46 protein-coding genes (3 of these 46 cut by a window edge) are annotated in these 57,671 nt (G+C 70.4%); 21 read left to right on the forward strand and 25 right to left on the reverse strand.

Features of this window, described 5'->3' with window-relative positions; genetic code table 11:
- Window positions 1–62 carry the 3' end of a M48 family metalloprotease gene (locus tag AWX74_RS15605; RefSeq protein ID WP_131799472.1) on the forward strand. 1,483 nt of this gene lie to the left of the window's left edge, so the window shows 62 of its 1,545 coding nt (coding positions 1,484–1,545); its start codon lies off the left edge, out of view; the stop codon is at window positions 60–62.
- A protein-coding gene (locus tag AWX74_RS39505; RefSeq protein WP_131799473.1) for a hypothetical protein crosses the window boundary here: on the forward strand, window positions 1–451 show its 3' portion. Its footprint begins 2 nt before the window's first position; the window shows 451 of its 453 coding nt (coding positions 3–453); the start codon is cut by the window's left edge — 1 of its three bases falls inside, at window position 1; it ends in the stop codon at window positions 449–451. The genes AWX74_RS15605 and AWX74_RS39505 overlap by 64 nt, the downstream gene beginning before the upstream one ends.
- Here the strand turns inward: AWX74_RS39505 and fxsT are convergent.
- A complete protein-coding gene (fxsT, locus tag AWX74_RS15610; protein ID WP_242666263.1) occupies window positions 442–2,916 on the reverse strand; it encodes an FxSxx-COOH system tetratricopeptide repeat protein in 2,475 nt (824 codons plus the stop codon). The genes AWX74_RS39505 and fxsT overlap by 10 nt on opposite strands.
- 833 nt (window positions 2,917–3,749) lie before the next feature.
- A complete protein-coding gene (locus AWX74_RS15615) occupies window positions 3,750–4,091 on the reverse strand; it encodes a hypothetical protein (protein WP_193209636.1) in 342 nt (113 codons plus the stop codon).
- A 232-nt stretch (window positions 4,092–4,323) separates the two neighbouring features.
- Between AWX74_RS15615 and AWX74_RS15620 the strand changes: the two genes are divergently transcribed.
- Window positions 4,324–4,896, forward strand: a complete 573-nt coding sequence (locus AWX74_RS15620; protein ID WP_091277256.1) for a YdeI/OmpD-associated family protein — start codon at window positions 4,324–4,326, stop codon at window positions 4,894–4,896.
- A gap of 45 nt (window positions 4,897–4,941) precedes the next feature.
- Here AWX74_RS15620 and AWX74_RS15625 read toward each other — a convergent pair whose 3' ends face one another.
- Window positions 4,942–5,676 (reverse strand): SDR family oxidoreductase, encoded by a 735-nt coding sequence (locus AWX74_RS15625; protein WP_091277258.1) that lies wholly within the window; start codon window positions 5,674–5,676, stop codon window positions 4,942–4,944.
- A gap of 79 nt (window positions 5,677–5,755) precedes the next feature.
- Here AWX74_RS15625 and AWX74_RS15630 point away from each other — a divergent pair, with 79 nt between their 5' ends.
- Together AWX74_RS15630 and yaaA are read left to right on the forward strand one after the other, a co-directional pair.
- Window positions 5,756–6,379: a TetR/AcrR family transcriptional regulator gene (locus tag AWX74_RS15630; RefSeq protein WP_242666256.1), complete on the forward strand. Its 624-nt coding sequence runs from the start codon at window positions 5,756–5,758 to the stop codon at window positions 6,377–6,379.
- A gap of 73 nt (window positions 6,380–6,452) precedes the next feature.
- Window positions 6,453–7,355: a peroxide stress protein YaaA gene (gene yaaA / locus AWX74_RS15635; protein ID WP_091277260.1), complete on the forward strand. Its 903-nt coding sequence runs from the start codon at window positions 6,453–6,455 to the stop codon at window positions 7,353–7,355.
- Window positions 7,356–7,410: 55 nt separating this feature from the next.
- On the opposite strand, the gene AWX74_RS15640 is transcribed toward yaaA, so the two are convergent.
- The 3 genes from AWX74_RS15640 to AWX74_RS15650 form a co-directional block, all read right to left on the reverse strand.
- Window positions 7,411–8,220 carry a spirocyclase AveC family protein gene (locus AWX74_RS15640; protein WP_091277262.1) on the reverse strand — a complete coding sequence of 270 codons (810 nt, stop codon included), beginning with the start codon at window positions 8,218–8,220 and terminating at the stop codon, window positions 7,411–7,413.
- 119 nt (window positions 8,221–8,339) lie between these two features.
- Window positions 8,340–9,632 (reverse strand): amidohydrolase family protein, encoded by a 1,293-nt coding sequence (locus tag AWX74_RS15645; RefSeq protein WP_091277264.1) that lies wholly within the window; start codon window positions 9,630–9,632, stop codon window positions 8,340–8,342.
- Window positions 9,633–9,706: 74 nt separating this feature from the next.
- A complete protein-coding gene (locus AWX74_RS15650; protein ID WP_091277266.1) occupies window positions 9,707–10,900 on the reverse strand; it encodes a cytochrome P450 in 1,194 nt (397 codons plus the stop codon).
- Between the two features lie 390 nt (window positions 10,901–11,290).
- Between AWX74_RS15650 and AWX74_RS15655 the strand changes: the two genes are divergently transcribed.
- On the forward strand, window positions 11,291–12,601 hold the full coding sequence (locus AWX74_RS15655) for a TetR/AcrR family transcriptional regulator (RefSeq protein ID WP_091277537.1): 1,311 nt from the start codon (window positions 11,291–11,293) through the stop codon (window positions 12,599–12,601).
- Here AWX74_RS15655 and AWX74_RS15660 read toward each other — a convergent pair.
- From AWX74_RS15660 to AWX74_RS15695, 8 genes are all read right to left on the reverse strand, one after another.
- Complete coding sequence (locus AWX74_RS15660) at window positions 12,565–13,881, reverse strand: ABC transporter substrate-binding protein (protein WP_091277268.1); 1,317 nt, start codon at window positions 13,879–13,881, stop codon at window positions 12,565–12,567. The two genes, AWX74_RS15655 and AWX74_RS15660, sit on opposite strands and share 37 nt — an antisense overlap.
- A gap of 42 nt (window positions 13,882–13,923) precedes the next feature.
- Entirely contained in the window at window positions 13,924–15,138 is a 1,215-nt protein-coding gene (locus AWX74_RS15665; RefSeq protein ID WP_091277270.1) for a cytochrome P450, read from the reverse strand.
- Window positions 15,139–15,151: 13 nt separating this feature from the next.
- A complete protein-coding gene (locus tag AWX74_RS15670; protein WP_091277272.1) occupies window positions 15,152–16,633 on the reverse strand; it encodes an aldehyde dehydrogenase family protein in 1,482 nt (493 codons plus the stop codon).
- Entirely contained in the window at window positions 16,626–17,594 is a 969-nt protein-coding gene (locus AWX74_RS15675; RefSeq protein ID WP_091277274.1) for an SDR family NAD(P)-dependent oxidoreductase, read from the reverse strand. Before AWX74_RS15675 ends, AWX74_RS15670 begins: the two co-directional genes overlap by 8 nt.
- The gene (locus AWX74_RS15680) at window positions 17,587–18,795 is read right to left on the reverse strand and encodes a spirocyclase AveC family protein (RefSeq protein WP_091277276.1); all 1,209 of its coding nucleotides are present in this window, start codon (window positions 18,793–18,795) and stop codon (window positions 17,587–17,589) included. Before AWX74_RS15680 ends, AWX74_RS15675 begins: the two co-directional genes overlap by 8 nt.
- A gap of 4 nt (window positions 18,796–18,799) precedes the next feature.
- A complete protein-coding gene (locus AWX74_RS15685) occupies window positions 18,800–19,912 on the reverse strand; it encodes an ABC transporter substrate-binding protein (RefSeq protein ID WP_091277278.1) in 1,113 nt (370 codons plus the stop codon).
- Between the two features lie 100 nt (window positions 19,913–20,012).
- Window positions 20,013–20,837: a CbbQ/NirQ/NorQ/GpvN family protein gene (locus AWX74_RS15690; protein ID WP_091277280.1), complete on the reverse strand. Its 825-nt coding sequence runs from the start codon at window positions 20,835–20,837 to the stop codon at window positions 20,013–20,015.
- A gap of 66 nt (window positions 20,838–20,903) precedes the next feature.
- Window positions 20,904–22,628 (reverse strand): nitric oxide reductase activation protein NorD, encoded by a 1,725-nt coding sequence (locus tag AWX74_RS15695; protein WP_242666257.1) that lies wholly within the window; start codon window positions 22,626–22,628, stop codon window positions 20,904–20,906.
- 684 nt (window positions 22,629–23,312) lie between these two features.
- Here AWX74_RS15695 and mdoC point away from each other — a divergent pair.
- Complete coding sequence (mdoC, locus tag AWX74_RS15700; RefSeq protein WP_242666258.1) at window positions 23,313–24,596, forward strand: glucans biosynthesis protein MdoC; 1,284 nt, start codon at window positions 23,313–23,315, stop codon at window positions 24,594–24,596.
- Between the two features lie 838 nt (window positions 24,597–25,434).
- Here the strand turns inward: mdoC and AWX74_RS39510 are convergent.
- Complete coding sequence (locus AWX74_RS39510; RefSeq protein ID WP_131799476.1) at window positions 25,435–26,436, reverse strand: hypothetical protein; 1,002 nt, start codon at window positions 26,434–26,436, stop codon at window positions 25,435–25,437.
- Between the two features lie 1,185 nt (window positions 26,437–27,621).
- On the opposite strand from AWX74_RS39510, the gene AWX74_RS15710 reads away from it, so the two are divergent.
- The 3 genes from AWX74_RS15710 to AWX74_RS15720 all read left to right on the forward strand — a co-directional run bounded on the left by AWX74_RS15710 (window position 27,622) and on the right by AWX74_RS15720 (window position 30,192).
- Window positions 27,622–28,374 (forward strand): hypothetical protein, encoded by a 753-nt coding sequence (locus AWX74_RS15710; RefSeq protein ID WP_091277286.1) that lies wholly within the window; start codon window positions 27,622–27,624, stop codon window positions 28,372–28,374.
- Between the two features lie 403 nt (window positions 28,375–28,777).
- The gene (locus AWX74_RS15715; protein WP_091277288.1) at window positions 28,778–29,233 is read left to right on the forward strand and encodes a hypothetical protein; all 456 of its coding nucleotides are present in this window, start codon (window positions 28,778–28,780) and stop codon (window positions 29,231–29,233) included.
- Window positions 29,230–30,192, forward strand: a complete 963-nt coding sequence (locus AWX74_RS15720) for a tyrosinase family protein (RefSeq protein ID WP_091277290.1) — start codon at window positions 29,230–29,232, stop codon at window positions 30,190–30,192. Before AWX74_RS15715 ends, AWX74_RS15720 begins: the two co-directional genes overlap by 4 nt.
- Before the next feature lie 76 nt (window positions 30,193–30,268).
- Here the strand turns inward: AWX74_RS15720 and AWX74_RS15725 are convergent, their stop codons facing one another.
- Together AWX74_RS15725 and AWX74_RS15730 are read right to left on the reverse strand one after the other, a co-directional pair.
- Window positions 30,269–33,109: a polynucleotide kinase-phosphatase gene (locus AWX74_RS15725; RefSeq protein ID WP_091277291.1), complete on the reverse strand. Its 2,841-nt coding sequence runs from the start codon at window positions 33,107–33,109 to the stop codon at window positions 30,269–30,271.
- Entirely contained in the window at window positions 33,106–34,725 is a 1,620-nt protein-coding gene (locus AWX74_RS15730) for a 3' terminal RNA ribose 2'-O-methyltransferase Hen1 (protein ID WP_091277293.1), read from the reverse strand. The genes AWX74_RS15725 and AWX74_RS15730 overlap by 4 nt, the downstream gene beginning before the upstream one ends.
- A 428-nt stretch (window positions 34,726–35,153) precedes the next feature.
- Here AWX74_RS15730 and AWX74_RS15735 point away from each other — a divergent pair, with 428 nt between their 5' ends.
- A complete protein-coding gene (locus tag AWX74_RS15735; protein ID WP_165615648.1) occupies window positions 35,154–35,825 on the forward strand; it encodes a TetR/AcrR family transcriptional regulator in 672 nt (223 codons plus the stop codon).
- Window positions 35,826–35,966: 141 nt separating this feature from the next.
- Here AWX74_RS15735 and AWX74_RS15740 read toward each other — a convergent pair whose 3' ends face one another.
- The 6 genes from AWX74_RS15740 to AWX74_RS15765 form a co-directional block, all read right to left on the reverse strand.
- On the reverse strand, window positions 35,967–36,743 hold the full coding sequence (locus AWX74_RS15740) for an SDR family NAD(P)-dependent oxidoreductase (protein WP_091277297.1): 777 nt from the start codon (window positions 36,741–36,743) through the stop codon (window positions 35,967–35,969).
- Between the two features lie 52 nt (window positions 36,744–36,795).
- On the reverse strand, window positions 36,796–38,055 hold the full coding sequence (locus tag AWX74_RS15745; RefSeq protein WP_165615649.1) for a cytochrome P450: 1,260 nt from the start codon (window positions 38,053–38,055) through the stop codon (window positions 36,796–36,798).
- A 22-nt stretch (window positions 38,056–38,077) separates the two neighbouring features.
- Window positions 38,078–39,460 (reverse strand): acyl-CoA reductase, encoded by a 1,383-nt coding sequence (locus tag AWX74_RS15750; protein ID WP_091277301.1) that lies wholly within the window; start codon window positions 39,458–39,460, stop codon window positions 38,078–38,080.
- A complete protein-coding gene (locus AWX74_RS15755) occupies window positions 39,457–40,794 on the reverse strand; it encodes a hypothetical protein (RefSeq protein ID WP_091277303.1) in 1,338 nt (445 codons plus the stop codon). The genes AWX74_RS15750 and AWX74_RS15755 overlap by 4 nt, the downstream gene beginning before the upstream one ends.
- A 13-nt stretch (window positions 40,795–40,807) precedes the next feature.
- Window positions 40,808–41,476 carry a hypothetical protein gene (locus tag AWX74_RS15760; RefSeq protein WP_131799478.1) on the reverse strand — a complete coding sequence of 223 codons (669 nt, stop codon included), beginning with the start codon at window positions 41,474–41,476 and terminating at the stop codon, window positions 40,808–40,810.
- A gap of 100 nt (window positions 41,477–41,576) precedes the next feature.
- Complete coding sequence (locus AWX74_RS15765) at window positions 41,577–42,272, reverse strand: hypothetical protein (protein WP_091277307.1); 696 nt, start codon at window positions 42,270–42,272, stop codon at window positions 41,577–41,579.
- Between the two features lie 516 nt (window positions 42,273–42,788).
- Between AWX74_RS15765 and AWX74_RS15770 the strand changes: the two genes are divergently transcribed.
- The 6 genes from AWX74_RS15770 to AWX74_RS40020 all read left to right on the forward strand — a co-directional run bounded on the left by AWX74_RS15770 (window position 42,789) and on the right by AWX74_RS40020 (window position 50,959).
- Window positions 42,789–44,264 carry an aldehyde dehydrogenase family protein gene (locus AWX74_RS15770; protein WP_131799479.1) on the forward strand — a complete coding sequence of 492 codons (1,476 nt, stop codon included), beginning with the start codon at window positions 42,789–42,791 and terminating at the stop codon, window positions 44,262–44,264.
- Window positions 44,265–44,318: 54 nt separating this feature from the next.
- Window positions 44,319–45,431 carry an ABC transporter substrate-binding protein gene (locus tag AWX74_RS15775; protein ID WP_242666259.1) on the forward strand — a complete coding sequence of 371 codons (1,113 nt, stop codon included), beginning with the start codon at window positions 44,319–44,321 and terminating at the stop codon, window positions 45,429–45,431.
- Between the two features lie 554 nt (window positions 45,432–45,985).
- Complete coding sequence (locus AWX74_RS15780; RefSeq protein ID WP_165615650.1) at window positions 45,986–47,221, forward strand: ABC transporter substrate-binding protein; 1,236 nt, start codon at window positions 45,986–45,988, stop codon at window positions 47,219–47,221.
- Between the two features lie 122 nt (window positions 47,222–47,343).
- Window positions 47,344–49,473 (forward strand): ABC transporter permease, encoded by a 2,130-nt coding sequence (locus AWX74_RS15785; RefSeq protein ID WP_165615651.1) that lies wholly within the window; start codon window positions 47,344–47,346, stop codon window positions 49,471–49,473.
- Window positions 49,470–50,267 (forward strand): ABC transporter ATP-binding protein, encoded by a 798-nt coding sequence (locus tag AWX74_RS15790; protein ID WP_091277315.1) that lies wholly within the window; start codon window positions 49,470–49,472, stop codon window positions 50,265–50,267. Before AWX74_RS15785 ends, AWX74_RS15790 begins: the two co-directional genes overlap by 4 nt.
- A 251-nt stretch (window positions 50,268–50,518) precedes the next feature.
- Entirely contained in the window at window positions 50,519–50,959 is a 441-nt protein-coding gene (locus AWX74_RS40020) for a nuclear transport factor 2 family protein (RefSeq protein ID WP_165615652.1), read from the forward strand.
- Between the two features lie 71 nt (window positions 50,960–51,030).
- Here AWX74_RS40020 and AWX74_RS15800 read toward each other — a convergent pair whose 3' ends face one another.
- Window positions 51,031–51,819: an ABC transporter ATP-binding protein gene (locus tag AWX74_RS15800; protein ID WP_226930780.1), complete on the reverse strand. Its 789-nt coding sequence runs from the start codon at window positions 51,817–51,819 to the stop codon at window positions 51,031–51,033.
- Window positions 51,820–52,101: 282 nt separating this feature from the next.
- On the opposite strand from AWX74_RS15800, the gene AWX74_RS15805 reads away from it, so the two are divergent.
- The 4 genes from AWX74_RS15805 to AWX74_RS15820 all read left to right on the forward strand — a co-directional run bounded on the left by AWX74_RS15805 (window position 52,102) and on the right by AWX74_RS15820 (window position 56,192).
- Complete coding sequence (locus AWX74_RS15805; RefSeq protein ID WP_091277319.1) at window positions 52,102–52,323, forward strand: hypothetical protein; 222 nt, start codon at window positions 52,102–52,104, stop codon at window positions 52,321–52,323.
- Window positions 52,324–52,448: 125 nt separating this feature from the next.
- Entirely contained in the window at window positions 52,449–53,633 is a 1,185-nt protein-coding gene (locus AWX74_RS15810) for an acyl-CoA dehydrogenase family protein (protein WP_091277322.1), read from the forward strand.
- Window positions 53,630–54,910, forward strand: a complete 1,281-nt coding sequence (locus AWX74_RS15815; protein WP_091277323.1) for an acyl-CoA dehydrogenase family protein — start codon at window positions 53,630–53,632, stop codon at window positions 54,908–54,910. Before AWX74_RS15810 ends, AWX74_RS15815 begins: the two co-directional genes overlap by 4 nt.
- A 73-nt stretch (window positions 54,911–54,983) precedes the next feature.
- Window positions 54,984–56,192, forward strand: a complete 1,209-nt coding sequence (locus AWX74_RS15820; RefSeq protein WP_091277325.1) for an amidohydrolase family protein — start codon at window positions 54,984–54,986, stop codon at window positions 56,190–56,192.
- Between the two features lie 91 nt (window positions 56,193–56,283).
- Here the strand turns inward: AWX74_RS15820 and AWX74_RS15825 are convergent, their stop codons facing one another.
- Window positions 56,284–57,671, reverse strand: the 3' portion of a protein-coding gene (locus AWX74_RS15825) for an acyl-CoA synthetase (protein WP_091277327.1). It continues 130 nt past the right edge of the window; the window shows 1,388 of its 1,518 coding nt (coding positions 131–1,518); the start codon falls outside the window, past its right edge — the gene reads right to left on this strand; it ends in the stop codon at window positions 56,284–56,286.

Below are 57,671 nucleotides of genomic sequence, written 5' to 3' on the forward strand. Positions count from 1 at the left end.
GTCCCGCAATCGTCTGCGCAAACCTGCTGACCCCTCTTCTACCGACGGAAGGGCTGGTGTAGCGGCTGAACGAACGACGGCCGACAAGCAGGTTTTCGACGAGGAGCACTCCCGCAGCGACAACGATCTGATCGAACAGCTCGGTGAGTGCCGCGATGGTCACGGCCTGGGCTCCGGCCCACTCGATCCGGACGAGCACTACCGCGACGGGCTACGCTGGTACACCCGCCGCCGAGAACAGCTGCTGGCGCTCGTTCGGACGGCTCCCGAGATCAGGGAGTTCACGGGCGACCGCCGCCCTGATTCCTTCGAACTCTGGGCGGCGGTTATCGCCGTGCTGGCCACGCCTCAGGCGTCAGTCCTGCTCAGCCCATCGCGGGATGTGGCCACGATGCGTGCCGTTGTCGCGGTACTGCTGATGCGGGAAGGGGACTGGCAGGCTCAGGTCTGACGTCCAGATTCGGACGGATCAGTGAACTCCTCGTCGACAAGGCGCCGGCGGCGGGCGACGGTGTCCTCCGCCAGTGCCCGCGCCGCGGCTCGTTCGTCGAGGGCCAGCAACCGGTGTGCAAGGTTCGCGGCCGAGGTCAGGGTGTCGGGATGGTCGCTGCCCAGCACCTCCCGCCGCCGTGCCAGCGTGTTCTCGTCCAGGGCGCGGGCGGCTTCGTGCTCACCGAGGGCCGCGAGCCGGTTCGCGAGGTTCGCGGCGGAGGTAAGCGTGTCAGGGTGGTCCTCGCCGAGAAGGTGACGACGGCGGGTAAAGGTGTCCTCGTCCAGGACACGGGCGGCCTCGTGCTCACCGAGGGCCGCGAGACGGACTGCGAGGTTCGCGGCCGAGGTCAGGGTGTCGGGATGGTCGCTGCCCAGCACCTCCCGCCGGCGCGCCAACGTGTTCTCGTCCATTCCTCTGGCCTTCATCCACTCCCCGAGTGTGAACAGCCAGACCGCCAGATTGGACGCGGAGGTCAGCGTGTCGGGATGATCGACGCCCAGCACCCGTCGGCGCCGCTGCAGAGTCTCGACGTCCAACGTGCGCGCCGCCTCCACCTGGCCGTTCCGGTACACGGCGACGGCGCGCCGCGCGGCGGCGGCGAGAGTATCGGGATGATCGGCTCCAAGTACGGCTGTCCAGCGCTGATGGGTACGGGTTGCCAGACGCAGCCCCAGCCGGAACTGGCCGCAGGCCTGCAGATAGTGGCAGGTGGCGAGCAGCAGGCCGCGAAATCTCGCGGGCTCGGGGCACGGCTGGTCGTCGAGGGCATGGATGATCGCGACAACGTGCGGGGTGAGCTCGGCGTATGCCAACCAGTGTGCGGGGGTCCTTGGTTCGCCGGGGTCTGCGGTGGCGAGCAGGCGCATAGCCCGGACCAACACCGTTCGCCGGCTGTCAGCCGGGATGCTTGCGCGGACGAGAGCGCGTACGGGGCGCTGCACCGTCATCCGGACGTCGGAGACCGTGGCCAGGCCGAGGCCGATAATCACGTCGACCAGTTCGCCCGTTGTGGCCGCATCGCCGACCAGCAGGCTGCCGGGACGTCCCAGCACGGCCTTGCCTTCGTCCGGCCCGCTGGTCCGATGGGCAGCCAAGGGAATCGGTTCGGGTGCGAGATAGGCCAGACGCCGGAGCAGGTCAAGTGCCGCGGGATCGCGCCGGGCAAGTTCCTCCAGCGAGGCGACAGTGGTGAGCGACAGGCCGTCGGGCGCGTTGGCCAGTGTTTCGCAGTAGGTTCCAGGATCTGTCCGGGAGCCGGCGAGAAAGGCACCGGCCTGCGCTGCGGCGCTGGGCAGGTCCGCGACGGCGGTCGCGAGCCGGTCAGCCTCCACCTCGGTGATTCGTCCGGCGCGGCGACGCAGCAGCAGGACTGTCTGCGCGCGGGGAAGCGTCCCGACGGGGACCGTCGGGAACCGATCCGACAGTGCAGGATCACGGCTGGTGACAATGACGTGCCCGCCACTGGGCAGCTCGTCCAGAATGGCCTTGTCCACGACGTTGTCGTAGATCAGGAGGAAGTCGCCACTGCGGCTCAGCTCCTGGAACACGCGCCGACGCAGATCCGACGGACCGCCGGACACGGCCAGGCCGAGCGCCTCGGCGAGTCCCGCCATCCCCGTCGCGGCCCCCGTCGACTCCTCGGCGTTGATCCACCACAGTGCCGTCCGATAGGATGTTACGTTCCGCCAGCCATACTCCAGCGCCAGCTGGCTCTTGCCCATACCGGGCTCGCCATGCAGCGCGCAGATCGCGGTGAGACCAGGCCCCGCGTCCCCGTGGAGCAGGTCCGACATGACCTGCAGTTCGTCGCCCCGGCCGGTGAAGAAGTGGTCGCGCGCCGGAAGGTTGTGGACGGCGGACACCCCACCGGGAAACGCCACCCCCCTCGCACCGGCCGCGCCGTCCGGGCCGTGGTCAGGGGGTGAGGCCAGCATCGTCCGACCGGTAAGAGTGGCTGGCGGGTGGCCGGGCCGGCGATCTGCCCGGATGTCCGGTGACGCGGCCGGTGCGAGGGCGCGTAGCAGGCGCCGCCGAGCTTCGGGCTCGTCCTGTCCGACCAGATCGATGTTGCTCAGCGGCCGTAGCAGCCGTGGCACGGCCGCGCACGGCGAGACCACAACCGGCACCAGGAAACCCTCGGACTCCTCTGCGTGCACGGCGAATGCCGCGTACCGCTGAGCGCTGGTCCAGGAGCGTTCAAGGTACATCGGGCTGATCACGGCGATCATCCGATGGGCCCGTTCCAGAGCACGTTCGAGCGCCGCGACCAAATGCGTGCCCGCGGTCCAGTCCCAGACATCCAGCTCTACGGAGTATCCGGCGCGTTCGAGCGTTTCGCCGATCCACTCCGCCCAAGGCGCGTCCTGACCGGCGTGCGAGACGAAGAAGTCGATCTGCCCGCGCGGGCCGAGGGCTCCGACCACGCCGTCCAACACGTTTCCGCGGGTGCCTGGACCCGAATCGCCCGGCCACAGATCCCTTGGCTTCGAATCCCCCGTCCCTGAGTCTCTCGCGCTGCCCACAGCTGTAAGCCTGGCAGACAACGAGCACCGGCCTGCGCGAAACGCCAGGTCTCCGGCGTGCGAGAACCTCCGCGACGGCGAGCGGACACAAGGGCCTTGCAGGAAACAATGCGGGGTGCCCCGTACAGGGCACCCCGCTCCGAACTGGTCAGACCCAGAAGCTTCGACCCGTGGTCAGGACCACAACGATGATCCACACCACGACTCGAACGAGACGCTCCTGTTCTTCGGTCAGGCCGGTTCCGCACCAGACACAGCGGTGAGACTTCACAGTTCCTCCTAGGGTGTTGTCTGCCGAACCACCTGCACGGCAGGTGCCCCCGAACACCGCCCCCGGTTCCGCTCAGGCGATCCGGCTTTTCCCTGGAGGTCGCTCTTCTGATGTACCGGTTCCAACGGACAACGCAGCCCTGATGTTCCTCACTCATCGCGTTTGACTCACGTCAGAAAACCGCGGCGGGCCTGATGTTCCCGCGGTTCCGCGATGTCGGCGCCCAGCTGGTACTCGCGTCCGGCCGCGCTCAGGGCCGATCCCGGAGTCACACCGTCGCGTCACCACCGCCGGGACACCGGCTATCCGGCGGGCCGGGTTTCGTCCGAGGCGGTGCCGCCATCAATCGAGCCGGATCTGGTGCGCAAACGCCCGGTGGCCGTGCCGGCACGGCCACCGGCCACCGCGACATCGGACGGGCTACTCCCAGCGGGGCGGCACCCGACCAGTCACGATCTCTCCATCAGCATGGGCTGGAGGTCAGCCGGATACTCCAGACCGGGTCCCAGTTCGCAGTGGTGGGGGCCGAGTCCGCGGGAATACAGGTGATCTGGGCGCCGGCACTGTTGTAGAGCCTCATCGCCGCCCCCGCGGACTGAAAGTTGACCACCGGCCCCACACCGAACCAGTTACTCAGGTAGTACGTCCGATAGTAGTAGAACTTGAAGACGTACCACCCACCCCCATAGGGAACGTAAGCACATCCATAGTTGTACGGACAGCCAGCGGGAGCGCTGTTCAGGCTGGTCACGAACAGAACCTGGTTCGCGACCGGCGAGGTCGAGGGAGCCGGCGCCGCCTGCACCGGGGCAGGCACCCCGACGACGGCCAGCAATTCTTCCCCCGGTCATCGCGACATCTGCGCTGCAGCCTAGATCAGTGGGAACTCCACGAGAAGGGCGCACCGCGCACAGTTTCGATGCACCAGGAGTTGACCGCGGCCGCCACCACCCGCATCCGCACCGCGGTGGATGGGCTGCTGTTGACGGTGGCGCGGGCACGGACGGCGTCGGGCCAGTGGTCTCCGGAATACGGTGATGGATGTGGAGCTGGAGATGTTGGTCGTGGCCGATGTCCGGGCGTGGCGAGCCTGGCTGGATGTGAACGAGGAGGTCTCCTCCGGGGTTTGGCTGGTGCTGGCGAAGAAGGGCACCACATCTCCGACGTCGTTGGGCTACGACCACGCGCTGCTGGAGGCGCTGTGCAGTGGCTGGATCGACGGGCAGCGCAGAAGCCGGGACGCCACCACCTTCCAGCAGCGGTTCACGCCCCGCCGCCGGGCCTCGCTGTGGTCCGAGCGGAACATCGGCCTCGTCGCCCGCCTGGTCGAGGAGGGTCGGATACGTCCCCGCGGCCAGGCCGAGATCGAGCGCGCCAAGGCCGACGGACGCTGGGAACGGGCCTACGCGGGGCCGGCGAACGCGCAGGTCCCAGACGATCTGGCGACCGCACTGGCCGCCTCGGCGACCGCCTCGACGGCGTTCGCGGGCCTGAACGGCCGCGACCGTTACTCGGTCCTGCATCGTGTACTGACGGCGCCGAGCCCGTCGAGCCGGCAGCAGCGGATCACGAAGCTCGTCGGGATGCTCGAACGCGGCGAGACGCCCTGACCTCGGGCCCCTTGGCCCGTCCGCTCTCCTGAGGAGCTGCCCGGATCAGGTGAGCCGCAGCCCGCCGTCACAGGGCAGGACCACGCCGGTGATGAATTCGTTCTCCAGTACCGCGACGATCGCCGCCGCGACCTCGTCGGGCCGGCCGTTGCGCCGGACCGGCGCCCGACCGGCGAACTCGTCCAGCGCGGCGCGTCGAGCGTCCGCTGGCAGTTCGTCCCACCAGCCGGTCTCGATGACGCCCGGGGACACCGCGTTCACCCGCCGGGGAGCGAGCTCGACGGCGAGTGGCGGCACTGCGGCTTCCAGGGCGCCGTTGACCGCGGCCAGCCCCGCGGTCCCCGGCAGCGCGGCCTGAGCCGACCCCGCGGTCACCAGCGTGATCGAACCGTCCGCGGCAAGGGTCGGCATCGCCAGGGCCACCGCCCGCAGGTGAGCGACGGACTTGCCGAGAAACGCTCCGGCCAGGTCGGTGTCGGCGAGATCGGCCGCGGGTCCGGCCCCGCCTCGCCGGGTGACGGTGACGACCAGATCGTTGATCGGTCCCGCCTCGCTGAAGAAGCGCCGCAGAGCGTCGACATCCTCCGCGTCGACCTCTATTCCCCGGGCCGTTCCGCCCAGCTCCTTGACGGCCGCCTCGAGCCGGCCGAGGTTGCGGCCGCCGATGGTGACGGCCGCGCCCCGGTCGGCCAGGAGCCGGGCCGTGGCGAACCCGATCCCGGCGCTGCCGCCGAGGACGGCGATGTGACGACCCTGCGTCCTGCTGCTGCTCGCGGACATCGCGAACCTCCATTTCCGAACGACCCGTTCGCAAACCCTACTACCAATACCGAACGGGCCGTTCGGTTATGCTGCGGAGGTGAACGAGCAGCCCGCCCGCCGGCCCGGACGACCACGCAGCGAGCGAGCCCGCGCCGCGGTACTCGAAGCGACGCTGGCGCTGGCAGCCGAGGCGGGGCCGGCTGGTCTGTCCATGGAGGCCATCGCGAGGCGGGCCGGCGTCAGCAAGGAGACGCTCTACCGCTGGTGGCCGTCCAAGATCGAGGTGATCCTGGCCGCGATGGTCGAGCACGGGCAGGTGAGCATCCCGCTCCCCGACAGCGGCGACCTGCCGGGCGACCTGCGCGCCTTCCTGAGGTCCACGATCGACGCGCTCGACGGCACCACCGCCCTCCTCCTGCGCGCGGTCGCCGCGGCGGCAGCCACCGACCAGGCGGTCGCCGATGGTGTCCGAGACCGTTTCCTCCACACCAGGCGCGCCGCGCTCGGGACGCTGCTCGACCGGGCCGTCGCCCGCGGCGAGATCCCCGACGAGCACACGACGTCGCTGGTCGACTTCGTCTACGGTTCGCTGTGGTATCGGCTGATCTTCGGCATCGGGCGGCTCGACCACCGGTGGGCCGACGAAACAGCCACCGCGATCACCGCGATCACCGCGATCAGCCGGCAGCCGGCGCCGCTCCCGCCGCTCCCGCCGGGCTGATCGGCCCCACGGTCACCGTAGCCTGGCAGCACAGAACGCCGGGATGTCGAGATGGTGAGATGAGGTCGGACAGGTGCGGATCCTGCTGCCGCCGAGCGAGGCGAAGGCCGAGGGCGGCGACGGGCCGTCGCTACGGGCGGCCGGATTCGGCGACGGCCCGCTCGCGGTGGCCCGCGCCGAGGTAGCGCGGGCGGTCGCCGTGTTCTGCAGGGCCGACCCGAGCGCGGCGATCGCCGCGCTGCGGCTGCCGGCCTCGCGCGCGCAGGCCGACCTGGCCGCCAACATCTCGATGCCGGACGCACCGACGATGCCGGCGCTTGACCGATTCGTGGGCGTTCTCTACGAGGCGCTGGCGCCCGCGACGCTGCCACCCGCTGCACGAGCTGTGGCCAGCCAGGCGCTGTTCGTGTCCAACGGGGCGTTCGGCCTCCTCGGCGCGACCGAGCCGGTACCCGACCACCGGGTCGGCATGGCGGCGGCGATTCCCGGCCTCGATGGACGTGCCGCGCCGACCGTGCTCGCGGCCTTCTGGCGCGCCCGGCTCGCGTCGGCCCTGCCCGACCTGCTCACCTGCGCCCCGGAGCCCGTCGGCGCCGTGGACGCTGTCAGCGCCGTGGACGCTGTCAGCGCGGTTGGCGCGGTTGGCGAGCACCTCGTCGTGGACCTCCGTTCGTCGGACTACGCGACCGTGCCATCCCTTTCCGGGCCGATCCGTGCCAGCGCCCTGCCGGTGCGTGCCCTGACCGAGAAACTCGTCGACGGGCGCTGGGCCCGCCGTCCGCTCAGCTACCAGGCGAAGCAGACCAAGGGCCTGCTGACCCGCGCTCTGCTGCTCGCCGAAGCCGCCGGCCGCGTGGTGAAGACCATCGACGACGTGGCCGAGGTGGCCGAGTCCGCCGGCCTCGTAGCCGAGCCACGCGGCACCGCGACCGCACCCACCCTCGACGTCATCACCCGCTGGAACCCGACCGCCTGACTTGCCGGCTCCTCGGCCCGGCTCGGCGGACCGGACGTCGAGGCGGTGTCCGATGTCATCGCCCGCCGCCCGCTCCGCCGTGCAGGGGTTGATTCGGTACGCCGGGGAACAGTTCGCCTGTCGGCCCCACGGTCACATCGCCGTTCAGCTTGGTGGCGAGATGTGGCGCGAACACGGCGCCGTACAGCAGGTTGCCGAGGACGACCACGGAGACCACGGACAACGCGATCGCGCGGGGATGCGTCTTCGTCCTGCGCTCGGCCCACGTGTCGATGACCGTGCGGCCCTCACTGTCGGTCCGCCCGAGGAGGTAGGTGAAGACCATCATCTGCACGCCCATCGCGAGAGCGTCGTACAGCGGGTACTGGTGCCTGGTGCCCTCGAACATCGCGAGGCCCGGGATGACACGGCCGTAGTAGAACACTCCCGCGCGGACGCCGAACACACCGTTGAAGGCAAGCGCCCAGACGTAGCCGACGACGAGCCCGACGGTCAGCAGACCGATCGGCCGTCGCCACCCGAACCTCGCGCGGAGCCGCCGCTCGAGCACGACACCCATGAGCGCCGGCAGCACGAAGTATTCGATATACCCCAGGGGCACCGACACCGGCAGCCCGCCCCACGTCAGGTTCAGCGGCCACCAGGAGGGCATCCGCGGCAGGCCGGGCGCGAACTGCGCGTACATCGCCCAGTCGTACGGCGCCTCGATCCACGAGAAGGAGATCGCCGAGACGCACAACAGCAGCAGTGGATGGAGGCGCCGTCGGCGCACAGTGAGAACGACGCCGAGCGCGAGAAACGACAGTCCGCCGGCATAGGCGAACACCTGGCCGAGAACCAGCGCGGGCGTCAGTTCGTCGCTCACCGTTCGTCCTCGGATTCCGGTGAGCCCCGCATCTCGGGGTCGAGACGCAGTACCAGAAAGAAGACGAGCGCGATGAGAGCGAACAGCGTTCCGAGCATGATGAGCGCGCCCATGGATCCTCAGCTCCCCCCGGAGGTGGGTAACTGCCGGGCCAGGTCGAGCACGCTGACCGGGGCCGTGCCGACTTTCCTGAGGCGCTCCGACGACCGGTAGCCGAGGTCGACGTCACCTGCCCGCGCGCGCAGCGCGCCGACGGTGGCCTGCTCCCCGGGAAGATGCGAGAAGAGATCGAAGGAGAAAAGCCGTAGCGCGTTCTCGTGCGTGATCTTCGCGACATCTCGGTCGGGTACCCCGCCGAGACAGCGGCCGAGGGATTCGGGCGCGAGCGGCCAGGACGAGTCCGAGTGCGGATAGTCGCACTCCCACGTGACCATGTCGATGTTCAGCTTCTCGCGGCTGGCGACGCCGAACTCGTCCTCGATGAAACAGGTGACGATGCGCTGGAGGAACAGCTCGCTGGGAAGCATGTCACCGAAGTCCTGATGGGTCCAGGCACGGTGCTGCTTGTAGACGCGGTCCACACGTTCGAGGAAGTACGGAATCCATCCGATGCCCCCTTCGCTGAGGGCCAGGGTGAGGTCGGGGAACCGTCGGAGGAACGGTGACCAGATCAGGTCGGCGGCGGCCTGCACGATGCTCATCGGCTGCAGGGTGATCATTGTGTCGACGGGTGCGTCGAGAGAGGTGACGACGACCTGGGACGACGAGCCGATATGCAGGCAGACGACGGTGTTCTGGTCTGAGCAGGCCTGCCAGAAGGGATCCCAGTGGTCGCTGTGCAGCGACGGGTATCCGAGCTTCTCCGGGTTCTCCGAGAAGGTCACGGCGTGACAGCCCTTCGCGGCGACGCGCCGGACCTCCTGCGCCATCAGCGTGGGATCCCAGATCGGCGGCAGTGCCAGCGGGATCATCCGCCCCGGGTACGTGCCACACCACTCGTCGAGGTGCCAGTCGTTGTAGGCCCGCAGGACGGCCAGCGCGAGATCCTTGTCGCCTGCCCGCGCGAAGTACTGGCCGCAGAACTGCGGATAGGACGGGAAGTTCATCGACGCCGCGAGGCCGCCTGCGTTCATGTCGCGGATGCGTTCATGGATGTCGAAGCACCCCGGCCGGATCTCGCTGAAACGGGTCGGCTCGGCGCCGTATTCGTCCGGGGGACGGCCGGCGACGGCGTTCAGGCCAACGTTCGTCGCCTCCTGGCCTTCGAAGACCCAGGCGTCGGTTCCGTCGTCCTTGGTGATGACCTTGGGTGCCTGGTCGGCGTACCGGGCGGGAAGCCGACCGGCGAACATGTCGGGGGGCTCCACCACATGATCGTCGACGGACACGAGAATCAGGTCGTTGATGTCCACGGTCAGCTCCTTGCCGATCGGAGTTCCTGGACGAGCACCGCACCGGCGGCCAGGCGATGGTGGTGGCGGGCCGGTCAGGGGATCACGACCGGGAGCTTCTCCCAGCCGCGGACGGTCGATGTCAGCGCCAGGGTGGCGTTCTCCCAGTCGACGTCCCAGCGCGGGAATCGGGCGAGAAGCTCCTCCAGGGCGATCCGGCCCTGCAGCCGGGCCAGTGCGGCGCCGAGGCAGTAGTGCGCACCGAGCCCCAGGGTCAGGTGCTGCCCGACCTCGCGGTGGATGTCGAAGACGTCTGCGCGCGGGAAACGGCGGTCGTCCCGGTTGGCGCTCCCGACCAGGAAGACGAGCGCGGAACCGGCCGGCACGGTGCTGCCGTGCCATCCGACGTCCCTGGTCACGTACCGGGAGACGGCCATGCTCGGCGGTTCGTACCGGAGCACCTCCTCGACCGCGTTCGGGATCAGGGCCGGGTCATCGACGAGTTCCTGCCGCTGATCGGGGTGCGCCGCCAGGGTGGATCCGATCCAGCCGACCAGCCGGCCGGTGGTCTCGTTGCCGGCCCCGGAGAGGATGTTGACGTAGCCGAGCACTTCGTCTCTGGTCAGCGTGCGGCGCACACCGTTCTCGTCGTCGAACTCGGTGTACAGCAGGTCCGTCATGAGGTCGTTGGACGGGTTGTCCCGCCGCCAGTCGATGTAGTCGCCGTATATCTCCCCGCTGAGGATCGCGGCGTCGGGGACGTCGATGCCGCCGCCGTCCTGGATCCGCATCGAGCTGTCGACGTGGTCACGGACGAAGGCCTGCTCGGCCTCCGGGATTCCGAGCAGCATCCCGATCACCCGCATGGGCAGCTCGCCGCCCAGCGCCTCCATCAGGTCGAACCGGTCACGGCTTCGGTAAGGGTCGAGGGCATTGGCGCAGAACTCCCGCACCCTGGGCTCCAACATGCTGATCCGCCGCGGGGTGAACACCCTGACCAGCAGGCGGCGGTGAATGGTGTGAACCGGCGGGTCCTCCATGATCAGCGTGCCCGGTGGAATCTCGATACCCGCCTTGATGATCTCCAGGACCATGCCGCGCCCGGACCGGTAGGTCTCCCAGTCGGGCAGCCCTCGCTCACAGTCGGCGTATCGGCTCAGCGCGTAGAAGTCATGCTCCTCGTTGTAGTAGAGCGGCGCCTCATCCCGCAGCCGCCGGTACGTCGGGTAGGGGTCGGCGGCGAGGCCTGAGTCGTACGGGTCCCACTGGACCGAGGCGATGCTGGTCACGTGATTCCTCCGGCACGGACGCGGGGGATCGAAGAGCACGGGCGGTGAGGTCGGGGCTGGATCGGCCGGCGGCGCACCGCGCGAGGGCGACCGGCCTGATCGCGATGAGATCCAGTGACTCCGGGCAAGGAGGCTCGGCGTGACCGCGAAGCGGTGCCGATCGTCGGTGCCGAAACACGGCCGACTGACGGCCATCGCCACCTTCAACCTAATATTTGTTCACATCGGAAAGTACCGGCTTCCAGGTGGGCTGTAAAGTGATCGCGCCACGCGCGGCTGATTTCTGGCAGCCCTACGTCGGTGGGCCCGAGCGTCGTGCAGAACAGCGGCCCGAGCGTCATTCGGTAGCGTCGCCGGTACCGGCCGCAGGAGGTGTCGAAGGGGGAGGCCGTGTCGAGGGATGGTGCGCGCCGGGGTGAGATCCTCGATGCCGCCGCGCGGCTGTTCGCCACCGCGGGGATCCGCGCGACGCTGAAGGACATCGCCGACGCGGCGGGAATCCTCGCCGGCAGCCTGTACCACCATTTCGACTCCAAGGACGCCATCGTCGCCGAGCTGATCCGGCGCTACCACGCCGCGCTGGACGGGGTCGCGCAGGCCGCCGTCGAGGAACTGCGCCGGCCGGGCGGCCGGCCGCCGGACGAGCTGGTGGTGGCCTTCGGTGAGGCGATCGCCGGTTGTGCGGTGCAGCACCGGGCGGCCGTCCTGCTCTCGTACTACGAACCGCCGGTGGGAGCCAGCGACGAGCTCGTCCAGGTCTCGGCACGGACGCCGTCCGTCGTGCGCGCCGTGCTGCTGGAGCTGCTGGAGGCCGGTCGGGACAGCGGCTGGCTACGACCGGGCGTCGATCTGGCGCTGCTCGCCGACCGGATGTGCCAGAGCATGATCCATGTAGGCATCGGTGTGTCGCACCGGCTGCCGGGCGCGGACCGGCTGCCCGCCCTGCGCTGCCGGATCCTGCTCGAGGGCGTCGCCGCCGGGCCGGTCGACGGCGCGGCGTTGGACCGGTCGGCCGCGTTCGCCGCCGCACAGGAGCAGATCGCGAGCTGGCCCGAGGCGGACGAGTTGGCCGAGGCCGGCCGTCCCGCGCTGATCCGGGCGGCCGCACGGGCGGAGTTCGGCCGGCGCGGATACGAGGCGACGACGATTCGGGACATCGCGGCCGCCGCCGGCGTCAGCGTCGCCGGCGTCTACCGCGTCGCCGACTCCAAGGAGCAGTTGCTCGCGTCGATCATGACCTCGTACATCGAAGCCCTCAACGCCGGCTGGCGGGCCGTGCTCGCCGCGCCCGCGGGTGCGGTGGAGCGGCTCGACGCGCTGCTGTGGCTCAATGCGATGATCATGGAACGTTACAGCGAGGAGTTCCGGATCCAGTTCGGCGCGCTGCGCCAGTCGCCGCCGACCAGCCCGGACCTGGCCTGGTCGTTCCCGTCCCAGCTGCGGCAGGTCAAGAAACTGCTGACCGACGGCGGGAGGGACGGCGACCTGCGGCTCACCGGCTCGTCGGCCGACGTGCGGGCCCGGTCGCTGTTCGAGCTGCTGTTCACACCGGACGACATCGTCAGCGCCGTCGGGCCGCGCGGCGCGCTCGAGCTTGCCCGCGACACTGTCCTGCGCGGCGCCGCCAGGCCGGCCGCCCTCGAACGACCGGCCCTCGAACCAGCTCAGTCGGCGACGGGTGTGTTGCCGACGACCTCGTAGTTGGTTGGCCTGCCGTCTCCGTCGAGGGTGGTGACGAGGCCGCCGCGGGTGCAGACGGCTGGCGTGTCCGGGACGGCCTTGCCGTTGCAGCGGAACTTCAGCCCGCCCGCGCCGGGGAGTTCCTGCTCGGGCATGTTCCTGATGGCGGCGAGCACGGACTGGGATGTGATGTCGCCCGCGATGTGCCCGACGGCCGTCTGGAAGCCGGCGAGCACGGTGAACATGACCAGGCCGTCCGCGACGCTGGGGTCGATGTCCTTGCCGTAGGTGTCCACCACGGCGTCGTAGAGGCGGGTCGACGGGTTGTCCGTGCCGATCGGTGAGTAGCTGCTGATCGCGACGCCTTTCAGGGTGGCGCCGGGCACGGCCTTCACGGTGGCGTCGGTGATGCATTCCGAGACGGCGGTGATCTTCCCGGTGTAGCCGACGGCTTTCAGGCCGTTGAGCGCGCTGATGCAGAACGAGTCGTTGCCCGCGATGAAGACGACGCCGGGGTCACGGGACGAGACGCTCTGCGCCTGCGGTGTCATGTCGGCGGTTCCGGGTGGCACGGCGACGAGTGTGTTCTCGACTCCGGCCTTTCGCAGGGTCGGCACCGCGACGTCGGTAAGGGCGGAAACAGCCGCCGGGACGTCGATGACGATCGACGTGATCCGGTTGGCGTGTTCCTGCCTGGCGATCTGCAGCGGCAGCTCGACGAGGGGGAAGTTCGGGCTGCTCAGGATGAAGGTCGACGCGCTGTCGCGGAGGAGGGCCACGTCACTCGAGCCGTAGAGCATGACCGGGATCTTCGCCGCGACGATCGGCTGCCAGATGCTCTCGACGACGCCGGTCGTGCCGATGAGGACCGCGGTCACGCCCTCCTCGATCATCCGGTTGCCGCAGTCGGTGCCTTTCGCGGGATCCGTCTGGGTGGTGCACTGCACCAGCTCGATCGGACGTCCGGAGAGGCCGGAGCGATGTTCGTTGAGGTACCTGACGGTCGCTTCGGCCACCCGGCCCTGGATGGACAGGTCACTGAAGGCGCCCTTGCCCTCGGTGACCACGCCGATCCGGATGGGAGCGCCGGTGGCGGCCGCCCGAGGGCCGAGTGCCTGGGACGCGCTGCCGTCGGTGGGCACGCCGGCCGGGCGCTCGTCGCCACCACCGCCAACGCCACCACAGCCCGCAGCAGCAAGCAGAGCCGCGGTCATCGCGGCCGCGGTGGCCAGCTGTGGTCTGGCCGGCCGCCGCCCTCGTGGGCGTGCGGACCGACGGGTCGGGATCCGTAAGAGCCGCATCGGTTTCTCCAGTCGGTTCGGGGCGCGCCGCCGGTGCGGCGGCTACGCGGCCACGTCGAACAGGACGGGCAGGCTCGTGGGCGAGCGGAAGACCTGCCCGTGGATGTGCGGGTCGTCGCCGTCGGGGTCGAGGCGCAGCCCTGGGAGCCGGTCGAGCAGCGTCTCGAGCGCGACGCGCATCTCGAGCCTGGCCAGGTGCATGCCCAGGCAGATGTGGACGCCGTGGCCGAACGAGAGGTGCTGCCTTCCCTGCCGGCGGATGTCGAAGCGGTCGGGGTCGGGGTTGCGCTCGGCCTCCCGGTTGGCCGCGCCGAGCATCGGCATGACCGCGGAGCCGGCGGGGATGGGAACGCCGGACAGCGCGGTGTCGCGGGCCGCGACCCTGGTGATCGACAGCAGCGGCGGCTCCCAGCGGACCGCCTCCTCGATCGCCTGCGGGATCAGCGAACGGTCGGCGCGCACGGCGTCGAGCTGGTCGGGGTGCGACAGGAGACCGAACAGCATGCTGCCGGTCGACCGATAGGTGGTCTCGACTCCGGCGGGCAGCAGCAGGCGCAGGAACGAGAAGATCTCGTCGTCGGTGAGCCGCCCGCCGTCGAGCTCGGCGGCGGCGAGGTCGCTGATGAGGTCGTCGCGGGGCTCGGCGCGGCGGGCGGCGAGGATCTGGGCGAAGTACTGCCTGAGGGCCGCGGCGGCGGCCAGGCCTCGTTCCCGGTTGGTCAGGATGCTCAGCAGCGCGATCGACCAGCGCTGGAACCGCGGGTAGTCGTCGGCGGGCAGGCCCAACAGGCTCGCTATGACCTTGGTCGGGAAGGGGAAGGTGAACTGCCGGACGAGGTCGGCCCGGCCGTCGGCGGCGAACTGGTCGACGAGTTCGCCCGCGATCCGCCCGACGAGGTCGTGCTCCCGGCGGGCCATCGCCTTCTGCGTGAACGCGCCGGCGACCAGCGCACGGTGGCGGCGGTGCGCCGGCTCGTCCATCCCGAGCATGACGTCCCTGCCCAGGGCGTCCCCGAAGAAGTCGAGGATGATGGACGAGGAGAACGTCTCGTTGTCCCGCAGCACACGGGCCACGTCGTCGTATCGGTAGACGAAGAAGATGGGCTTGTTCTCGTCGTGCGGCATGTCGGAGAGGTCGAGCCGCTGGACCGGTTCGTCGCGGCGCATCCGCGCGAGCTCGGGGTAGGGGTCCCGGACGTCACCGGCGACGGTGTCGTCGAAGCTCCCGAAGTCCTCGAGGTCGTCGTAGAGCTGCATTCGGTGATCCCCTCTAGGCCGGGTAGGCGACGGACTTGATCTCCAGGTACTGGTCGAAGCCGGCGTGGCCGTTCTGGCGGCCGACGCCACTGGCCTTGTAGCCCCCGAAGGGGACGTCGGCGCCGTAGGGAGCGGCCCCGTTCAGGCCGACGAACCCCGCGCGCAGCTGCCGGGCGACCGCGGCGGAATGCTCGATCGAGCCGGACATGACATTCCCGGCGAGGCCGTAGGCGCTGTCGTTGGCGATGCGAACGGCGTCCCGCTCGTCCTCGTAGGGAATGACGGCCAGGACGGGCCCGAAGATCTCCTCCTGGGCGATCGTCATCGCGTTGTCGACGTCGACGAACAACGTCGGACGGACGTAGAAGCCCCGGTCGCGGCCCGCCGGAGCGTCAACGCCACCGACGAGCAGCTTCGCGCCCTCGTCGACGCCGCGCCGGATGTAGCCGAGGACGCGCTCCCGCTGCTTCGCCGAGATGACGGGGCCGCACAGCGTGCCCGGGTCCTGGGGGTCTCCGGGCAGGACGCCCTCGTACATGGCACGCAGCAGCTCGACGCCCTCGGCGTACCGCGAGCGCGGCAGCAGCATCCGCGTCGGGATGGCGCAGCCCTGGCCGGCGTGCATGCAGGGCGCGATCCCGATGAGGCAGGCGGCGGCGAGATCGGCATCTTCCAGCACGATGGTCGCCGACTTGCCGCCGAGCTCGAGGAACAGCCGCTTCATCGTCGCGGCGCCCTTCTCCATGATTCTCCGGCCGACCGCGGTGGAGCCGGTGAAGGAGATCAGGTCCACCTTGGGGCTGAGTGTGAGCTCCTCACCGACGAGGTGGTCGGAGGCCGTGACGACGTTGACGACACCCGGCGGGATGTCGGTGTGCTCGACGACGAGCCGGCCGAGGCGGGTGGCGGAGAAGGGCGTGTCCGGCGCGGGCTTGAGCACCACCGTGTTCCCGGTCGCGAGTGCCTGGCCGAGCTTGTGGATCGCGACCTCGAACGGGAAGTTCCAGGGCACGATCGCGCCGACCACGCCCACCGGTTCCCGCCAGACCTTCCGGACACAGACCTGGTTGGTCAGGTCGGAATACGCCTCGCCGAGTTCGGTCTCCCAGGGGTAGGAGTCGATGAGCCCGGCGGGGTAGGTCAGCGCGTCGGCGAGCGGGGCGTCCAGCTGGGGCCCGTGGGTCACCAGCCGGGGGCAGCCGGCGTCGAGGATCAGCTCCTCGCGCAGCTGTTCGCGCTCCGCCTCCAGCGCGGTCTGTAACTGCTCCAGGCAGTGTTTGCGCAACACCCGGTCGGTGGACCAGTCGGTGTCGTCGAACGCGCGGCGAGCGGCGTCGATGGCCCGGTGCATATCCGCCGTCGACGCGTCCGCGACCTGGCCGACGGGCTCTTCCGTGGCCGGATTGATGGAGGTGAAGGTGCCGGATTCACCATCGACGAGCTCGCCGTCGATGAGCATTCTGGTCTCGAGCTGGACTGTCGGGGTGTCAGCCATGGTGTTCGCTCTCGTCGGGCCGTGGGGTGAGGGGGGCGAGCCGTCGCGGGTGCTCGCGCAGGCTGCCTGGTCGCGGCAGGCCCATCGCCCTGCTCGCCACGAGGCGGAAGACGCGGTCGGGCATGAGGCGGCGGCCGGTCAGCATCAGCCGGGCGTCCCTGCCGACGGGGTGGCGGGCGAACGGGGCCCGGTCGTTCAGCGCCTTTTCGAGCCCCGGCGGAAACTCCTCGGGAGGCTTCACGGATTTCAGGAGGCGCTGGCCGGCGCGTTCGAGCCGGGCGTGATGCTCGCCGTACGGCCCCGTCAGGTCGGCGTGGGTGAAGGTCGAATCCAGGGAGGTGTCGAAGGCACCTGCGACGAGGACGGTGACACCGAGACCGAAGGGGGCGATCTCCTCGGCGAGTGCCTCCGCCCAGCGTTCGAGCGCGCCCTTGGACGCGGAGTAGGCGCTGATCGTGGGCATCCCGCGCACGCCTGCGGCGCTGGAGATCACGACTATCCGGCCGCGGCCGGCGGCCCGCATGACGGGCAGGAGCTCCTGGGTGAGGCGGACGGGGCCGAGCAGGTTGGTGGAGAAGATCTGCTGCCAGATACCGGCCGGCATCTCCTCGACGCAGCCGACGGACATGTAGGCGGCGTTGTGCACGACGGCGTCCGGCGACCCGACGGCCTTCTCGACCGCCCGGGCGCAGCCGGTGATCGAGGCCGGGTCGTCGAGGTCGAGGCGGACGGCGCTCAGCCGCGGGTCATCCGGTGCCGCGCCGGTGGCCTCCCGCAGCCGCGCCAGGCCCGCGTCGGGCGAGCGCATCGCGGCCAGGACGTGCCAGCCCTCCCGGTGCAGGTGGGCGGCGGAGGCGAGCCCCAGGCCGCGGGACGCCCCCGTGATGACCACGCTGCGAGCGCGTCCCGTCGGGTGCTCGTCGTGATCGGCGTGATCGGCGTGATCGGCGTGATCAGCCATCGTGGTCTCCGGCGCAGCGTCCGCCGTCGGCCGGTGGGGTCACGTTCGGACGTCCCGACTGGGCACTGGGCCAGCCGGACCAGATGCCCTCGAAGTAGGGGCCGGGCTGGCCGGCCTCCTCGTAGAAGCCGTTCGGGTCGTAGACCCTGGCCTCGGGATAGGGCCACGGGCAGGCGACCGACGTCGCGGACTTCGTGGCCCGGATGACGGCGAACCCGGCGCCGTAGGCGAAATAGGCGATGTTGAGGACCACGAACATCACCGCGAAGGTGCCCAGCGCCGGCCGGTGGCCGAGCAGCCTCAGCCGGTGGGCCAGCTTCTCCGCCTGGGTGCGCCCGGTGTCGTCCCGGTACACCAGCAGGCCCGCCGGAATCATCACCAGGGTGATGAGCCCGGACTCCCACAGCAGCGGGAACTGATACGGCTTCCCCGCCCACAGCGAGCCGAACGGGATCACCTGCGAGTAGATGTAGAGCCCGGTGCGGATGCAGAAGATCTCCAGGATCGCGTCGTAGACGAAACCGATCACGAAGATCAGCAGGCCCATGGTGATGAGCGGGTGCCGGGAGACGAACGCGTCCGGGCCCCGCCGGGCCTGCAGGCGCCGCACGATCCAGATCGCCGGAAAGTACGGCCCGGCGTAGAACGTCAGGTAGGACAGCACGATGAACGGCTCGACCGTGGGCGAGAGCGAGACCAGCGGCCAGTTCTCCGGCCAGTGCGTGACCTGGGGGTTGTAGACCGCGTACGGCGCCCAGTTCATGACCGGGTCCAGCCAGACGATCCCCGTGGACGCGAGCAGCATCAGCAGGACGGGGTGCTTCGGGTACTTCCGCCAGAAGAGCACGAACGCGACCACGACGGCGACCACGGTGAGAACCCACCCGGCCTCGTGCATGACGATCCAGTCCGATTTCCCGAACAGGAATCCCACCGCGCGTGGGGCGCCCTCGACGTCGGGGTTGGCGATCCGGTCCTCGACCGCTCCGCGCCGCATGTTGTACAGAACGGCGATGATCGCGACGTTCAGCACGAGCACGCCCAGCAGCACCCACCATCTCGGTGGCCGCGCCCGCGCGTGCGGCCGCGTGCGGGCCGGGCCGGGTGGCGTGGGTGGGGTGGCTGTGGCGGGTGGCGTGGGCGGAGTGGGTAGCGCGGCTGGCGTGGGTGGGGTGGCGGGTGAGCTGACGGTCTTCGCCATCAGTTCAGTCCTGCCCGAAGCGGTCGACGAGGTGGGAGGTGACGCCGTCCGGGTCCAGCCTCCGCGCCACCAGGTAGCCCGCGCCCATCCAGCCCCGGTGGCTCCAGTTCCCGAACGTGATGTGCGTCCCGGGCGCCCCGGCGGCGGCGGGCAGCATCCTGACCCGCTCCAGGGCGTCGCGCACACCGAGCGGGGTCAGCGGATGGGCGTCCGCGAAGGCGCGCAGCAGCACCGTGGCGAAGTCCCGGTTCATCACCGGCACGCAGTACTGCGGCCGCCGCCCGTCGGCGGCCTCCAACCGGTCCAGGAACCGCTGGCCGACGAGGTTGCCCTCGTCGTACTGGTCGACGCCGGTCCAGCCCAGGATCGCGTTCCACATCACCGGGTTGATCCACGCGTTCTGGAACGCTGTCCCCATGAAGCGTGGCGGGTCCCAGCCGACCGCCGCGAGGGCCGGGTTGACCCGGGCGATCCCGAAACCGAAACCGAAGTGCACGAGCGCCGCCGCCTTCGACTCGTACAGCCGGCGCACCGCCGCGCCGATGTCCTGAGCCGTCTGCGCGATCGTCTCCACGGCCACGACGCGGATGCCCTGGTCGGCGCAGGCCCGCTGGAAGTTCTCGAGATAGGTCCGGCCGACCAGCGACTGCTCGACCAGCACGCCGACCTCCGTGTGCCCGCCCTTGGCCAGCAGACGCGACAGGAAGATCGGCTCCTCGGTCAACGAGCCCTGGGGCAGCGAGAAGGTCCACTCCCCCAGCCAGTCGTCCGACCCGGTGCAGCTGATCGCGGGCACCTGGAAACGCCGCTCGATCGCCGTCCGGGTCGGGACGCAGTTGTCGCTGATGGCGGGGCCGAACACGGCGAGGCAGCCTTCGTCGACGAGCTCCCCGTACGCGTCGATCACCGCCTTGATGGTGCCCTTGGGCAGACCCTCGACCTCCCGGAAGACGATCTCGACCGGCCGGTCGATGACCCCGTGCGCCAGGCCCTCGGCGAACACCAGCTCGAAGGGCCGCGTCAGGTCCTTGCGCATCTGTTCCGGGAACTGCTCCGGTAACCGGAAATCGAACAGGTACCCGAGCTTGATCGGCTCCGCCGAGCTCTCATACGACATCTCGTCTCTCCCTTTGGCGACGGGCACCGGCCTCACCGCGGCGATGCGGTATGTGAAGCCAAGATTTGTTCCGATCTTGGAAACAGCATGGTCAGACAGATCAGGGTGCGATGGTTCTAGGCCCCGTGCGAGGCGTCGTCTCGCCGAGATAGGCGTCGATCAGCTGAGCGAGGCCGGCACCCACCACCGGGTCGTCGGTGAGCGGGCCGGCGACGGCGGCACGGGCCGCCGCCCGCAGCGGGAGCCCCTCCGCAGCGAGGCGCCCGGCGGCGATGAGCACCCGGGTCGAGGCCACCTCACGCAGCCCCGGCGTCTCCAGCCGGCGGACCGCCTGCCCCAGCCCCACCAGCCGAGCCGCCACCGCCGGGTCGACCCCCGCCTCGTGCGCGACGACCTTCTCCTCCACGTCGGGCGGCGGGAAGCCGAGCTCGACGGCGACCATGCGCTGTCGGGTCGAGTCCTTCAGGTCCTTGAGCACGCTCTGATACCCGGGGTTGTAGGAGACCACCAGACAGAACCCGGGCGCGGCGTCCAACGTCACGCCCAGCCGGTCGATCGGCAGCTGCCGACGGTGATCCGCCAGCGGATGAAGCACCACGGTCGTGTCCTGGCGGGCCTCCACGACCTCGTCGAGGTAGCAGATGGCGCCGTCGCGCACGGCCCGCGTCAGCGGGCCGTCGACCCATTCGGTCTCGCCGCCCCGCAGCAGGAACCGCCCCACCAGGTCGGCGGTCGTCAGGTCGTCGTGGCAGGCCACGGTGATCAGCGGCCGGCCGAGGTCGTGCGCCATCGCCTGGACGAAGCTGGTCTTCCCGCATCCCGTCGGTCCCTTGAGCAGGACCGGAAGACGCTGGCGGAACGCGGCCCCGAAGACCTGTTCCTCGTTGCCGACGGGCAGATAGTAGGGCCGCTCCGTGCGTCCCATGCCGTTTCTCCTCTCGCCCGCTGCCGTCGATGGACGTGCCTGTGGGGGTGTGCCGGTGGGAGCGCGCTACGGGCCGCGGCGCCTCGCCTCGGCGCCGCGCAGCGCCGTCCGGAACAGCGGCCCGACGACCTGGCTCAGCTGGTCCGACCGCGGGATCGACCCGTGCGCCGCCGCCCCGAAGACCTCCCGCAGTGCGGCGGCGTCCGTGCTCGTGCCGACGCTCAGGCAGACGGCGCCTACGCCACGCCGTCGGGCCTGCGCGAGCGCCCGTCTGGCGTCGGCCTCGCCGTACGAACGCTCGTAGCCGTGGTCATAGGCGAGACCGTCGGACAGCACGACGAGCAGCCGCCGAGACGTGCCACCGTGATCGGACAGCACCGACACGCCGTGGCGGATCGCCGCGCCGAGCCGCGTGTAGCCGCCGGGCACCAGGCCACCGAGGCGACGCAGCGCCACGGTGCCGAGCCTGTCGTCGAACCGCTTGACCGGTTCAAGGTGGACGGCCGACCTTCCCTGGGAACGGAACGCGTAGAGCGCCACGCGGTCCCCCAGGTCGTGCAGCGCGGTCACGAGAGCCGCGGCCGCGGTGCGCTGGTGCTCGTGCACCGTCCCGCCGGAGACGGCCGGCTCGGCGACCGAACCCGAGCAGTCGAGCAGGACGAGCACCGACAGATCGCGGCGACGGCGCAGCCGGTCGACGTAGACGGCCTCGTCGCATGCCAGACCGGCGAGCGTCGTGACCCGCGCCTCGACCAGCGCGTCGACGTCGAGGTCGTCGCCCTGCCGCTGACGGGGGCTGCGGTCCAGCCCGACGCCGAGGCGCGCGAGTGGTCGGCGCAGCGCGTGCCCGGCAGGCAAGGCGACCGGCGCCCGGCCGAGAGGCGACATGACCTCCCGCACCGTGCACCAGTCCGGACGGTAGCGACCCGCGTGGACGTCCCACTCGGGATACCTCCACCCCTGGCCGCGGGCCTCAGGCATGCCGACCACCGGATCCGGGCTCGCGCTCCCGATCGTCACCGTGCGCCCGGCACGGATGCCGGCCCGCGACCGGTGCGTCACCGGGTCCGCGCCCGTCGGTCCATCGCCGCCGGATGACCGTGCCGCCGCGAACATCCGCGCGAGCAGACGACCGACAGCTCCCCCACCGCCGACCGGGCTCGCGAGGAGATCCAGGACCACGGAGGGGCCGTCCTCCCCGGGCAGCTCGGCGAGATCGCGACGACTTCCCGTTCGCCGCGCGGCGATGCCCTGAACGGACGCGGCGGGCACGGCGGACCCGGCGCGTGCCCGCGCCGCGAGCAGGCGCCGGGCGTCGATCGTGCCGAAGCTCTTCGGCGGGTCGCCTGTCGCCAACCCGCTGCGCGCGGCGGCCAGGGAGCCGGCGGCCGAACCGGCAAGCGCGGCGACGTCCCGGTCGATGAGCGACCGCAGACCGGGCGGAAGGAGATCCTCGTTCGCCGCGAGCGCACGATGGCCCTCGACGAGCAGGTAACGCCGCGCGAGAGCCGAACGCCGCGACAGCTCGCGCAGCAGGCCCGGTTCCAGACTTCCGCTGGCCAGCAGCGAGGCCTGCACGGCGAGCGTCTCCAGCTGGCGGCGCCTGCCCGCGGCGGGGTCCACGAAGACCGTGACACCGTCGGTCCAGGCAGGCTCGTCACCGTCGGCCGCCGCGACCCGCACGGCGCGGCCGGCCATGGCTGACGCCAACAGGCTCAGACCGCCCAGGCCCTCGTCGTCCACGCCGTCAACGCCTGACAGCGCGCGGGGCGGCAGAGCTCGCCAGCCCAACGGATATGCCCCTTTCGGGACGGACGCGGGCAAGCGCGGCCAGGCCACGGGCCGTACGTCGTCCACGCTGGCGCCCCGATTGTTCGGGAGCCTCGAGGGCCGCGCTGACGTCGACTGACACGGCCGACCTCCATCCACCCATCAAGGTCATACCTAACCTTTGTTCCGTACGGTAGGGCTCGATCTCCGCACCGTCAACCCGCTCGAACCACCTTGCGCATATGGGGTGCCGGCATTCGACCGCTGCCGTTGACCTGCGTGTTCAGCCACCGACGATGCCCGCGCTCGATTGCGTCACGGGCGCGCCGCCGGGCTCCAGCTCCGATTCCGGCTTCGGCCCCGGCGGCGCCGGAACCCGACCGCGCGCACATCCGGCCCTCAGCTCGGTTCGGCGACCCTGGCGTCGACGGTCGTGACCGAAACGGTCAGGGGTCGGAACGTTTGATTTTTGCCGTAGAGGCCGGAGGCACCCTGACGCATCAGGGGCTCAATACCGTCAAAATCCGACAAGAGGCCCCTGACCTGCAGATCTGGTCCGCCGAGGGGCAGCACGAATCAATACTGCAAATTACCCTTAACGGTAGTATCGTGCCTTCGGGATGACGGAGTCGCCCGACGGGGGCCGTTGACGCGAAGCAGGAAATACCCGATTTTGGCGGCGGGGGAGCTGTGCGAGATCGAAAGGTGCCGGCACCAGCCGAGCACTACCACCACATGGACGCGCTGCGCGCCAGCTTTATGCTGCTCGGCGTCTTCGTCCATGCGTCGTCACTCGGGCACGACCCGATTTTCAACGGGATTGCGCATGCCTCCGCCCTCTTCCGGATGGAGGACTTCTTCCTCATCTCCGGGTTCCTCTCCGCGATGCTGGTGGGAAAGTACGGGCCGGGCCGCACCGTACGCCGCCGCCTTGCCAGCGTGGGAATCCCACTGCTGTGCGCGGGGCTGCTGCTCAACCCGGCCGCCATCTGGCTGAGCTACAACTTCCACAACGATCCGGACGTCTCGTTCCTGGACTATCTCCACGGGCGGACCATCGCCGACCCGGTGGGCGAGCTGCGCTGGCACCTGCACCTGTGGTTCCTGGTCGTGCTTCTTCCCTACGCGCTGATCACGCCCGCCGCGGTGTCCCTACTGACCCGCCTGGCCCCGCACTCCCTCTTCCGGCGGGCGACAACCGGGCGTTTGCGGACCATGACCACGATCACCCTCCTGACTCTGTCGGGAGTCGTCGTCGTTCGTGGTACGCACAAGGCACTGCTGGACCCGGTCTTCGCCGGGACGCTCCTCGACTACCCGGCCGAGCAGACGATGGAGTACCTCCCGTTCTTCCTCCTCGGCATGCTGCTGTACCTGGAGCGGGATCGGGTTCTGCCGTCCTTCCAGCGCCCCGCGCCGGTGCTGCTCGCCGTGTCCGCGTCAGGTCTGCTGGCGGGTTCGCGGGGATGGATCGGCGTGCTGGCCTCCAACAACGGCAGGCTGCTCTGCGAGACGGTGTTCACGGTCGCGCTCACCGCCACGTTCTTCGCGCTGGCCGGCCGGTTCATCAACGGGCCGCGGCCCGTCGTCAGGTACCTGGCGGACGCGTCCTACACGGTCTATCTGTTCCACTACTTCTGGATCTATGTGATCGCGACTCTGCTGGGGTTCGACTCCGGGGCCAGGTGGCCGCAGATGCTCCTGGTGGCCTTCCTGACGTTCGGCGTGACGTTCGCGATTCATCATTTCGTCATCCTGCGCTCGCGGGTCCTACGCGGAGTCTTCAACGGGAAGTTTCCGATCAGAACGCGCTCGTCTCGGCGGGCGGCCGGCGTCCACCAGCCCGCCGCCGCGACCGTCGCCCCCGATCCCTCGTACATGTCCGGAGCGCCCACGCTCCCGCTGCGCAGAGTGACCGCAGGATCCGGTGGCCCCGCGTTCCCCACCGTGACCGATGCGCCCACAATGCCGCTGCGGATCGATATCTGACCCATCAGGAAAAGATCATCCTCCCGGGCGCAGAACGCCGGTCCCGGGCGGCGGCGTCGGCGCGGGCCGCGGTCCGGCGCCGGGGTCTGACACAGACATCGTCGCCGCCGGGCACCTCCCTCCACACGAAACCTGCATGCGGGTATGCGGACCGTACGAATCACCCACGCATCGGGACGGCAGCACGGCGACCGCAGGACACAAAGCCGACTCGACGGATTATCGCGGAATGGGCACTTCCCGCCGAGTTGCAGTAAGATCCGCCAAGGGGATTCCGCTGGCTGCGCACCGCCCCAAAGAGGGGTCGACGGTCCCTGCACGCACAGCAGAGCAGAGCAGTTTAACGAAATACATGTAGTATTCGAAGATCCCCCGGTGTTCGATTCTCACCATAGAGACACGGTGAAGACCACGCCATTTACCGGCGAGGATCAGTCTGCGCACGGCTGGCTCGTCTCTGATACTTGCACCCGTGCCGCTACCCGACCCGGGCCACGGCGTGACGTGCATGGGGGTAGCCACCGGATATGCGTCCAGGCACTCGGCAATGGCGGCTGGAACGGGTCCGCGTCAGATCTCTCGCGCTGGACTTGGTGGCGCTGGTCTCGGTGGCGCTGGTCGCGCTCACGTTCGTCGCCGTTATCGCGAACACCACTACGGCCGACCACGGCACTGCTCGCCCGGCCGGCACCTCGAACCCGGGATCCCTGGCAGGACCACCAGTTCCGGCGGGCACAGCGATGGGCGTGCGGCCGGCGACGCTCATCCTCCCGCTGAGCGGGAGCACCCCCCAGTCCGCGAGTGTCCCCCGGACGGAGAGCGCCGGGCGCTGCCCGCCTCACACCAGTCTCGCCAGTGCCTCCGGGCAGTGTGTCGCTGCGCCCGAGGTCTCCTGCGTCGCCGCGGCCGGTGCGCGGGACGGGGCCTGCACCGAGCCGGCCACGGCGAGCTGCCCCGGCGGCTGGGCCCGCGAGGGTGAGATCTGCACCCGCCCCGCCGACCTCGTGTGCAGTGACGGTGGGCCACCGGCCGACGGCCAGTGCGTCACCGCCACGACGTGGACCTGCGCGCCCGGCTGGACCCTCGACGATGCCACCTGCCGGGCCCGTGCGACGCCGACCTGCCCGGCGGAGTGGACCATGGACGGTGGGACCTGCGTCGCCGACACCGTGTGGACGTGCCCCGGCGGCGGGACCCTCAACGGGCGGACCTGCGTCGCACCCGTGCGGTACGTCTGCGACGACGGCGTTCCGGCGCAGGGGCAGTCCTGTGACCGGCCCGCGGCCACGTGCGGCACCAACTGGCGGCTCGTCGGGAACCAGTGCGTCAACGAGGCGGAGCGCTGTACCGGGGTGTCGGAGGTGGACGGCTGTTCGTTCCCCGTCTGCTCAGCGCCGTCGTCGCGGTTCGACGGGGTGGGCACATGTGTCGCCGAAGCGCGGCCGGAATGCCGCGAGGACTGGCCGCCCTCCTCGCAACCGCCCGGCTGCCTGTCCGACGCCACGCCGACCTGCCCCGGCGGCATCGTCCCGGACGGGGCCGGCCGCTGCGTGACGAGCACGCAACAGGTCTGCCGAGGCATGACCGACGTCGGTCCGGACGAGACGGGCCAGTGCACCGCCAGAGCGAAGCCCACCTGCGCTGGGAACATCGAGCCCGAGGAGGACACCGGGCGGTGTGTCGCGCCGCCGATCGAGACCTGCGCCTCGGGCCAGCCGACCGGTGGCGACGGCCCCAGGCGCTGCACCCGGCCGGTGAGCTGGACCTGCGCGGACGGGGCATCGCCCGACGCGGCCCACATCTGCTCGTCGACCCGTATCCTGCGCTGCCCGGCCGGCACCTCCCTCGATGGCGAAATGTGTGTGGGCCCGGCCTGCCCGGCCGGCACCCTGCTCGCGGGGACCCGTGAATGCGTCCCGCCGGTGGCGCGATGCCCGTCGGGCACGACGCGGGACGGGGCCGGGCTGTGCCACAGCGCCCCACCCGGCTGTCCCGAGGGCTACACCGCGACCTCGTCCGGGGTGTGCGCACAGCTAGTGCCAGCGTGCCCTCCCGGCACAACACGGACCGCCCGGGGCCTGTGCCGCCTGCCGGATCCCAGGCCACCGCGCGGCGTGGAGAACGCACACTCGCGAAGCCCTGCGGCCAGCCCCGGTACCAGCGCAGGCAGCGAGGCCGAGCCATCGCCAACCGTCGTCAGCCAGGAGTGGCCCGCCGCACGCGCAGCGCTGGTGGGGGCGACGGTGCTGACCGTCGGGCTGTTGACGTCAGGCGGTGGAGTCCTGCTGTGGAGGCGGCGGCCAGGATCGACGGCGGTTCCCGACGATCAGTGGGCCGGCGCCGTCTCTCCCAACCTCCCGCCCATCGCGCCGGTTTCGCCGCGGCCGCCATCCTCCGCGCCGCGTCCGGCCGATTCCGATGAGCCTGACAAGCCTGACGAGCCAACACCGTTCCCGAACCAGCTGCTTTCCGCGCCAGGCCGGAGTCGATCCGGGGCCGGCCTGTTCGCGACATCACCATTCGACGGCGATCGAGAGCGCCGGCAGGTACGTCTGGAAATCCGTACCCGCGTCCCGCGATCCTCGGTGCGGGAACGAACACCCGCGTTCGAACCTCCCAGGCTGCTGCTCCGGCCCGACCGCACGGTGACGAGCTCCGCGCCGCGGACAGCCCACCCACCGGCTCGGGTCGTTGCCAGTCGGCCGCGCGTGGCCCGAGATGACCTCGTCCTGCTGGCATCGCATCCAGTCCTTGTGGGGGCCGGCGCGACGTCCTCGGGAACCCGCGGCGAACCCGTCGCCATCTGCCTGCGGCAGACGGTGACGACCATCAGCGACGCCGTCACTGGCGCCGTGGACGCGACGTCGCTGGAGGAACGCCGGCTACCGAGCGTCCTTCTACGGATCTTCACCGTTGCACCCCCGCCCCTCGAAGGAGAAGCTGCATGCCTGCCACCGATCCGGACCTGACGTCCTCCCCGGATCACTCCACGGCCCGAAGGCCGGGTCCTCCTCCGGGGTCCCCGGTGACGCGTCCGGACTCCCCCGACCAGATCGCCGGTGACCCTGCGGGCCCGGGCGGGGAAACCGGGTCGGCAGGGGAAACCGGGTCGGCGGCGGACGCGGCGAGTCCCCTGCTCACCAGCGCCGGATCTCTGCTGTTCCAGGCCGACGACGCCGTCCCCGAACTCCACGACCTGCTGACCGAGCAGCTCCCCGAGGTCTGGACCCGCCTGACCCAGACCGGGATCGGGCTCGACCTGGTGGCTCAGGTGACCGGTGAGCTGGCCGCCGAGATTGTCGGCCTCGTCCAGATCGACATCGTCGGCGCCGCGCTGCGCGCCTGGGCGGGATCCCAGAGCGCGCGGACAGCGGCCCGCGCATCCGCTGGCCCGCCGCCGAGCACTCAGACGCTGGTCCTCGGGCCGCACACGCTGACCTCCGTGCTTGAGCGGTCGATCGAGATCCTGGTCGGCGATATCCAGGTCGCAAGCATCCCCATCAGCCTGGAGCTGAGCGTCGATGCGTCACATGCGAGCGTGACCGCGCAGGCCGGCCGACTGGTCCGGCTACGTCCAGGTCCGGCCGAGATCGCACTCACCCTGTCCGTGGCGTCGCGGGTGGTGCGCACGGCGCGCGGCGCCCTCCCGCTGCCGGCGTCCATCCCGCTGGGCCGCTGGGCGCCACTCGACGAGAACCCGCTCCCGGACCGTGGCAGCGACACCGCCCCGCCCGAACCCGCTGGGGCTCCGGGGAGGCTGCCGCGCCAGCGCGTCTGAGGCCGTCGCTCACGCCAGCACCACCGCGGGTCGGGCGTGGCTGTCGGCGCGCGGGCGGTCTGCCGCCGGCGCGTCAGGCCGGATCGACGGCTGTCGTGGGGCCAGCTGATGTCAAGGGGCCAGATCGACTGTCAGAAGGCCGGATCGACGCGGATATCGGGATCGCCGTCCGGCAGTACTACAACTGTTCCGTCGCCGCGTTGCCAGCCGGCGGGCAGCAGAAACCACCGTCCCGCATTGCGCTCCGGTGACTCCGCGGGGGGCGGGGATGCAGGGGCGGTCGGCGGGTCCGGGCTCCACCCCAGGTGACCGGTGGCCTCGCACCGGTCCGGTATAGCCCGAGCATTGCGTTCGCCTCCTCGCATCTGTTGGGATGTAGACGACATCGAGGTAGGAGGCGCCTGTGAACGAGCAAAACGGCGGTTCGGCGGAGGACCTCGCGACATACTTTCTTTCCGCGGAGGGTCTGCGCGGTGTCGAGGTAACACCGCACAGCCACGGAACCGGAACGTCGACGAGCGTGCGCGACTTCGAATACAAGGGTCATCAGGCGAGGATCGAGACCACCTACCGCATCACAATCGACGGAAAACCCCTCGTCGGCCATGTCGAGGCGCTCCCCTCGGGGGAGGTTCACTACCACCGGTTCCCGCAGTACGCACCGAACTCCGCCGTCGACGTGGTGAAAACCATCATCGACACAAGTCTCTGGGAGAAGCCGGCCGTCCCTGACGAGCTGGCGGCCGAGCACGGGCCCGAGCAGCCAGAACACGAACATCACGGGCACACCGAACACGGACCTCACGGGCACACCGAAAGTGCCCATGGAGATCGGCGTGCGGACGGAGGCCACCGGTGACCGCCGTCCGGACCCACATCCTCGACGACCTCACCGCGGCACAGCGCTACCTCGACGCGGCCGTCGGCCTGAGTACGGAGCTCACCTCGGTCACCGCCCGCTCCGTGAGTCAGGTACTCGCGCGGGTGATACCCGGGTTCCGCATGCGCGGAATCGAGCAGCGACTGTCGGTGTGGGATCTGTTCGTCGTCTGGCACTGGGCCTCCATGCAGCTGACGACGTCACCCGAAACCGCCATGCGCAATCGGGCCCACGGCGGCCCGGTGTTCCTGCCGTGGCACCGGATGTACCTCCTGCGGCTGGAACAGCAGCTCCAACGGCACAGCGGCGTCGCCGACGCCGGCCTGCCCTACTGGGACTGGGCCGTGGCCGGCGGTGATCTGGCCCCCGACCAACAGCTCAACCATGTCCTCTGGACCGACAAGTTCCTGGGCCCGCCGCTGGGTTCCGTCACGACGGGCCCGCTCGCCGCCCACGTCGTCCGGATCGAGGAGCGTGACGACGGCCTCTGGTCCGTTCCACCCCGGCCGATCGTGCGCGCGGCCGGCACCCAGGTCGGCACCCTCCCCCGGTCCTCCGACGTGCGGGCGACGCTCAACAACGATCGTTACGACCGTGATCCGTGGGATATCTCGGTCGTCTCTCATCGCAACCTCGTCGAGGGCTGGGTGAACGGGCCTCGGATGCATAATCGCGTGCACGTCTGGGTGGGCGGCGACATGCTGCCCGGCACCTCCCCGAACGATCCGGTCTTCTTCCTGAACCACTGCAACGTGGACCGGATCTGGGAGTCCTGGATGACCCGCCACGGCCGGACCTACGAGCCGGGGAGCGGTGTGCAGGGAGCGCCGGTCGGCCATCGGATCGACGATGACATGATTGCCCTGCTCGGCAGGTCGTTCACGCCGGGGCAGGTTCTCGACTCCAGTGCCTGGTATTCCTACGACGTCCTGCCGTAACGCCTGACCTCCCTGACCCCGGGCGAGCAGTTCGCCCGCCCGGGGCCCGTAAAACCCAACAGTGCGTTTCTGGTGCCTACAGCCGTGGATCGACCGGCTCGGACTCCAGGGCCAGCACCGCGAACACACATTCGTGGACCCGCCACAGCGGCTCTCCGGCCGCGGTCCGTTCGAGTGCCTCCAGGCCCAGTGCGTACTCGCGGAACGCCAGGGAGCGTTTGCGGCCCAGCCCCCGCTCGCGCAGCCGATCCAGGTGCACCGCCTCGGTGTAGTCGGCGCCGTAGATGATGCGCAGGTACTCCCGGCCCCGCACCTTCACGCCGGCCAGGGCCAGCCCTCGTTTTCCCCGGGCCAGGCCCGCGAACGGCTTGACCACCATGCCCTCGCCGCCGGCGGCGGTCAGCTCCTCCCACCACCGTGTTCCGGCGGCCACCGAGTCCGGGTCGGCCGGGTCGACCCGGATCCGTGCGGTGGTGGCCAGCAGCTCGGGATCGGCTGCGGCGAGGCGGTCCGCCACCGCCAGGTGCCACAGGTTGTCCCGGTCCAGGTAGGTCGTCGCGGTCTGCCCGTCGCCGGCGTGGGCTCCCACGCCCGCGGCCGGACCCGCGTGGCTGGTCGGCGGGACTCCCCCGGCTGCCAGCAGCATGAACGGCGCGAACCGCAGGCCGTCCAGGCCGTCGACGGGCCAGCAGTACGGCTGGTACGCCGCCGTGAACGCGTCCGCGTTGGCCGCCCGGCCGCGGGTGCGTTCCAGCAGGTCCGCGACGTCGACACCGCGGCCCATGGCCCGGGCCAGGGCGTCGACGGCAACCGGGAGGACGGCGCGGGCCGCCGCGCCGGTTGCCGCGTACTGGCGGCGGATCAGCGCGTGGGCCTTGGCGCTCCACGGCATGATCTCCCCGTCGAACACCGCCCATCCGGCCGCCAGCTCGTCCCACAGGCCACTGGCGGTCATCGCCGCCCGGAGCCGGGCCAGCAGCGCCTCGGTCAGGTCCGGGGCGAGGAACGGCCGTCCGGTACGGGTGTAGACCGCGCCGGTGACCCCGTCGGGCGCGCCGAATCGCCCGCGGGCGGTGGCGGCATCCCGGCAGATGACGACCACGGCCCGTGAACCCATGTGCTTCTGCTCGCACAGAAGATCCTCGACGCCGTCCGCGCGATAGGCCTCGAAGGCCTCCGCCGGATGTTCGAGCAGGCCCGGCAGGGTCGAGGTCGGCGGCGGGCTCATCGTCGGCGGAAGGTAGACGAGCCAGCGTGGGTCGACGGCGAAGCGGCTCATCACCTCCAGCGCCGCGAGCGCGTTCGGCTCCTCGATCCGTACGCGGCCACCGTGGCGCGTCTCGATGAACCTGCGGCCGAGGACGTCGTTGACGTGAAGCGTGTCGGGGCGCGCGGTCGGGCCGGTGGTGGCGACGACCGAGGCGCCGGTGTCGATGACCAGGCTGACCGGGGCGGGGACGGAGGCCCCGGCAGCGGGCGGGTCGACGGCGCCGTCGTCGACGGACGCCGGCCCCGGCTCGGGCTGTGTCGCCGTTTCCTCCGCCGGCAGCTCGGCGGGCTGCTCCGTCAGCGGCCGCCGCGGCTCGAAGTACTCGCGGGCCGCCGGCACGGACACCAGTTCCCGCTCCGGGTAGCGCAGCGCGGTGAGACGTCCACCGAACACACACCCGGTGTCGAGGCACAGGGTGTTGTTCTCCCACCGCGGCTCCGGGACGGGTGTGTGGCCGTAGAGCACCATCGCCTTCCCCCGGTAGTCGCGGGCCCACGGGTAGCGCACCGGCAGCCCGTACTCGTCGCTCTCACCGGTGGTGTCCCCGTAGAGAGCGAACGACCGGACCCGGCCGGAGGCCCGGCCCTGGTAGGCCTCCTTCAGCCCGGCGTGCGCGACGACGAGACGTCCGCCGTCGAGGACGAGATGCGAGACCAGCCCGTCGCAGAACTGTTCGACCTCGGTACGGAACTCGGGTGTCTCCCCGCCGAGCTGCGCCAGCGACTCGGCGAGACCGTGCCCGATCCGCACCTGCCGGCCGCGCAGGGCACGGACGAGCTTGTTCTCATGGTTGCCGGGCACCGCGAACGCCTCGCCGGCGGCGACCATGCCCATCGCCAGCCGCAGGACCCCGGGCGTGTCGGGCCCGCGGTCCACCAGGTCGCCGAGGAAGATGACGCGCCGGCCTTCCGGGTGGGTACCGCCGACCGCACGGCCCTCGTCGTCGCGGCGCAGCTGGTAGCCCAGCCGGATCAGCAACGCCTCCAGCTCGTCGCGACAGCCGTGCACGTCACCGATCACGTCGAACGGGCCGGTGAGCTCGCGGCGGTCGTTGAGCAGCGGGGTGTACTCGATCGTCGCGGTGGCGATCTCCGCCTCGGAGCGCAGGACGTGCACGCGGCGGAAGCCCTCGCGGGCCAGCCCGCGCAGTGACCGGCGCAGCTCGCCGTGCTGGCGGCGGACGACGTGCGCGCCGAAGGCCCGGTCGGGGCGCTCCGCGTTGCGCGCGACGCAGACCGACTCCGGCACGTCGAGCACGATGGCGACGGGCAGCACGTCGTGCGCTCTGGCCAGCTCCACCAGGCGGGCACGGGACGTCCGCTGCACGTTGGTCGCGTCCACGACGGTCAGGCGCCCGGCGGTGAGCCGGCGGGCGGCGATGAAGTTCAGGACGTCGAACGCGTCCGCCGTCGCGGACTGGTCGTTCTCGTCGTCGGCGACGAGCCCACGGCAGAAGTCCGACGACAGCACCTGGGTCGGCAGGAAGTGCCGGCGCGCGAACGTCGACTTGCCGGAGCCGGTCACCCCCACCAGCACGACGAGGCTCGGGTTGGGAATTGTCAGCGGCTCGATCGGCGTCTCGTTCAGCGGCTCGGACGGCGGCGTCTCGTTCAGCGGCTCGGACGGGAGCTGGCTCGTCTCGCTCATCGGTTCGCCCCTCGCGCCGGCGCCGCCAGCTCCAGGACCGCGAGCTGAGTCGGCTGGCCGACCTCGGGGTCGTCGGCACCGATGCCGCCGATCCTCGCGCGGTAGGGGTAGCCGGCCACGAGGTCGTCGATCCAGGCGGTGAACTCGGCGCGGGTCCATTCGAAGCGGTGGTCCCGATGCCGCAGATCGCCGGGGGGCAGTCCCTCGTAGCGCACGTTGTACTCCCGGTTCGGAGTGGTGATGAGAAGGGTCCCGGGCCGCGCGTGCCCGAGCAGGACGTCGGCGAGCACCGGCAGCCGGGGCGGGTCGACGTGCTCGACCACCTCGGAGAGCACGATCGCGTCCAGCCCGGTGAGGCGGTCGTCCCGGTACACCAGCGAGGAGACGACCAGGCGGACCCGTTCGCGGTCGCGGTCGGACATCTGCTCGACGTGCAGTCTGCGGGCGGTGAGCTCGAGCGCGCGGTGGGAGACGTCGACCGCGACGATCTCGGTGAAGGCCCGGTCGGCGACCAGGCGGGCCACCAGCCGGCCGGCACCGCAGCCGACGTCGGCGACGCGGCGCGCGCCGGCCGTCCGCAGCTCGGCCAGGATCGCGCGGCGCCGCTGCTCCGCCAGCGTCAGCGGCGGCGCCAGCGCGTCGCCGCTGTTCACCGTGTCGGTGCCGGACCCGGCCGCCGCGCTCAGCCCCTGTCCCGCCCCCGGGCTCAGGCCCGGTTCCACCGCCTCGACCAGGCCAGCTTCCGCTTCCGCCGCCGGTTCCGGGTTCCCGGTGCCGTCGGGTTCCGCGTCCACGGCCGAATCTGGTTCCGTCGCGTCGGAGGTGAGCCGTCCCGGTTCGAAGCCGTCGGGGATGCCCTCGGCGGTGAGGTCCTCGGCCACGGACAGCTGCGTCAGGGCCGCCGTCGCCAGGCCGGAGCGGTGGGCGAGGTAGCGGCGTGCGATCAGTCGCTGCTCCGGGTGGCCGGGCAGCCAGCGGGCACCTTCACGGACGAGCTTGTCGATCTCGTCGCGGCCGACGTGGTAGTGCTTGGCGTCGTCGAGCACGGGCAGGAGCACGTAGACCTGGGTGAGGGCGTCCGCCAGCAGGGCGGTTCCGGTCAGCGTGACGTCGTGATGCGGCGCGTGACCCCAGTCCGGGAAGTCCGGGTCGAGTGGTAGCGGGTTCGCCTCGACCTGCCAGCCCAACGGTTCGAACAGCCGCCGGACGAGGTCGGCGCCGCCACCGCGGCACGGCAGCGACGGAAGCCGGATGCTCAGCGGCAGCGGCGTCGTGACCAGCTCCGGCCGGGCCCGGCATCGGCCCGCCATCGCCGTCGAGAAGACGGCCGCCATCGCGACCGCGAGCAGGCTGGACGCCGCGTAGGGCCGATCGTCCACGTAGTGCGCGCCGGCGGTGTCCCGGCGGCCGGTGGATCGCGAGCCTCCCCGGACCAGTCCCACCGGGTCGACCTCCAGCAGCAGTGCCGCGGTGCAGCGCGCGTCGGTCGCCTCGGGGTAGAAGACGTGCGCCTGACCGGCCGCCGTATCGAAGCGATGAACCCGGTCGGGGTGCTTGTGCAGCAGGAAGCCCAGATCGGTCGCTGGCTGGTAGGTCGTCGACACCGTCAGGAACATGGCGAGGATTCTCGCGGATCGGACAGTCGGCGTCGCGTGAGTATTCCGCTGGAGTGCTGGGCGACGTGGCTCTCGGCCATCGGGAGCGGCTGCGGGCTCGTGAACCGGGCCGGGCCCCGGTGCAGCGTCGTGGGATGGTGGGTCGCGGTCACGCGTCCGGCCGACGTCCGCTACGTACGATGAGCCGAGCAAGCAAAGCCGTGGCGGGAGAGGGAAGTGTCAAAGGGACGTTCGACCAGCCGACCCGGGCGGCCAGGTGCCGAGGGTAGGCGGAGTCGCCGCGAGTGCTCCAGCGCCCGGGGAGGTCTGCACCGGCGCGCGGGAGCACGGGACACGGACCCGAGCGGCCGATTCACAGGGCTGTCGGCATGACTCCCGAGCCTGTCGGGGTCGGCCGACGGTCGGCGGGCCGTGCGCGGACCAGCGCCGTGGCAGAGGACGAGGATGCCGCTGTCGCGCGGCCAGCCGCGGTGGAGAGCCCCAAGACCACCCGGCGGCGTCGGGGTGAGCCGCGGCGTCTGCTCCTCGCGGCCGCCCGGGAGCTGTTCTCGGCGCAGGGCTACGCGGTCATCAGCACCCGTGAGATAGCGGAGCACGCGGGGGTGTCGGAGACACTCCTGTTCCGGCACTTCGGGTCGAAGGCGGGCCTGTTCCGGGAAGCGCTCGCCCTGCCGTTCGTCGAGTTCATCCAGGATTTCAGCCACCGGTGGCGCTCCGGTGAGATGGACGCCCTCGACGACGAGTCCTTCGCGCGTCAGCTCAACGGCGGCCTGTACGACCTGTTCCGGCAGAACCGGAGCCTGGTCCTGATGCTGTGGGCCGACAACCTGCCCCGGGACGACGAGTGGGCGAGCATCGGCATGGCCGAGATCGACAAGGCGATGCGCGAGCTCGTCAAGATCGGTAACGAGGAGACGATCCGCCGGCAGGGCAAGGCGATGCCTCGTCACGACCTGGCGACCCGGGCGACGCTCGCCATGGTCGCCGGTATGGCTGTCTTCGGGGAGTCGTTCTACGGGAAGCGCAGACCGTCACGACGGGCGATCGTCGAGGAGCTCACCCAGACCTCGATGCACGGCCGGCTACACCGCAGCGTCTGAAGGACGCAGGCCGGTCACGGGCGCACCGTTCCCGTCGACCGGCGGTTTGTGACGCACACACTGATTTGGAGCCTGCGGATACGAAAGGTCGTGCCGGCCACCTGTCGGACAGGTGGCCGGCACGACCGTCATGCGCCACGCCTACTTCGTCAGGTATCCGCCGTCGACGGGCAGGAGGATGCCGGTGACGTTCGTCGACAGGTCGCAGGCCAGGTAGAGCGCGGCCCGCGCGCAGTCCTCCGGGGTGATGATCTCGCCGATCGGGTGCAGTGACCGCAGCACCTTGGCCTCGGCCTCGTCGGGGGGGCGGAACTCCTCACCCTTGGCGAACGCGAGGTTGGTCCAGATACCCCCGGGGCAGATGGCATTGACACGGATCTTGTCCGACGCGACCTCGGCGGCCAGCGCCCGGGTGAGCTGGTTGACGAGGCCCTTGGTGGCGCCGTAGACGACACCACCCCAGGAGATCATGCCGGCGATGGAGCCGGTGTTGACGATGACCCCGCCGCCGCCCTGCTGTTTGAACTGGCGCACGGCCTCCTTGCAGCCGTTGAACACACCCCGGCCGTTGACCGCGACAAGGTGGTCGAAGTCCTTGACCGTGTGATCCTCGATCGTCATGCCGGAGCGGGGGGAGGCGATTCCCGCGTTGTTCACCATGACGTCGAGGCGACCGTAGGTCGCGACGGCGGTGGCGACGACGGCGGCGACCTGGTCGGGATCGGCCACGTCGCAGGCGGCGGGGATGGCGGTGCCGCCTGCGGCCTCGATGGCCGCCGAGGCCCCTTCGGCCCACTCGCGGCGCAGGTCGGCGCAGACGATGTTGGCGCCTTCCTGGGCGAACAGCTGTGCGATGGCCCGGCCGATGCCGGCCCCGGCGCCGGTGACGACAACCGTCCGATCTGCGAGCAGGCTCATTCCAAGCCTCCCGGTGCGATTTCCCGGACCTGCCGCCGGGCCGGTCGGGACCTCATGCGTCCTCCGACGCACTCGCCGCCTCGCCGGCGTCGACGGCCTCCTCGTCGATGACGATCCGCACCGTGTGCGGACCCTGCAGCATCGCCGTGGGCACCGCGTCGTAGCGGTCCGGCTCCACCAGGTGGTAGGAGACGACCCGCTCGGTGAAGGCCCGCATGGCGGCACGCATCTCCATACGGGCGAGTCCCGCGCCCGGGCAGATGTGCGGGCCCGAGCCGAAGGCGAGGTGCGACCTGTCCGTCCGGTCGAGGCGGAACTCGTTCGGGTTCTCGTGCTTGCTCTCGTCCCGGTTCGCCGAGCCGATGCACATGAACACCTTCTGCCCGGCCTCCACCTGCCGACCGTCCAGCTCCATCGGGCTGGCGCAGGTACGCACCATCCACTGCGCGGGCGCGTCGATCCGCAGCGCCTCCTCGATGGCCGCGTCGATCAGCGCCGGGTTGCGGCGCAGTTCCGCGTAGGCCTCGGGGTCCAGGCCCAGCCGGTAGATCAGGCTGCCGAGGGTGTTACGCGTGGTGTCGCTGCCGGCGCCGATCATGAACATGATCTGGGCCCTGATGTTGCGGGGGGTGAGCGTCTCGCCCTCCACCTCGGTGACCAGGAAGCGGGTCAGCGCGTCGTTGGGCCACTCGTCGCGGGGCACGGCCAGCCGCTCGTCGATACGAGCCTGGACGTAGCCGCTGAGCGAGTCCGAGCTGTCGGAGATGGAGATGCTCTTCCCGGTCGCCGCCGCCTCCTGGAACCGCCTGCCGCTCTCCCGGATCCAGCCGTAGTAGGCCATCGAGTCCGCTTCCGGGAACCCGAACAGGCGGGCCATGGCGGCCGGCGGGATCGGCTCGGCGACGTGGGCGGCGAAGTCGACGCCGGCCGCGCCCGCCTCGCGGGCCTCGGCGAGCATCTGCTCCACCAGCTTCGTGCTCAGGTCCCTGAGGTACGGCTCGATCTTCTGGCTGCGGTGGACCGCGACGACCGAGTTGATGATCCGCCGGACCTTGCCGTGCCGCGGCTCGACCAGCGCCGCGATGTTCTTGTCCTCCTCGGGCAGGTTGTCGGCACCCGCGCTGCCCGAGAAGTTCTCGACACTGCGCAGGCCGAGGTCGACCGATGAGTAGGACACGGCGGCGAGTACGCCGTTGAGGCCGGGGAAGGGCACGACACCACCGGTGTCGCGCAGTTCCCGGAACGCGGCGGCCCGCTCCTCCGGATCCACGGCCAGCGGCGTGGGGCCAGCCCCAACGGTCTTTTCGGACACGAGTCCCTCCCGGACTGGCAGATCAGCAGTCATCGACGAGCCATTTCACGAACCGCGCGAGCGGGTAGAAGCCGTCATGCGGCAGCCCGGCGGCGACGTCCACGACCTCGCCCAACGGAACGAGGCGTTGCATGCCCCGGGAGGCGAGCCGGTCCCGCAGCGCCTCGGCTCTGGCCGCCGGGTAGATCCCGATGGTCTGCGTCGCGACGTTCACGTGATCGAGCGCCGCGTCGAGCGACGGGACCCGCACGACGTTGACCGTCTTGCCGCTGGGATGGAAGTCCACCGGGTCGTCGGACAGCACGACGAGGCCGCTGCCGTCCTCGGCGCCGAACACCTCGTAGTCCGGCGACATCGTGCGCAGTACCTCGACCTCGGCCCGGATGTCCGCGGGCAGGGTGGAGACGATGGCGTCGGCGTAGGTCCGCTCGGTGGCCAGCGCCCGGGCGAGGTCGGCACACCACGCGGCGAGGCCACCGTCGGTGTCGTCCTCGGCGTAGACGAACCGGCTGGCGGCGCAGACCTCCTGGTTGAACAGGCTGGTGTCCTCCGCCGCGGCGCTGGCCGACGCGCGCCGCACCTCCTCGGAGCCGAGTGCCTCCCGGCCGAGCAGCGAGATCGAGACCTTCGGGTCGAACGACACCAGCTCGAAGCCGGGGGCGACGTAGCCGATGGCGTTGCGGATGGCGGCGTCACCGCCCCAGGCGACCAGCCGGTCGAAGTACTGGGCGCGGAACAGCGCGCTCTCGACCGTCGCGTCACCGCCCCGCCAGTACACGCAGGAAAACGATCGGGTCACGGGGTGGTCGGGGTCGACATCCGCCAGGGTCCGCAGTACGGCGCTGCCGGTGAACAGGTCGTTCGACGGCAGTTTCAGCAGGTGCACCCCTTTGCAGAGGGCGCCGCGCACAACCGTCGCGGCGGTGACCCCCGGGGTGTTCCCGGCGAGGACGTGCACGAGCCGCGGCGGGAACGCCCGGACCCGGCGGACGCGGCCCTGGAGGTCGGTGATCTCCTTCCAGCCGTCCAGCGCCTCCCGGCCGATCTCCTGCTCGACCTGGAACCACATCGTCTTCGGGTCGAAGAGGTGTTTCAGGTCCCGGTAGGTCCGTTCGAGGATGCGGGGGCCCAGCGAGCTGCACGCCGCGCTCCGCTCGAGCGCCTCCTGCAGGTACGTGTTGGTGTCGAGGTCGAGCCGGTCACCGACGGCGGCGAGGAACTCGATGATCTCGGCGACCGGCAGGTCGAACGCCGGGCCCGGCTCGGACCGCGGCCACACCAGTTCGTCGAGGTCGAGCACCGGCGTGCTGAAGTCGGGGTAGTCGATCGTCCCGGCCTCCTCGTCCGGGAGCACGGTCCGTCCCCTGACGAAGTGCGGGACAGCCAGCCGCGTGAGGCCAGTCATGATGTCATCACTCCACGTACATAGGCATCGACCGTTCCGGCGCAGGTCAGCTTGTCGTCCCCGCCCTCGGCCAGGCTGTAGCGGACGATGCCGCCGGGGACGATGCTGAGGTTCGGTGTCGTCAGGTCCACCGTCACCCGGTCGCCGGTGACGACGCCGCCCCATCGGCCCTGGACCGCGAGGTCCAGGAAGGCGAAGCGGCCGGTCACGGACTCCCCCTCCAGGGGCAGCACCTGCGTCCCGCTGTCGTCGAGGATCAGCGGGATCACCCACGGCGCTGGCCGGTACCGGCCCGCCACCTCGTAGGCGGCCGCGGACAGCTCCGACATCCCGTAGCCGCTCTGCACGTTCGCCCGCGGGATACCGAAGAACTCGAGGATCTGGGTCTCGTAGTCGGGCGGCAGGTCCGCGCCCTTGGTCCCGCCGCCGCCGGTGACGATCGTCTCCGGATGGAACTCACCGGGCCGCACGCCGCGGGCCCGCGCCCGCTCGACGATCGTCCAGTACTGCGCCCAGAACCCACCGATGATCATTGGCTCGCTCCGGTGCGCGATGAGCTTGTCGATGAGGGCGTCGAGCCGCTCGGCCGCCAGGCGCTGGTTCGCCGCCGCGCTCCGCTCCAGCTCCGCGATCTCGTTCGGCAGGGCGGTGCCCGCCGCGATCCGCTTCCGCAGGTCCGCCGCCCGCTGCTGATCGGACGCCTGCAGCGGCTCCTCGCTGAGGAAGAACCGGGCGTCCGGCCGCCCGAACTCCTCGGCGATGGTGCGGAAGTGCAGCGCGGACCGGTGTGGGCCGTACCTGGGCCCGAGGACGAACACCGCGCGGTCCTGCTTCGGCACGATGCCGCGCTGCTCGCCGAAGGCCGCCACCAGCGACCGCAACGCCAGGTCGCTGTCGGCGCGGGTCGAGGGCAGGAAGGAGCTCTTGCCGGTGGTGCCGCTGCTGACCAGCACCACACAGCCCGCGGCATCCAGCCGGCCGAGCCAGCCCTCCTGGTCGGTCACGCCCGCGACGTCGACCTCGGTGATACGCCGCGACGAGAGCGTGTCGAGCCAGCGGGTCAGCAGCGGCCACCGACCCCGGTTGACGAAGGACTCCGGGTACGACTTGTAGGACGAGTGCGCGAACAGCAGCGGCACCAGGTCCTGAAACGAGCTGATCCGGTCGATTCCGAGCTCGTCCGCGAGCTTTCCCAGCACGGGGATCCGCTCGCGCTGCACGGCGAGCCGCTCGCCCGCCGCCTCGATCCACAACGGCTCGAGCTCGGTGCGGGGCAGCTCGTGGAAGCGCGGGTCGGCGACGTGGCCGAGTAGCTCCTCGTGGGCCGTGGTCACTGCTCCACCCTCCTCATGTCAGCGGGGACCACGGCGTGGTCCGCAGCATCCGACTCGTCAGGCGCGTGCCCTCGGGCAGCGCCGGCGTGACCGATCCGGACCAGTCGCCCCAGCCGTGGTCCGCACCGAAGGCCGCCGTCCACTGCTCCCGCGGTGCAACCCGGTAGAGGACGCGCAGCGACCCGTCCGCACCGAGCGCGGGCGCGAACGCGGCGACGCAGCTCAGGACGCCGTCGTCACCGGTCTCGCCAACGTGGGCCGGCACCGGTGGCACAAGCAGGTCGGCACCCCGGACGGTGTCCTCGCGCAGGACGACCACCTCACGCTCGGGGCCGGTCGTACCGGGCACCTCGTCGAGGTCGATCGCGCCGAGCGGGGACCAGTCGGTCTGCACGAGCAGCGAGCTCGTCGACCCGTAACGCATGGCGTCGACCCGCGCGCTCCAGTCCGCGAGATCGCCACGGCGCAACCGGTGGACCAGCCGCTCCCAGGCGGCGCCATCCGGCACCGCCGTGATCGTAATGATCTTGTATGCCTCACCCGCGCCGTGGGTGGCGTGCAGGTACCAGAGCAGCCTGGCCCCGTCCTTGGCGACGGCGGGCCCGTACTCGTCACGGACCGCGTCCTCGAAGTCGAACTCCCGCTCGCCGATCACGGCATGGACGTCGTGTATGAACAGCACCGGATTCATCCCCCGCAGTCAGGCTGGCTGGGTAGTTGCGACGTGCGTGTCGGGTCGCCGCGCCGGGCCGGCGCCGCAGTGGCACCAGCCCGGCTGCGACTCAGGCCGTCGGTGACCACGGCAGCGCCCTCACCAGCCGTGACGTCCAGGTGTCGCGCAGCTTCAGCGAGTCATGCAGCCAGCTGCCCGGCCTGATCGATTCACGGGGATTGCCGTGGCTGAGCAGCCGGGTGCCCGCAGCGGGATTCTGGATCTGGGTGATCATCAGGTTCTCGGGAACGTCGCCACCGCCGGCCACGGTCTCGAATCCGCCCCACATGACGAAGTCCGAGTACTCGACGTCGAGCGCGCGCAGGAACACCTGCTCCATGGCGTCCTCGTACGGCCGCTGCATCCCGGTGCGAGGCAGGACGAAGTCGTGGATGTACAACGCGTCGGACGCCTCGGAGGGCTCCGCGAGCAGCGTCGCGAGGTCGGGTTCGTATCGGCTGAACCTCAGCGGAGCGAGCATCCTCCTGGTGATCCCGACGCGTTCCGCGGCGAGAGCGACAGCGGCGGCACGGAGGTCACCGCGCCGCGTGCGCTCCCCCAGATCGGCGAGGGTGGCCCCGTCCGCGACCGCGGTCAGCGTGACGATCTCGGGGAGCGTGTGGGAGCCGGGTACGGACCGCACGCACCACACCAGGCGGGTGCGGTCGTCGCCGGCCAAGGCCGGTCCCCACAGCTCCCGCAGCAGGCTCTCGTACCTCGGCGCCCTGGCGGGCGTGAGCGAATGGATCTCGTGGACGAAGAACATCGGTCTCCTACGACGTCGGCCACAGCGGTGCCGCCACGTCTGCCGGCGCAGCGGACGGAGTCGGGTAGCAGTCGTGTGCCTGCGAGGACGCCCAGCCGCCAAAACCGCCTAGTCAGCGCCCCCAAGCTAGTGATCACTACCTTAACAGGTCAGCGGACACTCGTCTCGGCACACCGTCGCCGACGTTTCCTCCGGCCCGGAAACATGCTTCGGTCCAGCATCTGGCCGCCGCATGTGGGGTCTGTTCGCGGAGTGGACGGCCGCCCTATATTCGAGTTTCATACCTCGCCATACTGTCACGCTAGTACAGCGTTCACTACACCATCGAGGCTCGCGGCGCCGATCGGAGACCGGTCCACGCGCGGGCGACGCACCGGAGCCCCGTCGGCTCGACGAGGAGGATGACGTGCCTGATCTCCGCACCAGAACGAGCACCCCGTGGTGGTGGTCGACCGCTGCCGGGCAGCGGACCGGGGTGCTCGCGCACCGCCGCCGCACGAACGGGCGGTCCGGACGATGACCGAGCAGGCGGTGCCCGCCCCCGAGAACCGGCCAGGCTTCCTGGAGCCCGGGCTCGTCCTGGGTGACCGGTTCGTCGCCACATCAATCGGTGGCGAGATGGAGCACTTCAACCCCGCTACCGGCAGGGTGAACAAGGCCTTCCCTGTCGCCACCCTCGACGAGGTCGACGAGGCCGTGAGCGCCGCGCGGGCGGCGTTCGAGGAATGGCGCCGGTGGACGCCGGATGCCCGGCGCGCCGCGCTGCTGCGGCTGGCCGACATCATGGTCGAGCGCCGCAGGGAGATCGGCGTCATCGCGGCGCTGGAGAGCGGCACGATCTACAACGAGTTCGTCGCCGCGTACACGGCCGACTGGTTTCGGTACTACGCCGGCTGGGCCGACAAGCTCACCGGCGAGAGCATCAACCCGTACCCGTTCCGGGGCCTGGACTTCACCGTCCCCGAGCCGGTGGGGGTGGTCGCCCTGTTCGTCGCCTCGAACGGGCCGATCGGGTTCTTCGGCATGGCCGGCGCGCCGGCACTGGCCGCCGGCTGCACCCTGGTGGTCAAGCCACCCGAGCTGGGCCCGTTCTCCTCGGTCTCGTTCGCCCGCTGGTGCCTGGAGGCAGGTATCCCCCCGGGCGTCGTCAACGTCGTGGGCGGCGGCCCCGAGGTCAGCCAGGCGCTGGTCCGCCACCCTGGCGTCGACAAGATCAGCTTTACCGGCAGCACGCAGACCGGGCGCCGCCTCCAGGAGGCGGCCGCACAGAACGTCAAGCCGTTGGTGATGGAGCTCGGTGGCAAGTCCGCGAACATCGTCTTCGCGGACGCGGACCTCGACGCCGTGATTCCCGGCGCCGCCCGGTTCATCAACAGCGCCGGGCAGGGCTGCTCGATGCCGACCCGCCTGCTCGTCCAGCGTCCCCGGTACGACCGAGCCATCGAGGAGGTTGCCCGGATCGCGAGCGGCGTCGTCGCCGGCGACCCGTTCACCCCCGGGGTGACCATGGGCCCGGTCATCAGCGAGAGCTCCGCGCGCCGCATCACCGGCCTCGTCAGTGACGCCAAGGAGAGCGGCGCGGCCCGTGTCCACCAGGGCGGCGGGCGCATCGGTGGTGAGCTCGCGAACGGCTACTTCGTCGAGCCGACGCTGCTCGTCGACGTCGACAACGCGGCACCCATCGCGCAGACCGAGATCTTCGGCCCGGTGCTGTGCGTCATCCCGTTCGACGACGAGGACGAGGCGATCGCGTTGGCCAACGGCACCGGCTTCGGCCTCGTGGCCTACGCCCACACCCAGGACATGCGGCGCGCCCGCCGTCTCATCGACTCGCTACGGGCCGGCAGCGTGCACATCAACTCCTCCGGCCCCGGCCCGGTCTCGCCGGCCTCGCCGTTCGGCGGGGTGAAGGACAGCGGCTACGGCCGGCAGGGCAGCCGGCTCGGCATCGAGGAGTTCCTCTCCTACAAGAACGTGTACCTGAACATCTGACCGGTCACCATCGCCAGCCCCGACGTTCCGACCGCCCGAGCAAAGGATGACGACGTGGTCAACAGCCGTATCGCCGAGCCGATCAGGATCGGCTGGTTGCTCGACACCCGGTTCCCGGAGGTGATGGAGCTGGACACCCGCAGTGACCTGCGGGAACCGTTCGAGCTGGTCTTCAACGACGCCTACGAGCAGGGCGTCCTCGACCGTCCGGTCCAGGTGATCTTCAAGGAGGTCGACGGCCTGCCGCGCGGGTCGGTCAGAGCGGTCATCGACGCGTACGGCGAGCTGTGCGACGAGGGCTGTCTCGCCGTGTTCGGGCCGCACGTGTCCGAGAACATCCTGCCGGTCAAGGAGGCGATCGAGGAGCGGTTCCGGGTGCCGTCGATCGGCCTCTACGGCTCCGACGAGGGCCTCGGGGAGTGGACGTTCGCGCTGCCCAACGGGTCGATGACCGACGAGCCGATCATCTGGGCCGAGCTGATGCGCCGCGGCGGCCACGAGCGGGTCGGAGTGCTCGTCGAGCGGTCCCAGACCGGCGCGGAGCACCTCGCCGGCTTCCGCAGGGCGTGCCGGGACGAGGGGCTGCAGATCGTCGCCGAGGAGTCGATCGCCCAGGTCGGCCGGGACGTCACCGACCAGGTCACCCGGATCCGCGACGCGGGCGCGACCACGCTCGCGCTCTGCGGGTTCGGGATGGGCCTGTGGGGTGTCAACGCCGCGCTGCGCAAGCTCGGCTGGGACCCGCCCCGCTACACCGGAACCGCACTCGAGGACGCCTACGCGGTGCCGGACCTTTGGGAGCCGGTGGTGGGCTGGATCGGTCTCGAGCAGTACGACGAGGCGAACAAGGTCGGCCAGAAGTTCCTGGACCGGTTCGAGGAGGTCTACGGCCGGCGGCCGGAGTACTTCGCGCCGGTGGTGGTCCGGGACGCCGCGGTCTGCTTCCTGGACGCGCTGGTCAACGCCCGGCCGCTGTCGCCGCGGGGGGTCAAGGAGGCACTGGAGCGGGTCAAGATGCTCCCTGCTGCCTCCGGCTCGCCGGGTACCCGGCTCTCCTTCGGGAAGTGGACCCGCCGGGGCTGGATGGGCGCCGGCTACCTGGTGGCCCGCCGGCTCGACCCCGATGGGAAGACCTCGCACTTCGTCGCCCGATACGGCGACGAATAGCCGGATGTCGCTGACGGGTCCACGCCCCGACCACGCGTGAGGCCGACCTGAACCTGTTCGGCCTGGTGATGTTGAACAAGCAGCTCCGCGGCTGCCGGTGAGCGTCTGCGTGGCCGAGCCCGGCTCGGCCACGCCTGCACCCACACCCCGAGGACACCCCTGGAGCGCAGCATCTACTGCCCCGATAGGGCAGTGGACGCTAGCATGCCGGCCTCAGGCGCGCCGTGCCGCCAAGAGTTTCAGGGGCGAGAATCTGTTGCTCCTCGCCGGACGGTCGCATACATAGAGTCATCAGACTCTGATGATCGACTCACCCAGCGAACAGCCATCTTCCTTTTAACCAGCGGGTTTAACGTTTCAACCGCCAGTACGGAGCGCCGGAATTCACTACCATGCGTCACTTTCGATCACTCCAAATGGTCGTCGCCTGACTACATAACGTTCACATGACGCCGAAGCCTGCAGGTCGCCGCACCCTTGACGATCCACGGAAAGTTGCCTTACAAGTTCAGTGCTCACACCACTATTGGTCGCCGACACTAGGGGAAGATCGCATGCGTAGACGTAGTCGACTCTGGGGCTTAGGCCTGGCCGCGAGCCTCGCGGCCGCCGTCCTGGCGGGTTGCGGAGGGTCCGGCTCAGGCGGGTCGGAATCCTCAAATGCTCGCGGCATCGAGGGCAGGACCATCAAGATCGGCGGACTGGTCGAGCAACGCGCCTTCGGTGGCGCCGACGACGGGTTCAAGGCACGGATCGATCGCGCCAACTCGACGAAGGAGCTGGGCGACTACACGATCGACTACCTGGGCTCCACCGACCCGGGCCAGGGCGCCGTCGACAAGGCGCTGGCAACGACCCAGAGCCTCATCGACCGCGACGACGTGTACGCGGTCGCACCGGTTCTCACCACCAGTTTCCAGCAGTCCGTCGCGAACTACGCCGTGGCCAGGAAAGTGCCCTATTTCGGGGGCGGATTCACTCCTGCGTTCTGCTCTCCGAACCAGTACGGCTTCAGCACCATCGGCTGCTACATCAGCGCGGACTACGGCTACACCACGCCGGTGGAGGGCGTCGCGAAGGCACTGGGCAAGAAGCCGGACCAGGTCCGGTGGGCTGTCGTCTCACTCGCCCAGCCCGACGGCCAGAAGCTCGCCGACAACTACCGCAAGCTGATCGAGACCGTCAACGGGAAGGTCGTGTACAGCGAAGCGACCGTGCCGCCCGGCGGCGGCGGCGACCTGCAGCCGTTCGTCAGCGCGGTGATGGATTCGAAGCCGGACGCCGTCTGGCTTCTCCTCGGCAGCGAGGTCCTCGGTTTCTCGTCGGCGATGAAGGCCGCCGGGTACACGGGGGCGTTGGTCAACTCGTCGTTCTACCTGCCCGGAACGCTTCAGAAGGTCCCGACGGTGGCGGCGGCACTCGAGGGCGCCATCGTGTCCACGAACACGCCGGTCCTGGAGTCGAACAGCACGTACATCCAGCAGCTGGAAAAGGACTTCAAGGCCATCGGGAAGTCCGCCGACGATGTCACCTTCGGGGCGTTGAGCGGTTACCAGGCCGCGGACATGATGATCGCGATGATGAAGAAGGTCGCGCCGGACTTCGGCGACCTGGTGTCGACGATCGGCAAGGGCTTCAAGTACGAGCCCGGGAGGGACGCCGCCCCGGTGTCGTGGCCGGAGGCGTTCGACGGCAGCGTGGGCTGCAACACCGTACTGCGCGTCGAGAACGGCTCATACAAGATCGTGGCGCCGTACTCCTGCACCGGCAGGAAGGTCGAGTTCGACTGACAGACCAGCTGGATCCGCTGGTTTACGACCGAGGTTGGTGGATGTCACCTCGACGTCCACCCACCGTCATCCTGTCAGTTCTTCTCGCCTTCCTCGTCCTTACTGCCAGCGGAGTCATACCGATGGATCAGTTCGTACGTGACGTCATCACCGGGTCGGTCAACGGAAGCATCTACGCCCTGATCGCGGCCGGGCTCGTCCTGACCTACACGACAACGGGAATCTTCAACCTCGGCTACGCGGGTATCGCCTTCTCCGCCGCCTATGTCTTCTTCGAGCTGAACACCGGACTGCACTGGCCGCAGTGGGCGGCGGCGACTCTCGTCATCCTGGTGTTCTGCCCCCTGCTGGGGCTGTTGCTGGACGTCGCGATGTTCCGGCGGCTCGCGCGGGCGCCGGAGGTGGTGCAGCTCGTGGCATCCGTGGGTGTCCTGCTCGCGCTGCCGGCATCGTTCACCTTCCTCGTCGGCCGCGGAATCACCCAGTTCGGCTGGTCGATCCCCACCGGGACCGACGTCGAGCTGGCTCCCGGCGTCGGCCCACAGCCACGCAAGGTGTTCGGCCTGTTCAGCGGAGTCGTGATCACCTCCGACCAGATCATCGTCCTCGGGACGACGGTGGTCTGCGTTGTGCTGCTCTCGGTGTTCCTTCGCTCGACGCGGACCGGGCTGCGGATGCGAGCGGTGGCGGACCGCCACGACCTCGCGGCCCTGCGCGGCGTCGACCCGACGCGCACCTCCCAGCTGGCCTGGGTGCTCGGGACCGTCCTCGCCGGAATCGCCGGCGTGGTCGGCTCACCGATCCTGCGTGTCCTGAACCCGGACGCCTACGCGCTCGCGGTGTTCGTCGCGATCGCGGCCGCGGTGGTCGGCGGCTTCCGTTCGGTCCCGCTGGCCTTCGCCGGCGCGGTGCTCGTCGCCGTCGCCAGCAACCTCACCTACTCGTGGGCGGGCTTCGCCCAGGACATCCCGGGTTTCAACAGCGCACTTCCGTTCCTGCTGCTCATCGTCGGCCTGATCGTCATGGCCCGCTCCCGGGCACGTGTCGCCGGGTCCATCGCCGCGGAATCCGCACCGCCCGACCACAGGCGCGACCAGCCGCCATGGCGGCGCGTCCTGCCCAGCGTGGTCGGCGTGGCGCTGTTGCTGTACGGCATCTTCGTCGGGTTCGACGACTACTGGCTCACCCTCACCACACGCGCCCTGATCTTCAGCCTGATCTTCCTGTCGTTCACCATCGTGACCGGGCTCGGTGGAATGGTGAGCCTGGCGCAGGCGTCGTTCGTTGCCGGCGGACAGCTGTTGGCCGGCTATCTGATCAACCAGCACGGTTTCCCGTGGTGGCTCGCCTGCGTGGCTGCCGTCCTGGCCGCGATGGTGCTCGGCGTCCTGGTCGCGTTGCCGTCGCTGCGGCTCGGCGGGGTGGCACTCGCGCTCGTCACGCTCGCGCTCGCGTTCGTCTGCGGCCAGGTGCTGTTCCAGCTGGACTGGCTGCGCAACGGTGAGTACGGCTGGAGCTTCACCCGGCCGGTCTTCGGTCCGCTGGATCTGAACGAGACCCGCAACCTCGCCGGGTTCGTGCTCGTCCTGATCGCCCTGGTCGTCTGGGTGATCCGCAATCTGGAGCGTTCGCACACGGGGCGGGAGATGCTCGCCGTTCGCAACGCGGCCGCAGCGGCGGCCGCGATCGGGGTCTCCCCCACCATCACGAAGCTGAAGGTCTTCGCGTTGTCGGCCGGAGTCGCCGGTCTTGGTGGTGTCCTGCTCGCCACGAACGACATCTCCGTCACCAGCAACTCCGTACCGGCGATGTCCGGCCTGCTGTGGCTGGCGGGCGTCGCCCTCCTCGGTCTGCGCCGACCGTCCGGCGCGATTCTCGCCGGCCTGTTCATCGGGCTCGTGCCCGGTGTGCTCAGCGGCTTCTCCCTGCCGTTCGGGCTGTGGGAGTGGTCCGGCTCGAAGGCGTCCGAAGTGCCGACGATCCTGTTCGGCCTCGGTGCCATCGCACTCGCCCGGCAGCCTGACGGCATGCTGGCGGACATCGCGCGGCGCAACTTCCAGCGCCGGGCACGCCGCCGCGCCGCCGCCACCGCGAGCGTCTCGGGAGCCGCTCCGCGCGTCCCTGAGATCACGGCGGATGTCCCGGGCAGCGCGGCGGTCGACCTCGGCGGCACCGACAGCCGCGGCGCACGGGCCCGCGTCAGCGAGGCAGGTGCCAGCGACCTGGAAGCGAGCGGAGGAGTCGCCCTGTGAGCGAGCCGACCGAACCGACGGTGCTGGCTGAACCGACGGTGCTGACTGAACCGACTGAACCGACTGGGCCCACGCACCCCAGGCTGGCGGTTCACGGCCTGCACGCCGGATACGGCGACGCAGGGGTGCTGCACGGCGTCGATCTGGTCCTCCCGAGCGGCCGGATCGGTGCCGTCCTCGGCCCCAACGGCGCGGGCAAGTCCACCACCTGCAAGACCCTCGTCGGCCTCGTCCGGGCAGCCGCCGGCACCATCGCGGTCGACGGCCGCGACGTCACGACCGCGCCGACCTGGCGTCGCGCACGGGCCGGAATGTTCCTCGTTCCCGAAGGCCGCGGGGTTTTTCCCGGGCTCAGCGTCGAGGACAACCTGCGCCTCATGGTGAACCGGAACACCGATATCGCGTCGGTGTACGAGCGCTTCCCGGCGCTCGGCACCCGGCGGCGCCAGCACGCGGGAAGCCTGTCGGGCGGCGAGCAGCAGATGCTGTCACTGGCCCCGATGCTGGCCGAGCCGACGGAGCTGCTCATCGCCGACGAGCCGATGCTCGGCCTGGCACCTCGCATCGCGGACCAGATCCTCGGCGTGTTCGACGACCTGCGGGTGCGCGGCACCACCATCCTGCTGGTGGGGGAAAGCCCGCACGGCATCGTGGACATCGCCGACCAGGTCTCGCTCATCCACGCCGGTCGGATGACCTGGTCCGGCCTGGCATCCGACCTTGACCGCACCGTGCTCGAGCAGGCGTACTTCGGGCCCGACGCCGCCGGTCCTCCCAGGAAGTCCGTCTTCTAGGCGGGATGGGCGGACGTCCCGGCCGCCGATGGGTCGCCCTCGTCGACGATCCATCGGCACATCCGGCTGGACGAGCGGGATGCCCGCGAAGGACACCCACTCCGGGCCGTCGCCGAACCCGGCTTTTCCGCGAAGGCAGGGGCTCCGAGCGACGCACCCACTCCGGCAGTCACCGCACTGTCAACCTTGGCGCCGGCCAGGTCATCTCACCAAGATGCCCTGCAGCGCCCCGCACAGACGATGTGAGGACGATGTCGAGCGACGACTTCTGGGAACTCAGCAATCTTGTGGCTCGTTACGCCGAGCTGCTCAACCTTGGGCAGATCGAGGCACTCGGCGCGCTGTTCGAGCACGGCCGGATCTCCTCGTCGAACATAGCCGATGTACATGTGGGGCCTGCTGCGGTCACCGAGATGTACCGGCGGTCGGTGGTGTTCCCCGAAAAGGTCCCCGACACGCTGCTGTTCACCAGCAACCTGCAGTTCCGGATCGACGGCGACGAGGCCTCCGGAAAGGCCTGTTTCATGGCCGTGCACCAGGCCGAGGCCGGCGTGGTCCCGGTGCTCGCGGGCCGGTATCACGACGAGTTCCGCAAGATCGATGGCCGGTGGTGGTTCCACCACCGGCACATGCTTCCCGACCTCGTCGGGGATCTCTCGACTCACCTGCACGAGCCGCTGGAGGGCGTGTAGCCGGCGGCTCGGTGGGCCCACCCGGCCCCGGCGGTCGATGGCGGCACCGGGGCCGGCTGGTGGGCCGGCTGTCAGCTGAGGTAGGCGTCCTGTACGGCCTCGTTGCGCATGATCTCCTCCGGAGTGCCATGCGCGATCAATCGGCCCAGCTCCAGGACGCTCACCTCGGCGCTGTGGCGCATCACGAACGGGATGTGGTGCTCGATCAGCAGGACTCCGCAGTCGTCCGTCCCGGCCAGCTGGTCGAGGATCTCCCCCAGCTCCTCGATCTCGTGGTCCTCCAGCCCGGAGGTCGGCTCGTCGAGCAGTAACAGCCGAGGCGAGTCGACGATCGCCCGGGCGAGCTCGACCCGCCGCAGTTCACCGATCGACAGCCCGCCGGCGAGCTCGTTGCGCAGCCGGAGCAGGCCACAGCGCTCGAGGACGGCCTCGACCCGCTCACGCCGTTCGCGCTCCCGGCGCCGCCGAGACGGCAACCCGAGAAGATCACCGATCATGCCACCGCCACCGCCGTGCCACTCGACCGCCAGGAGCACGTTGTCCTCCACCGACAGCCAGCCGAACACCTGCTGACGCTGGAAGGTGCGTCGCAGCCCACGCCGGGCCCGCCGCACGGAGCTCTCGTTCGTCACGTCGTGCCCGTCGAGCAGGATGGTGCCGCCGACGGGCCGTCGGATGCCGGCGATGCAGTCGAAGAACGTCGTCTTGCCCGCGCCGTTCGGTCCGATCAGGCCATGCACGGTGCCCGCCCGGACCGTGATGCTGGCGCCGTCGACGGCCGTGATCCCACCGAAACGCTGGATGACGTCACGGACCTCCAACAGCGGGGCCGAGCCGACGACAGTGGACTGACTAGACATTTCACTCCCCAGACGCCGGGCGCGCCAACCCGGCGCGGGGATCCCCGCTGTCGGGGCCGGCAATGGCGATGTCATGGTGTGGACACTGTCCTGCATCACCCGGGTCGACGCTTCCGGACGCGCTCCCACGCTGGTTCGGAACTACCGAAAGTGCTGGTGTGCAGCTGCCCGACCGGTTGGACGAGCCCAGGGTGACCTGCAGCGGGACAGTAGCTGATCGCACTACGGGAACGCAATGTCTAGCCAGTGAGCACTGTTCTAACAGTGCCGTCGAGATCGGTCGTGGACTTCCTGGTCGGCCGCATTGACATCGCCCGCCTGTCGGTCACCATCGACGAAGCCGAGCGCAACACCATGGGGTCCGCGGCAGCGCTGGCGCCGGTATCCGTGGCGGCCGTTGATGAGCGCACAGTCCTCGGCCCCGTTCAAGCGGCTCGGCGCGCACCCCGGCCAGGTGAGCCAGCAGCCGGCGCGGCAGCCCTGGCCCACCAGTCCACCCCCTGATATATCTAGAGATATCGGCTACGGCAGGCGCGTGACAGCAGAGCCGAAGCGCCAGGACGACCGCGACAACCGTCAGGACATCCCGGGCGAACCGCGCAGACGGACAGGACATCCCAGGAGGGCCGATGTTCACGCAGACCGCGGACCAGGACTTACTCGAGGCCACCACGGAGCAGTACCTCGCGGCCACCTACCCACCCACACGCATCCGTGAGCTGTCCCGGCAGGACTCGACCTTCGATCCGGTGCTGTGGAAGCGGGGCGCCGAGCTCGGCTGGACGTCGCTGCTGGTGCCGGAGGGCTCCGGGGGCGGATCGGTCAGCGGCAACGGCCTCGCCGACCTCCTCGCGGTCGCCTTCCAGTTCGGGCGGCACGCCGCGCCCGGGCCGCTGATCGGGACGAACGTGGTCGCCGCGGCGCTGGGCCGGTGGGGCAGCAAGGAGCGGCACGGCGGGCCACTGGCGGAGCTGCTCGACGGAGCCGCCACCGCCGCCTGGGGGTACTCGCCGGGCACCGGGCCGCGCGCCGGTGCCGCGGTGCGCGCGACCCGGTCCGGTGACGGTTTCCTCCTGGACGGGGTGGTGCCCTGCGTCGAGAGCGGCGCTCCGAACGGCTACCTTCTGGTCGCCGCCTCCGACGGCACCACCGCTGACGGGGATGACGCACGGTCGCACTACCTGGTTCCGCTCGACGCCCCCGGCGTGCGGACCTCCCCACTCGGCGGCATCGACCTCACCCGGAGGCATGTTTCGGTCACGCTGGTGGAGGTCGCCATACCAGCGACCGCCCAGGTCGGTGAACCCGGATCGGCCGACGATCACGACGAGCTGCTCCTCGATCTCACCGCCGTGCTGCAGGCCGGCGAGATCGTCGGCGCGATGGAACGCGCCTTCGCGATGACCCTTCGGTGGGTGAACGACCGGTACTCCTTCGGCCGACCACTCGGGTCCTATCAGGAGATCAAGCATCGGATGGCCGACCTGCGCACCCAGCTCGAGGCGAGCGCGGCGGTCACCGAGAAGGCCGCGCGGCGCGTCGGCGAGGGCGCGCCTGACGCGCGCTCGTGGGCCAGCGCGGCGAAGGCACACGTCGGACGGGTCGGTCCGGAGGTCATCCAGGACTGCGTCCAGCTGCACGGCGGAATCGGGATCACCTTCGAGCACGACCTGCACCTCCACCTTCGGCGCGCCACCCTCGACGCGCAGCTGTTCGGCACGCCGGCCACCTTCGCCGACCGGCTCGTCGGCCTGACTGAGACCGCACTGACCGAGACCGCGCTGGCAGAGACCGCCCCGGGCGGTGGGAAGTGAGCGAGACCGTGACCGACGTCGCCGAGTTCGCGGCGCGCGCCCGCGCCTGGCTGGCCGAGAACATGCCGCCCGCGAATCCCGATCGGGACACCTTCTTCCTCTACGCCGCCACCCACCCCACCGACGAGGAGGTGCTCGCGCGGGCCGCGACCTGCCGCGAGCTGCAGCGCCGGCTCTTCGACGGCGGGTTCGCCGGCATCTGCGTGCCGACGCGGTACGGCGGGCAGGGGCTGACCCCGGCACACCAGGCCGCGTTCAACCGGGAGATCAAGGGCTACGACTATCCCGCCGAGATCCAGGCGTCCACCTTCATTCCGTGCATGGCCGTGCTGCTGGAGTTCGGTACCGAGGAGCAGAAACAGCGCCACATCCCGCGGATGCTGCGCGGCGAGGAGATCTGGGTCCAGCTCCTGTCCGAGCCGGGCGGCGGCTCGGACGCCGCCGGCGCGGTCACCACCGCCACCCGCGACGGCGACCGCTGGATCCTCAACGGCTCGAAGGTCTGGACAACGTCCGGATGGTGGGGCGACTGGGCGCTCTGCCTGGCCCGCACGAACTGGGACGTCGCGAAGCACCAGGGCCTGACCGTGTTCAGCCTGCCGATGTCAGCCCCGGGGCTGGAGATCAGCCAGATCGAGCTGGTGAACGGTTCGAAGGACTTCTGCCAGGAGTTCCTCACCGACGTCGTCGTGCCCGACGCCGACCGGATCGGCGACGTCGACGCCGGATGGAACGTCATGGGCCGCTGGCTGTACCACGAGCGCACGATCTCGGGCGGCTCCCCCTACGTGACCGGCGGTGGGAACCGGCCGAACGACGGCCCGTACGAGACCGCGGCGATGATCGAGGCCGCCCGCCGGCTCGGGACGATCGACGACAGCCGCACGCGGGCCCTCCTCGGCGAGGCGCAGACGAGTTCCCTCGTTCTGCGGGCGCTGGTCGAGTCCGTCACCCGCAAGATGGCCGGCGGTGTGCTCCCCCACCACGCGGCGGCGATGACGCGGCTGTTCGGTGGCACGACCAACGCCCGCCGCGCGGCGATCGCGACGGAGCTGTACGGCGGCGCGGGAGTGGTCTGGGCCCCGGGCGAGGAGACCGCCGCCCAGGTTGGGCTCAGCTACCTGGCCCGGCAGGCCGCCTGCATCGGCGGGGGCACCACGGAGATGGCACGCAACGTCGTCGCCGAGCGGCTCCTCGGCCTGCCGCGCGAGCAGCGCGCCGACACAGGCGCCTTCCGGGACGTTCCCCGCGGACCACAGGCCAGCGGAAACCCGTGAGCGACCGCCTTTGCACCGTCACACCAACCGAGTAAAAACATCTATCTATTTTTCACCTGACCGGGAGGCAGTCATGGCAGATGAGCAGGGACGGGAACAGGTGGCATCGCGGCCGGTCGACGCGGACAACCACTACTACGAGACCCTCGACGCGTTCACGCGCCACCTCGACCGTAAGTTCCGCGACCGCGGCGTGCGCGTCTTCCAGGACGGCCGACACACCGAGATGGTCATCGGCGGAAAGGTCAACGGCTTCATCCCGAACCCGACGTTCGACCCGGTGATCGTCCCCGGCTGCCTCGACCTGCAGTTCCGCGGCCAGATCCCGGAGGGGGTCGACCCGCGCAGCCTCACCAGGGTCGAGCCCATCCGGCCCGAGTACCGGGACCGGGAGGCACGGCTGGCGACGATGGACGCCCAGGGCCTCGACGCGATACTGCTCTTCCCGACCCTGGGCTGCGGTGTCGAGCAGGCGCTGCGGTACGACGTCCCGGCCACCATGGCGAGCCTCAACGCCTTCAACCGCTGGCTCGAGGACGACTGGGGCTACTTCCACCAGGAGCGGATCATCTCCGCGCCGATGCTCTCGCTGGCCGACCCCGAGGCGGCGCTCGCCGAGGTCGACCGGGTGCTGGGCCTCGGCGCGCGGGTCGTCCACGTCCGCCCGGCCCCGGTCCCGACCGGGACCGGCAAGGGCCGCTCGCTGGGCAACCGTGCGCACGACCCCGTCTGGGCCCGACTCGCCGAGGCGGGTGTGCCGGTCGCGTTCCACCTCGGCGACAGCGGATACAACGCGATGGTGGGCGCGCCCTGGGGCGGCGCCGAGGAGTTCGCCCCGTTCCGCGCCCCCGACCTGCTCGGCAGCGTGCTCGTCGGCGACCGGGCCATCCACGACACCGTCGCGAGCCTGATCGTCGACGGCGTCTTCACCCGCCACCCGACGCTGAAGGTGGCCAGTATCGAGAACGGCTCCGACTGGGTCTACCCCCTGGTCAAGGGCCTGCGGAAGCTGGCGAACCGGGTCCCGTCGAAGTTTGCCGAGGACCCGCTGGACACGATCCGCAAGCACATCTGGGTCACCCCGTACTACGAGGAGGACCTGCGCAAGCTCGCGGACACGATCGGCGTCGGCCGAGTCCTGTTCGGCTCGGACTGGCCGCACGGCGAAGGCCTGGCCGACCCGGCGGCGTTCACCGACGAGCTCACCGCGTTCAGCCCCGACGAGGTGCAGCTGATCATGCGCACCAACTGCGCCGAGCTCATCGGGCTTCCCACCTCCTGACCCGGGACCGGCGGCCACCCGCAGCCTCCTTCCGGGACGGCTGGTTCCGCTCGCTACCGACCGAGGCTGGTCACGCGAGGAACCATCACGCTCACACCAGCACCTCCGGAGGGAGCAGGCGCCGCGCGACCTTGCCGGTCAGCAGCCGCGGCAGCTCGGTCAGGAACACGACCGAGCGGGGGCATTTGTAGTGGGCGGCGCGATCCCGGGTGAAGGCGATGAGCTCGGCCTCCAGAGCGGCCGGATCGGCGGGCGGCGTCGCCGGCTCGACGATGGCGCGCACCGACTCCCCCATCTCGGCGTCGGGCACGCCGATCACGACGACGTCGGTGACGGCTGGATGCAGGATCAGCACGTCCTCGATCTCACGCGGGTAGATGTTCACCCCACCAGATATGATCATGTTCGAGACCCGGTCGGTGAGGTAGAGGTAGCCCTCCTCGTCGACCCAGCCGACCTCGCCGAAGGTGGCCCACCCACGCTCGTCGAACGCGTCGGCCGTCTTCTCCGGGTCACCCTGGTACTCGAACCGCTGGGGCGACTCGAAGTACACCCGGCCCTCGGCGCGCGGCGGCACCTCGGTGCCCGTCTCGTCGACGATGTGCACCGCGCCGAGCATCGACTTTCCGACCGACCCCGGATGGGCGAGCCACTCCTGCGGCCCGATCGTGCAGAACCCGGCGCCCTCGCTGCCGGAGTAGTACTCATGCACAATCGGCCCGAGCCAGTCCAGGACGGCCCGCTTGACCTCGGGCGGGCAGGGCGCCGCGGCATGCACCACGGTCTTCAGGCTCGACAGGTCGAACCGGGCCCGATCGGCCTGCGGCAGCTTCAGCAGCCGGACCAGGTGTGTCGGTACCACCTGGGTCAGCGTCGCCCGGTGCCGCTCCACGAGGCCGAGGAAGTCCAGCGCGTCGAACCGATCGGTGCAGACGACCGTCCCGCCGATCCGGTGGATCGCGGTCGCCCAGCCCAGCGGGGCGGCGTGGTAGAGCGGCGCCGGGCTCAGGTAGACGGTCGACTCGTCGCCGCCGTACAGGAAACGGATCATCGCGGTGAACCGGCTGGGCTCACCCAGCGGGGCACCGACCGTCGCCGGCCTGATCCCCTTCGGCCGGCCGGTGGTCCCCGACGAGTAGAACATCCAGGTGCCCTCGCACTCGTCGTCGATCGGCGAGGTGGGCTGGGCACCGATGACGTCCTCATACCGGTCGAACCCGTCGATCGGACCACCGACGGCCAGCCGCACCTTCACCGCCGGCGCGTCGATGCCGGCGACCACATCGGCGCACGCCACGGAGGTCACCAGCGCGGCGGCACCACAGTTCTCGACGACGTACTCCGCCTCCGCGGCGGACAGGTGCCAGTTGATCGGGGTGACGAACAGGCCGGCACGCAGCCCGGCCCAGATCACCTCGAAGTACTCGGCCCGGTTGTCCATCAGCACGGCGAGGTGGCTGCCGATACCGAGGCCTGACG

It is taken from the genome of Parafrankia irregularis (assembly GCF_001536285.1).
Lineage (GTDB): Bacteria > Actinomycetota > Actinomycetes > Frankiales > Frankiaceae > Parafrankia > Parafrankia irregularis.

Bases quoted from the DNA above. Each gene is read 5' to 3' on its own strand.
- AWX74_RS15620 (WP_091277256.1), top strand. From the start codon at position 4,324: ATGGATGTGGAGCTGGAGATGTTGGTCGTGGCCGATGTCCGGGCGTGG.
- AWX74_RS15625 (WP_091277258.1), bottom strand. From the start codon at position 5,676: ATGTCCGCGAGCAGCAGCAGGACGCAGGGTCGTCACATCGCCGTCCTC.
- AWX74_RS15660 (WP_091277268.1), bottom strand. From the start codon at position 13,881: ATGCGGCTCTTACGGATCCCGACCCGTCGGTCCGCACGCCCACGAGGG.
- AWX74_RS15665 (WP_091277270.1), bottom strand. From the start codon at position 15,138: ATGCAGCTCTACGACGACCTCGAGGACTTCGGGAGCTTCGACGACACC.
- AWX74_RS15670 (WP_091277272.1), bottom strand. From the start codon at position 16,633: ATGGCTGACACCCCGACAGTCCAGCTCGAGACCAGAATGCTCATCGAC.
- AWX74_RS15675 (WP_091277274.1), bottom strand. From the start codon at position 17,594: ATGGCTGATCACGCCGATCACGCCGATCACGCCGATCACGACGAGCAC.
- AWX74_RS15680 (WP_091277276.1), bottom strand. From the start codon at position 18,795: ATGGCGAAGACCGTCAGCTCACCCGCCACCCCACCCACGCCAGCCGCG.
- AWX74_RS15685 (WP_091277278.1), bottom strand. From the start codon at position 19,912: ATGTCGTATGAGAGCTCGGCGGAGCCGATCAAGCTCGGGTACCTGTTC.
- AWX74_RS15690 (WP_091277280.1), bottom strand. From the start codon at position 20,837: ATGGGACGCACGGAGCGGCCCTACTATCTGCCCGTCGGCAACGAGGAA.
- AWX74_RS15725 (WP_091277291.1), bottom strand. From the start codon at position 33,109: ATGAGCGAGACGAGCCAGCTCCCGTCCGAGCCGCTGAACGAGACGCCG.
- AWX74_RS15730 (WP_091277293.1), bottom strand. From the start codon at position 34,725: ATGTTCCTGACGGTGTCGACGACCTACCAGCCAGCGACCGATCTGGGC.
- AWX74_RS15740 (WP_091277297.1), bottom strand. From the start codon at position 36,743: ATGAGCCTGCTCGCAGATCGGACGGTTGTCGTCACCGGCGCCGGGGCC.
- AWX74_RS15750 (WP_091277301.1), bottom strand. From the start codon at position 39,460: ATGACTGGCCTCACGCGGCTGGCTGTCCCGCACTTCGTCAGGGGACGG.
- AWX74_RS15765 (WP_091277307.1), bottom strand. From the start codon at position 42,272: ATGTTCTTCGTCCACGAGATCCATTCGCTCACGCCCGCCAGGGCGCCG.
- AWX74_RS15770 (WP_131799479.1), top strand. From the start codon at position 42,789: ATGACCGAGCAGGCGGTGCCCGCCCCCGAGAACCGGCCAGGCTTCCTG.
- AWX74_RS15780 (WP_165615650.1), top strand. From the start codon at position 45,986: ATGCGTAGACGTAGTCGACTCTGGGGCTTAGGCCTGGCCGCGAGCCTC.
- AWX74_RS15785 (WP_165615651.1), top strand. From the start codon at position 47,344: ATGGATCAGTTCGTACGTGACGTCATCACCGGGTCGGTCAACGGAAGC.
- AWX74_RS40020 (WP_165615652.1), top strand. From the start codon at position 50,519: ATGTCGAGCGACGACTTCTGGGAACTCAGCAATCTTGTGGCTCGTTAC.
- AWX74_RS15800 (WP_226930780.1), bottom strand. From the start codon at position 51,819: ATGTCTAGTCAGTCCACTGTCGTCGGCTCGGCCCCGCTGTTGGAGGTC.
- AWX74_RS15810 (WP_091277322.1), top strand. From the start codon at position 52,449: ATGTTCACGCAGACCGCGGACCAGGACTTACTCGAGGCCACCACGGAG.
- AWX74_RS15820 (WP_091277325.1), top strand. From the start codon at position 54,984: ATGGCAGATGAGCAGGGACGGGAACAGGTGGCATCGCGGCCGGTCGAC.